This is a genomic window from Parabacteroides sp. Marseille-P3160, assembly GCF_900162725.1.
Taxonomy (GTDB): Bacteria; Bacteroidota; Bacteroidia; order Bacteroidales; family Tannerellaceae; genus Marseille-P3160.
The window spans coordinates 1,168,756-1,226,426 of sequence record NZ_LT799418.1 but is presented as its reverse complement, the minus strand read 5'-3'; the positions used below and the strand labels follow the sequence as shown (position 1 = coordinate 1,226,426).

Annotated in this window: 56 protein-coding genes, 1 tRNA gene and 2 pseudogenes (1 of these 59 running past the window's edge); 18 read left to right on the top strand and 41 right to left on the bottom strand. The window is 42.3% G+C overall.

Going from position 1 to position 57,671, the window contains the following annotated elements:
* The first annotated feature begins 171 nt into the window (after positions 1-171).
* The 6 genes and pseudogenes from BQ8014_RS04895 (at position 172) to BQ8014_RS04875 (ending at position 3,315) form a co-directional block, all read left to right on the top strand.
* The gene (locus BQ8014_RS04895; RefSeq protein ID WP_080903384.1) at positions 172-450 is read left to right on the top strand and encodes a hypothetical protein; all 279 of its coding nucleotides are present in this window, start codon (positions 172-174) and stop codon (positions 448-450) included.
* Positions 447-1,079, top strand: a complete 633-nt coding sequence (locus BQ8014_RS04890; RefSeq protein ID WP_080903383.1) for a hypothetical protein — start codon at positions 447-449, stop codon at positions 1,077-1,079. The genes BQ8014_RS04895 and BQ8014_RS04890 overlap by 4 nt, the downstream gene beginning before the upstream one ends.
* Positions 1,080-1,452: 373 nt before the next feature.
* Positions 1,453-1,731 (top strand): hypothetical protein, encoded by a 279-nt coding sequence (locus tag BQ8014_RS04885; RefSeq protein WP_080903382.1) that lies wholly within the window; start codon positions 1,453-1,455, stop codon positions 1,729-1,731.
* Positions 1,732-1,874: 143 nt separating this feature from the next.
* Positions 1,875-2,107: pseudogene (locus BQ8014_RS19635) on the top strand (site-specific integrase); the annotation flags it as partial.
* Positions 2,108-2,186: 79 nt separating this feature from the next.
* Complete coding sequence (locus tag BQ8014_RS04880; protein WP_080905824.1) at positions 2,187-3,032, top strand: AraC family transcriptional regulator; 846 nt, start codon at positions 2,187-2,189, stop codon at positions 3,030-3,032.
* A 7-nt stretch (positions 3,033-3,039) separates the two neighbouring features.
* Positions 3,040-3,315, top strand: a complete 276-nt coding sequence (locus BQ8014_RS04875; RefSeq protein ID WP_080903381.1) for a zinc ribbon domain-containing protein — start codon at positions 3,040-3,042, stop codon at positions 3,313-3,315.
* Positions 3,316-3,482: 167 nt separating this feature from the next.
* Here BQ8014_RS04875 and BQ8014_RS04870 read toward each other — a convergent pair whose 3' ends face one another.
* Positions 3,483-4,121, bottom strand: a complete 639-nt coding sequence (locus tag BQ8014_RS04870) for a YiiX/YebB-like N1pC/P60 family cysteine hydrolase (protein WP_080903380.1) — start codon at positions 4,119-4,121, stop codon at positions 3,483-3,485.
* A gap of 5 nt (positions 4,122-4,126) precedes the next feature.
* The gene (locus BQ8014_RS04865) at positions 4,127-6,157 is read right to left on the bottom strand and encodes a TonB-dependent receptor plug domain-containing protein (RefSeq protein WP_080905823.1); all 2,031 of its coding nucleotides are present in this window, start codon (positions 6,155-6,157) and stop codon (positions 4,127-4,129) included.
* 104 nt (positions 6,158-6,261) lie between these two features.
* Here BQ8014_RS04865 and BQ8014_RS04860 point away from each other — a divergent pair, with 104 nt between their 5' ends.
* The 3 genes from BQ8014_RS04860 to BQ8014_RS04850 all read left to right on the top strand — a co-directional run bounded on the left by BQ8014_RS04860 (position 6,262) and on the right by BQ8014_RS04850 (position 7,762).
* The gene (locus BQ8014_RS04860) at positions 6,262-6,813 is read left to right on the top strand and encodes an RNA polymerase sigma factor (protein ID WP_080903379.1); all 552 of its coding nucleotides are present in this window, start codon (positions 6,262-6,264) and stop codon (positions 6,811-6,813) included.
* A gap of 72 nt (positions 6,814-6,885) precedes the next feature.
* The gene (locus BQ8014_RS04855) at positions 6,886-7,251 is read left to right on the top strand and encodes a hypothetical protein (protein WP_139785075.1); all 366 of its coding nucleotides are present in this window, start codon (positions 6,886-6,888) and stop codon (positions 7,249-7,251) included.
* 37 nt (positions 7,252-7,288) lie between these two features.
* Positions 7,289-7,762 (top strand): hypothetical protein, encoded by a 474-nt coding sequence (locus BQ8014_RS04850; RefSeq protein WP_080903377.1) that lies wholly within the window; start codon positions 7,289-7,291, stop codon positions 7,760-7,762.
* A 177-nt stretch (positions 7,763-7,939) separates the two neighbouring features.
* On the opposite strand, the gene groL is transcribed toward BQ8014_RS04850, so the two are convergent.
* The 14 genes and pseudogenes from groL to BQ8014_RS04780 form a co-directional block, all read right to left on the bottom strand.
* Entirely contained in the window at positions 7,940-9,577 is a 1,638-nt protein-coding gene (gene groL / locus BQ8014_RS04845; RefSeq protein ID WP_080903376.1) for a chaperonin GroEL, read from the bottom strand.
* A 37-nt stretch (positions 9,578-9,614) separates the two neighbouring features.
* Positions 9,615-9,884 carry a co-chaperone GroES gene (locus tag BQ8014_RS04840; protein ID WP_080903375.1) on the bottom strand — a complete coding sequence of 90 codons (270 nt, stop codon included), beginning with the start codon at positions 9,882-9,884 and terminating at the stop codon, positions 9,615-9,617.
* A gap of 403 nt (positions 9,885-10,287) precedes the next feature.
* Positions 10,288-11,646 carry a histidine--tRNA ligase gene (gene hisS / locus BQ8014_RS04835; protein ID WP_080903374.1) on the bottom strand — a complete coding sequence of 453 codons (1,359 nt, stop codon included), beginning with the start codon at positions 11,644-11,646 and terminating at the stop codon, positions 10,288-10,290.
* Positions 11,647-11,696: 50 nt separating this feature from the next.
* Positions 11,697-12,380, bottom strand: coding sequence for a zinc metallopeptidase (locus BQ8014_RS04830; RefSeq protein WP_080903373.1), 684 nt, complete (start codon positions 12,378-12,380; stop codon positions 11,697-11,699).
* A gap of 119 nt (positions 12,381-12,499) precedes the next feature.
* Positions 12,500-13,774 carry an adenylosuccinate synthase gene (locus BQ8014_RS04825; RefSeq protein ID WP_080905822.1) on the bottom strand — a complete coding sequence of 425 codons (1,275 nt, stop codon included), beginning with the start codon at positions 13,772-13,774 and terminating at the stop codon, positions 12,500-12,502.
* Positions 13,775-13,795: 21 nt separating this feature from the next.
* Positions 13,796-14,269, bottom strand: a complete 474-nt coding sequence (locus BQ8014_RS04820; protein WP_080903372.1) for a Fur family transcriptional regulator — start codon at positions 14,267-14,269, stop codon at positions 13,796-13,798.
* Between the two features lie 53 nt (positions 14,270-14,322).
* Complete coding sequence (locus tag BQ8014_RS04815) at positions 14,323-15,003, bottom strand: DNA alkylation repair protein (protein ID WP_080903371.1); 681 nt, start codon at positions 15,001-15,003, stop codon at positions 14,323-14,325.
* Positions 15,004-15,005: 2 nt separating this feature from the next.
* Positions 15,006-17,063: a dipeptidyl-peptidase 3 family protein gene (locus BQ8014_RS04810; RefSeq protein WP_080903370.1), complete on the bottom strand. Its 2,058-nt coding sequence runs from the start codon at positions 17,061-17,063 to the stop codon at positions 15,006-15,008.
* Positions 17,064-17,225: 162 nt separating this feature from the next.
* A complete protein-coding gene (locus tag BQ8014_RS04805; RefSeq protein WP_080903369.1) occupies positions 17,226-18,239 on the bottom strand; it encodes a methyltransferase domain-containing protein in 1,014 nt (337 codons plus the stop codon).
* 128 nt (positions 18,240-18,367) lie between these two features.
* A pseudogene (locus BQ8014_RS19095) lies at positions 18,368-18,751 on the bottom strand (RagB/SusD family nutrient uptake outer membrane protein); the annotation flags it as partial.
* A gap of 268 nt (positions 18,752-19,019) precedes the next feature.
* On the bottom strand, positions 19,020-20,414 hold the full coding sequence (locus BQ8014_RS04795) for a Gfo/Idh/MocA family protein (protein WP_234997987.1): 1,395 nt from the start codon (positions 20,412-20,414) through the stop codon (positions 19,020-19,022).
* Position 20,415: 1 nt separating this feature from the next.
* Positions 20,416-22,314: a RagB/SusD family nutrient uptake outer membrane protein gene (locus BQ8014_RS04790; RefSeq protein WP_080903367.1), complete on the bottom strand. Its 1,899-nt coding sequence runs from the start codon at positions 22,312-22,314 to the stop codon at positions 20,416-20,418.
* A 14-nt stretch (positions 22,315-22,328) separates the two neighbouring features.
* On the bottom strand, positions 22,329-23,861 hold the full coding sequence (locus tag BQ8014_RS04785) for a SusC/RagA family TonB-linked outer membrane protein (protein ID WP_200814350.1): 1,533 nt from the start codon (positions 23,859-23,861) through the stop codon (positions 22,329-22,331).
* Between the two features lie 418 nt (positions 23,862-24,279).
* A complete protein-coding gene (locus BQ8014_RS04780) occupies positions 24,280-27,462 on the bottom strand; it encodes a SusC/RagA family TonB-linked outer membrane protein (RefSeq protein WP_080903366.1) in 3,183 nt (1,060 codons plus the stop codon).
* Between the two features lie 683 nt (positions 27,463-28,145).
* On the opposite strand from BQ8014_RS04780, the gene BQ8014_RS04775 reads away from it, so the two are divergent.
* The gene (locus BQ8014_RS04775) at positions 28,146-28,688 is read left to right on the top strand and encodes an HDIG domain-containing metalloprotein (protein WP_080903365.1); all 543 of its coding nucleotides are present in this window, start codon (positions 28,146-28,148) and stop codon (positions 28,686-28,688) included.
* Positions 28,689-28,742: 54 nt separating this feature from the next.
* The gene (locus BQ8014_RS04770; RefSeq protein ID WP_080903364.1) at positions 28,743-31,520 is read left to right on the top strand and encodes a putative LPS assembly protein LptD; all 2,778 of its coding nucleotides are present in this window, start codon (positions 28,743-28,745) and stop codon (positions 31,518-31,520) included.
* Between the two features lie 27 nt (positions 31,521-31,547).
* Here BQ8014_RS04770 and ung read toward each other — a convergent pair whose 3' ends face one another.
* Entirely contained in the window at positions 31,548-32,210 is a 663-nt protein-coding gene (ung, locus tag BQ8014_RS04765; protein WP_080903363.1) for a uracil-DNA glycosylase, read from the bottom strand.
* Positions 32,211-32,346: 136 nt separating this feature from the next.
* On the opposite strand from ung, the gene BQ8014_RS04760 reads away from it, so the two are divergent.
* Positions 32,347-32,419, top strand: a tRNA-Arg gene (locus BQ8014_RS04760).
* Positions 32,420-32,748: 329 nt separating this feature from the next.
* On the opposite strand, the gene BQ8014_RS04755 is transcribed toward BQ8014_RS04760, so the two are convergent.
* From BQ8014_RS04755 to BQ8014_RS04725, 6 genes are all read right to left on the bottom strand, one after another.
* Positions 32,749-33,138 (bottom strand): hypothetical protein, encoded by a 390-nt coding sequence (locus BQ8014_RS04755; protein WP_139785074.1) that lies wholly within the window; start codon positions 33,136-33,138, stop codon positions 32,749-32,751.
* A 23-nt stretch (positions 33,139-33,161) separates the two neighbouring features.
* The gene (locus tag BQ8014_RS04750; RefSeq protein WP_080903361.1) at positions 33,162-33,641 is read right to left on the bottom strand and encodes a hypothetical protein; all 480 of its coding nucleotides are present in this window, start codon (positions 33,639-33,641) and stop codon (positions 33,162-33,164) included.
* A gap of 153 nt (positions 33,642-33,794) precedes the next feature.
* Positions 33,795-34,016 (bottom strand): hypothetical protein, encoded by a 222-nt coding sequence (locus BQ8014_RS04745; protein ID WP_080903360.1) that lies wholly within the window; start codon positions 34,014-34,016, stop codon positions 33,795-33,797.
* Positions 34,017-34,214: 198 nt separating this feature from the next.
* On the bottom strand, positions 34,215-34,541 hold the full coding sequence (locus tag BQ8014_RS04735) for a hypothetical protein (protein ID WP_080903358.1): 327 nt from the start codon (positions 34,539-34,541) through the stop codon (positions 34,215-34,217).
* Positions 34,525-34,854, bottom strand: coding sequence for a hypothetical protein (locus tag BQ8014_RS04730; RefSeq protein WP_080903357.1), 330 nt, complete (start codon positions 34,852-34,854; stop codon positions 34,525-34,527). Before BQ8014_RS04730 ends, BQ8014_RS04735 begins: the two co-directional genes overlap by 17 nt.
* A 422-nt stretch (positions 34,855-35,276) precedes the next feature.
* A complete protein-coding gene (locus BQ8014_RS04725; RefSeq protein ID WP_080903356.1) occupies positions 35,277-35,483 on the bottom strand; it encodes a hypothetical protein in 207 nt (68 codons plus the stop codon).
* Positions 35,484-35,671: 188 nt separating this feature from the next.
* Between BQ8014_RS04725 and BQ8014_RS04720 the strand changes: the two genes are divergently transcribed.
* From BQ8014_RS04720 to BQ8014_RS04705, 4 genes are all read left to right on the top strand, one after another.
* Entirely contained in the window at positions 35,672-35,926 is a 255-nt protein-coding gene (locus tag BQ8014_RS04720) for a helix-turn-helix domain-containing protein (RefSeq protein WP_080903355.1), read from the top strand.
* 4 nt (positions 35,927-35,930) lie between these two features.
* Positions 35,931-36,503, top strand: a complete 573-nt coding sequence (locus BQ8014_RS04715) for an ORF6N domain-containing protein (RefSeq protein ID WP_080903354.1) — start codon at positions 35,931-35,933, stop codon at positions 36,501-36,503.
* Positions 36,504-36,518: 15 nt separating this feature from the next.
* The gene (locus BQ8014_RS04710; protein WP_080903353.1) at positions 36,519-36,950 is read left to right on the top strand and encodes an HD domain-containing protein; all 432 of its coding nucleotides are present in this window, start codon (positions 36,519-36,521) and stop codon (positions 36,948-36,950) included.
* A 135-nt stretch (positions 36,951-37,085) separates the two neighbouring features.
* A complete protein-coding gene (locus tag BQ8014_RS04705) occupies positions 37,086-37,838 on the top strand; it encodes a DUF2971 domain-containing protein (protein WP_080903352.1) in 753 nt (250 codons plus the stop codon).
* A gap of 22 nt (positions 37,839-37,860) precedes the next feature.
* Here BQ8014_RS04705 and BQ8014_RS04700 read toward each other — a convergent pair whose 3' ends face one another.
* The 18 genes from BQ8014_RS04700 to BQ8014_RS04610 form a co-directional block, all read right to left on the bottom strand.
* A complete protein-coding gene (locus BQ8014_RS04700) occupies positions 37,861-38,082 on the bottom strand; it encodes a hypothetical protein (protein ID WP_080903351.1) in 222 nt (73 codons plus the stop codon).
* A gap of 60 nt (positions 38,083-38,142) precedes the next feature.
* A complete protein-coding gene (locus BQ8014_RS04695) occupies positions 38,143-38,397 on the bottom strand; it encodes a hypothetical protein (RefSeq protein WP_080903350.1) in 255 nt (84 codons plus the stop codon).
* A gap of 354 nt (positions 38,398-38,751) precedes the next feature.
* Positions 38,752-39,168, bottom strand: a complete 417-nt coding sequence (locus tag BQ8014_RS04685; protein WP_080903348.1) for a hypothetical protein — start codon at positions 39,166-39,168, stop codon at positions 38,752-38,754.
* Between the two features lie 34 nt (positions 39,169-39,202).
* A complete protein-coding gene (locus BQ8014_RS04680) occupies positions 39,203-43,438 on the bottom strand; it encodes a tape measure protein (RefSeq protein WP_080903347.1) in 4,236 nt (1,411 codons plus the stop codon).
* Positions 43,439-43,445: 7 nt separating this feature from the next.
* The gene (locus tag BQ8014_RS04675; protein WP_080903346.1) at positions 43,446-43,922 is read right to left on the bottom strand and encodes a hypothetical protein; all 477 of its coding nucleotides are present in this window, start codon (positions 43,920-43,922) and stop codon (positions 43,446-43,448) included.
* 6 nt (positions 43,923-43,928) lie between these two features.
* Entirely contained in the window at positions 43,929-44,225 is a 297-nt protein-coding gene (locus tag BQ8014_RS04670) for a hypothetical protein (protein WP_080903345.1), read from the bottom strand.
* Positions 44,218-44,412 carry a hypothetical protein gene (locus tag BQ8014_RS04665; protein ID WP_080903344.1) on the bottom strand — a complete coding sequence of 65 codons (195 nt, stop codon included), beginning with the start codon at positions 44,410-44,412 and terminating at the stop codon, positions 44,218-44,220. The genes BQ8014_RS04670 and BQ8014_RS04665 overlap by 8 nt, the downstream gene beginning before the upstream one ends.
* Positions 44,413-44,541: 129 nt before the next feature.
* Complete coding sequence (locus tag BQ8014_RS04660; RefSeq protein WP_080903343.1) at positions 44,542-45,093, bottom strand: terminase small subunit; 552 nt, start codon at positions 45,091-45,093, stop codon at positions 44,542-44,544.
* 13 nt (positions 45,094-45,106) lie between these two features.
* Positions 45,107-45,715 (bottom strand): hypothetical protein, encoded by a 609-nt coding sequence (locus BQ8014_RS04655; RefSeq protein ID WP_080903342.1) that lies wholly within the window; start codon positions 45,713-45,715, stop codon positions 45,107-45,109.
* A 4-nt stretch (positions 45,716-45,719) separates the two neighbouring features.
* Positions 45,720-46,028, bottom strand: coding sequence for a hypothetical protein (locus BQ8014_RS04650; RefSeq protein ID WP_080903341.1), 309 nt, complete (start codon positions 46,026-46,028; stop codon positions 45,720-45,722).
* Between the two features lie 23 nt (positions 46,029-46,051).
* The gene (locus BQ8014_RS19325) at positions 46,052-46,225 is read right to left on the bottom strand and encodes a hypothetical protein (protein WP_160150031.1); all 174 of its coding nucleotides are present in this window, start codon (positions 46,223-46,225) and stop codon (positions 46,052-46,054) included.
* A gap of 29 nt (positions 46,226-46,254) precedes the next feature.
* Positions 46,255-46,989: a hypothetical protein gene (locus BQ8014_RS04645; protein WP_200814347.1), complete on the bottom strand. Its 735-nt coding sequence runs from the start codon at positions 46,987-46,989 to the stop codon at positions 46,255-46,257.
* A 159-nt stretch (positions 46,990-47,148) separates the two neighbouring features.
* Entirely contained in the window at positions 47,149-48,516 is a 1,368-nt protein-coding gene (gene dnaB / locus BQ8014_RS04640) for a replicative DNA helicase (protein WP_080903340.1), read from the bottom strand.
* The gene (locus BQ8014_RS04635; RefSeq protein WP_080903339.1) at positions 48,467-49,285 is read right to left on the bottom strand and encodes a DUF1376 domain-containing protein; all 819 of its coding nucleotides are present in this window, start codon (positions 49,283-49,285) and stop codon (positions 48,467-48,469) included. Before BQ8014_RS04635 ends, dnaB begins: the two co-directional genes overlap by 50 nt.
* 247 nt (positions 49,286-49,532) lie before the next feature.
* On the bottom strand, positions 49,533-49,835 hold the full coding sequence (locus tag BQ8014_RS04625) for a helix-turn-helix domain-containing protein (protein ID WP_080903337.1): 303 nt from the start codon (positions 49,833-49,835) through the stop codon (positions 49,533-49,535).
* A gap of 202 nt (positions 49,836-50,037) precedes the next feature.
* Positions 50,038-51,006 (bottom strand): hypothetical protein, encoded by a 969-nt coding sequence (locus BQ8014_RS04620; protein ID WP_139785073.1) that lies wholly within the window; start codon positions 51,004-51,006, stop codon positions 50,038-50,040.
* Between the two features lie 13 nt (positions 51,007-51,019).
* A complete protein-coding gene (locus BQ8014_RS04615) occupies positions 51,020-52,306 on the bottom strand; it encodes a site-specific integrase (protein ID WP_080903335.1) in 1,287 nt (428 codons plus the stop codon).
* Between the two features lie 276 nt (positions 52,307-52,582).
* Positions 52,583-55,048, bottom strand: a complete 2,466-nt coding sequence (locus tag BQ8014_RS04610) for an outer membrane beta-barrel family protein (RefSeq protein ID WP_080905820.1) — start codon at positions 55,046-55,048, stop codon at positions 52,583-52,585.
* A gap of 300 nt (positions 55,049-55,348) precedes the next feature.
* Here BQ8014_RS04610 and BQ8014_RS04605 point away from each other — a divergent pair, with 300 nt between their 5' ends.
* Positions 55,349-55,990: a SagB/ThcOx family dehydrogenase gene (locus BQ8014_RS04605; protein ID WP_234997986.1), complete on the top strand. Its 642-nt coding sequence runs from the start codon at positions 55,349-55,351 to the stop codon at positions 55,988-55,990.
* A gap of 32 nt (positions 55,991-56,022) precedes the next feature.
* Positions 56,023-57,671 carry the 5' portion of a beta-galactosidase, LacZ type gene (locus BQ8014_RS04600; protein WP_080903334.1) on the top strand. It continues 1,477 nt past the right edge of the window, so the window shows 1,649 of its 3,126 coding nt (coding positions 1-1,649); the start codon lies at positions 56,023-56,025; the stop codon falls past the right edge of the window.

Below are 57,671 nucleotides of genomic sequence, written 5' to 3'. Positions count from 1 at the left end.
CGGTAACTAACAATACAATAGGACAAATAACAAAATCAAAAGCGATTTCTGACTAAATCGATATTTATTTATTAAAAAATTATCGGTATGAATCCACTATAAATTAATCAGTTAAATTTAAGATTAGATGAAGGTCTATTCGGTTTTCAACTTACTTGTATTGAAATGTCAATGTCAACTCAACCTGCTATTTCTTTATTAGATAAAACAGATAAACATCTTTTGCTACAGGAAGACATTACAAAGTATAAAAGCAAAGAACAATTCCCTGGTGCTTATTCTTTATGGAGTTTATCCCCTACTGCTCAATTGTGTTTGTTGGTTTTAGAACATAATGGCAATATTTCTAAAGATATTGCCCGCAGAAGCCTAAAAAATAAAGCAATATATCATGATAAATCTGTATTAGATAGCATTATTTACGAATCTGAAAACTTTTTGAAGCAATGAAATACTTACAATACATTTACGCAGTGGCCTTTATATTTTTTCCCCTTTCTTGTGAGCAGGAATCAGACAAGCCTTTAACATGCAATGATGGTAGATTGCTGTCTGATTTTACGATCCAATTGTCAAACTATTTTGACCAATTGATAGGGCCTGAAAATAATAGTAGTTTAGCCGTTTCATATGGCTACTGGGACGATATCACAAGACAGAACTCAGGGGAGAAAAAAATAACTTATTATGAATCCTTGAATGCAGGTTATCTGCCAAGTTATTCGTCCATATTCGACAAAGAAGAGGTGAGAGTTTATACAACAGAGTATGTTTTATCGTTGGATTCTGTGTTGAAAACAATGGATTCTTCTTTACGAGATCATTTATTGTCCATAGCAGTCGATAAGCACAGGAAGAAATTCGGAGTGAAAGATACAACTCCTTTTAATGCGCGAAGATCGGGGATATTATTGATCTTATCCGTCTTACAACATGAAAACGCACATGCCGTGCTTGATAAAATATGCGGTTATTGCAGCAAATATAATTTGAATGATCCTGTCGCATTATCGGCTAATGAAGGTTTCAACAAATTTCTTATGGATGAAGTATCCGATTATTTATCTGAACAAAAGTAAATAGTATGAACAAATTCATCTATACGATTTTAATCCAATCAATTAGCGTCAGTATATATATTCAAGCCTATACTCTATTCGGAACCTCAATTGATGGGCTTATTTTACCTAAAACAATTTCACATAGAAGCCTAAAAGTCACAATTACTTTACTTAAATTTGTGAGACTGAAATGTGAACCGGTCTTTATGACATTCTCATGGGAAAACACACCTCAGCAAAATCCCCGGCAGGTTTTACGACCGTTGCGCTTCCCTTTTTTGAATAGTTAATGCAGCCTTTTGAAAGAAATAAGCATTTATTTATAAAGATAATACCATCCAACATCTAAATTTCAATACATATGAAAACAATCTTTTAAAAAATCATTCCTATGGTCTTACTCTTTGTTTTAATAGGAGTGGGGTGCGAAAAGGAAGACGAACTTTCGCCTAACATGGCAAAGGGCAAGATCATTTTAATTACTACATTATGTTACGGAGAAGCGGTATTGATCGAAGTTGAAAATCCTAAAGAGATAGGACAATCCGGAACTTTCTCTTTTGTCGGAGAATCTGACAAAAAAATAACTTACCAGAATGCTATACGAGTACCCTATTTTTCTAAAATCGGTTTGCAAAACACAATCTCTCAGAAAGAACAAATTTACTAATTCTTTTTTGTTTTTCTAACCGGTCAGACACCTTTCACGCAATCTGTCTCATAAAAGAAACAAGGATTGATTGTTCAATCAATGGCAATACTTTTCGACTCAGAAAACTATAACGGATCAACGGTTGGTTCCTCTATTCTTCTTCAGATGTAAAGAACTTGACAAAAGACAACCTTAAAACTTCATTTGATGGAGATTTATGGATAATCACCCGCAGGCAGAAAACAAATAGCGATTCAAGCATGGGACATACTAATATTAAAACAACACAGGTTTAGCTAAGATTACGAAAGAAAAGATTTCACAGGATACGGAAGTCCTTTCCCATAAGTTGGAAAGTTTAGAAAAACAAATTACAGAAAAAATAGCATTGTGAAATAACATGTAAATTGGCGAGATTGGACAATATTCAATCCGGACGGAATACGTATCTTTGCTATCAAGATATTGAATATATGCGAAGTAGTACGGAGAACATATATCAGCAGAAGGTCAATCAGGTAATTGATTATATCAGTTCAAATTTGTACAAACCTCTGAAACTGGATACGTTGGCTAATCAAATCAACGTTTCACAACGGCAATTGCTTCGCATTATGCGTTTGTCCCTAAATGAATCACTATACTCTTATCTGGCAAGACAACGAGTAGAACGTGCGGTATTGTATATGCAAACAGAGGAAATGAACCTGACGAAACTTGCCGAAATGGTAGGATATGATAATCCGCAGTCCCTCTCTAAAGCCTTTAAGAAACAATTCGGTATACCTCCGAAAGCATATATGGATGAACTTCAAGGTCGGTTAGTAGGCTATGTGAAAAGTAGCGGGAGTCGACAAAACCATCTTCAATCGGAAATCTACGAAGAAGAAGATTTAGAATTGGTTTATATACGGATTATCGGAAAATATGGAGAGGATGAGCCTTACGAGACAGCATGGAACAAACTTATCCGTTTCCTTAAAGATAAGCAAGCACTATCGAAAGAAACCCGCTTTATTGGTATAAGTTTCGACGACCCGAACATAACCAAGTCCGAATATTGCCGTTTTTATGCATGTGCTTCTATAAAAAAGAAAATTGTTCCGACAGGAGAGTTCGGTACAATTCAACTGCGAAGAGGTAAATATGCCATTTATACTTTGAAAGGAAGCTATTCTGGGCTTCAAGAATTATACAATCATATTAGTGTGAACTTTGATTACAACATACGTCATGGGATGACATTTGAGGAGTATATCAGTTGTTCAGAAGAGAATAGCAAAGAACCTATTACTAAAGTTTATATACCTATAAAATAATGTGTCTATGGAAACAAAGTATTGCCAAAGTTGCGGAATGCCGCTGCAAAAACAAGAAGAACTGGGAACTAATCATGATGGAAGCAGAAATGAAGAATATTGCTGCTACTGTTTTAAGGACGGGGCGTTTACGATGGATTGTACAATGGAACAAATGATAGAACACTGTGCACAATTTGTAGATGAATTTAATAAAGATGCAGAGATAGCATATACTAAAGAAGAAGCCATTACAAATATGAGAATCTACTTTCCCACACTCAAGCGTTGGGCTGTTCAATAAAAAGATTATGCGATATATTGAAACAAAATCAATGATCAATGAAAATGATACAATCCAATGTGTGAATTTTAATGGATCTTATTTTTAAAACAGTAATATTTGATTCAGATAAAGATTGTCCGTAGCCATATACTGCGAACAATCTTTACCAATAATCAGCCGTTTACTCATTCTTGAATGGAATGGATAATTTCGATCACCTCGCTACGCGACATGGCACCGGGATTGATACCCGGCTTGCCTTCGGGTATGGGGAGATTCAAACGCCGGAAATAAGCCACCCACTCGGGGAGGAATTCGTCACTGCCCGGCGCTTTGAATGTCATCCGATTCAGGGGAAAGACCGGCTTCCCGCCGTTCGCCCGCTTCAGGATGACATAAATCAGCTCGGAACAATAGTAGGCATCGTTATCGAGATCATAGCCGTCGTCATATTTCTTACCGACCAGTTTTAATCCCTCTTCGAGGGCCCGGGGAATGCAAGGGCGGTATTCCGGCCTGAGACGGCCGACCACCGATACGGGATACCCCCCTTTGGCTTCCGGAGGATAAAGATAAGCCTGCAGAGGGGTTATGGACACGGCCGGATGAGTGGCCTCGATCACAAACGTGTCCTTCCGGTTGTCGATATAAACAATGCCGACGTGGGTAAACCGGTATTCTCCGATACTCGAGGTTACCCCTTTGATCGCCTTTCCGACTTCACCGCTCTGTGATTCCTGGAAAATCAAATCGCCGGACTGTAGTTCAAAACCGGTTGTATGCAGCCGGAGGAACAACAAAAGAATCATGCAAAAAATATCCATAGTCCTTATCTGAAGGTGTAACGAATACCTCCCGTCAACCAGAACCCGGCCTGGGGAATGCTGCCCCGGTCGAAATAGTCGGTATCATAAAAATTATTCAAATCCAGGTAGATATCCAATGCTTGAAGCTCATAGTTGAGTTTGAGATCCAAGGTCGAGAAAAAGGGATAATCCGCTCTCCGTCCGGTATCTTTATGGTTCTCATACACCTTATATTGCCCCATCCGCTTTTGGAAACGGAAATACCAGCCGGCCGAAAGACCGCCGAAAATCCGGTGATGGAGCTGGGCAGTAAACTTATCACGCAGGTAATTCAGTGAATAAAGCGACTTTTCATTATCCGTATCACAGGTCTGATTCATCCGGGCATAGTCGATCCCGAGCGATGCTTTTCTACCCAAAACAGGGATTAGTTCCCCCAGAACGAGCTTGGTTCCCAGTTCCACTCCTTGCGTGTTTACTTCCGTATGATTCCATGAAGCATATTTGGATTTCCCGTCGACTTCGACTTCCACCCAGTCGATGATATTGCGTCCCCACATCAGGAAGCCCGTTGCGTAGGCACTTAAGATTCCCCGGTTATATTTTAGTCCCAATTCCGCCGATTCGGACTTTTCCGATTTCAGGCCCTCATTCCCCTCATGGGTTTCGGTTGTATAGAAAAGATCGGTAAAGGTGGGCAGACGAGAGGATTTGCTCCAGGAACCGTAAAGATTCCATTCGTCCATGGGGCGGTAACTTACACTCACCGAAGGATAGAGCCGGGTCTTGTCATCCAATGTATTATGCGACAACAATGCTCCGGCAGACAAGGTAAGCCGGTTGATGGTCAGCGTATGTTCCAGTGCCAGGCTGGCGATTGTCCGGCCATCGTATTTGGCATACCTGCGATGCGGTTCCACCATTGGGTAGCCCAACTTACTACTCATAATATCTTCGCGCCGGAGCTCGCCGCCCAGGCTGGTATTTCCGAAGTTCGAGCGGTAAGACAAGATTAAGTTGGCGCCGTAGGTATCGCTCCGGTGGTAATTCCGTCCGTAAGTACTGTCCCGGATCAAATCGAACTGGTCATGATGCCGGCTCCAGTAAAGGATCGGAACAATTTTAAGAGTAGATCCGAATTCTCCCTTTATCGTCCCCATATAGGTAGCGGTCTGTTCATACTGATTGGGGAAATCAGCCGTATAGAAAGTGTTGGCGCCGTATTTCTTATCGTTATAACCTAATTGGAAGTCCAATTTGGATTCGTTTTTCAGGTTCAGCCGGGTTTGCCACAAAACATTATAGAGATCATAGTCACTGTTGGCAATATATCCGTCCGACGAGCCGCGCCCTACAGACAACGAATGGTCGGCGATACCGGTCCGGACAGCGCCGCGCAGCTCCATATCGCGGAGCTCATGCATCCCGAACTCCACATTGGCATAGGCCTTTGCGTCGGCTTTTTTCTTTGTGATGATATTGATTCCTCCCGAAAAAGCGCCGGTACCGTAAACCAAAGCGGCCGGACCGTGAAGCACTTCAATGCGTTCGATGTCGGAAAGATTGATGGGAAGGTCGAGACTGTAATGTCCCGTGTGAGGGTTGGTGATATTAATGCCATTGAGAAGGACTGCGGTTTGGTCGGCTGAACCTCCCCGGATGGAAATATCGGCCTGGACGCCATGGCCGCCGCGTTGTACCAGATCTACATTGGCGGCGTAATTCAGCAGGTCGGCAATACTTCGGACAGGTGCCTGCGCAATTTGTTCCTTTGTGATGACGGTGACTAATTTAGCCGTCTGCGCAATTGGCATCTCAATGCGCGAAGCCGTGACCATCACTTCATCAAGTTCCTGTTCCAAGGGATGGGCCGGCGATGGATCCTCCGCGACCGTCTGGGCCTTCGTCGAAGTGGTATGCACTACGGACAGTACACAACCGGCTACAACACCGTGATTGACGATCCGGTGCATACTGTTGAATGCACTGTAGGCTTTTCGGGCAAATCGTCGAAAACGATAAGCCTTCTGTTCGTTAAAAATCTTTTTATTCATATTTTTTATTATTAAAAACGGGGTAAAGGTAAGATGTTTGGCAGAAATGGGCGGCAAATTCCGATTGTTTCTTTATATTTACGCGTTAAAAAAGAGCGGAGCGGATGAGTCAGTATAAAGAGGAAGAAGTAGTCGAACAATTGCGTGACCTGGAGAAGCGGAGAAACGCATTTGCCTTGGTGGTAAAGGAATACGGTGAAAAATTATATTGGCAAATCCGGAAAATGGTTCTTTCCCACGAAGACGCAGATGACCTGTTGCAGGAGACTTTCATCAAGGCCTGGTCCAACATAGACACCTTCCGGGGAGAAGCCAAATTATCCACCTGGCTCTATAAAATTGCATTGAATGAGTGCATTACTTTTTTGAATAAACAAAAAGCGAATCAGAATATATCGATCGACGATACAGATGTTTACCTGTTGGAAAAACTGAAAAGTGATGTTTACTTTGATGGAGATGAGACAGAGTTGAAATTGCAGGAAGCCATCTTGAGATTACCGGAAAAACAACGGCTGATTTTCAACATGAAATACTTCAACGACATGAAATATGAGGAAATATCCGAGGTACTCGGAACCTCCGTCGGTGCGTTGAAAGCTTCATATCATCATGCCGTCAAAAAGGTAGAGTCATTTTTAACAAAAGATATTTAAACCTTTACGGTTAAAATTTGTCGAAAGAAGAAATAAGAGAGGAGTGCATACATGAAATTGGATTTTAATCAAATGAATCGGATAAAAAGCAATCAGGCCTATAAGGTTCCCGAAGGATATTTTGAAAATCTTCCGGGACAGATTATGAGCCGGCTTCCGGAAGAAAGCACGGGGAAAACGACCTCTTTATTCCAGCGGGTACGTCCCTGGCTATACGCAGCAGCTATTTCCATCGGATTGATGTTTGCCTATACCATTTTTACAGATAAGGATTCAGAGGATGGTGCAGGGTCGGAACATTCCCGGTTGATGGTACGATCGAACTCATACACATCTTCCAGCCATTCTCCGAAAATAGAGAGTGAAGAATATCTGGAATATATCGAGAATGTTTATACCAATGATATTTTATCCGACGAATTGAATAATATGGAATGATAAAAACATCCAAGGTAACTATAAATAAAACATAAAGATGAAAAGAATATATTGGATCCTATCCATAACCTCCTTGCTCTTACTATTTCCTAGTCTGGTTAGCCAATATACCGTGAGTGCCCAAAGGCCGTTTGACTTGGAAACATTTGTTGCAAAGAGAAATGATTTTATGATAAGAGAAATCGGCTTAACGAAAACAGAAGCGGATGCATTTATCCCGCTCTACAACGAATTAAAACAAAAAATGTTTGAAGTGGGTCGGGACTGTCGTAAAGTAGGAAAGGATTTACATAAAAAAAAGAACCCGACCGATGCCGATTATATGCAAGTCGCAGAATGCAATATGGAAGTAAAGCAAAAAGAAGTCTCATTGGAGCAAGCATATTTTACTCGATTCAAGAGCATTCTTTCCCCTGAGAAACTTTACAAATACCAACAGGCCGAGCATAAATTCGCACGGGAATTTATGGGAGGAGCCCAAAGGAATAATGCAAAGAAAAGCAATAGGTAAAAAACTTTTTTAGTGTTTTTGTTTAGATTTAGTTTTGGCGTTTAATTTTAGAGTGGGAGGACGACGGGATGTCAGTTCTCCCTACTTGTTTTTTGATATTTTCAGATACAAAAAAAGGAGGAAACCCTTTACGAGTCCCTCCTTTTTGATTAAGATCTATAAAATTACGGGCTTGGATTACATCATGCCACCCATGCCGCCGCCCATACCCGGATTTACCGGAGCAGCAGGCGTTTCTTCTTTCTTTTCTGCAATAACACATTCGGTTGTCAGGAACATCCCTGCAATGGATGCAGCATTTTCCAAGGCAACGCGTGTTACTTTCGCCGGATCAAGAACGCCGGACTTCGCCAGGTTTTCATACTGATCCGTACGTGCATTGTATCCAAAGTCGCCTTTTCCTTCTTTCACCTTCTGTACGATGACAGCACCTTCTTTTCCGGTGTTGTCGACAATCTGGCGAAGCGGCTCTTCGATCGCACGTTTGATAATTTCGATACCGGTCGTTTCATCTTCATTGTCTCCCTTAAGACCTTCTAATGCATCTATGGCTCGGATGTAAGCGACCCCACCGCCGGGAACCGTTCCTTCTTCAATAGCTGCACGGGTTGCGTTCAACGCATCTTCCACACGGTCTTTCTTTTCTTTCATTTCGACTTCCGAAGCAGCGCCGACATAAAGCACAGCTACGCCGCCGGCCAACTTAGCCAAACGCTCCTGCAATTTTTCCTTGTCATAGTCAGAAGTCGTATTTTCAATCTGAACCTTGATCTGATTAATACGAGCCTTGATCTGGTCTTTCTCTCCATGACCGTTAACGACCGTAGTATTATCTTTATTTACCGTAACCTTGTCAGCTGTTCCCAGCATATCCATTGTAGCGCTTTCCAACTTCAAACCTTTTTCTTCGGAAATAACCGTTCCGCCTGTCAGGATAGCAATATCTTCCAACATTGCCTTCCGACGGTCGCCGAAGCCGGGAGCTTTTACGGCACAAACTTTCAACGAACCGCGCAGACGGTTGACAACCAAGGTAGCCAACGCTTCGCTGTCGATATCTTCAGCGATAATCAAGAGGGCGCGTCCGCTTTGTGCAGCCGGTTCCAAAATAGGAAGAAGTTCTTTTAATACGGAAATCTTCTTATCATAGATCAGAATATAAGGATTCTCATATTGAGCTTCCATTTTTTCGGTATCCGTTACAAAATAAGGAGAGATATAACCGCGGTCGAATTGCATACCTTCCACGACTTCAACGGTCGTTTCCATGCCTTTCGCCTCTTCAACAGTGATGACGCCTTCTTTTTTCACCTTTTGCATTGCTTCGGCAATCAGTTTACCGATTTCTTCGTCGCCGTTAGCTGAGATTTTCGCTACATGCTCGATCTTTTCCAGATTATCACCTACAGCTTCCGCTTGAGCGGCAATACTTTCAATAACTTTGGCAACCGCCTTATCGATACCTCTTTTCAGATCCATCGGATTGGCGCCGGCAGTTACATTCTTTAACCCTACACCGATAATAGATTGAGCCAAAACCGTAGCGGTTGTCGTTCCGTCACCTGCGTTGTCATTAGTCTTAGAAGCTACTTCACGCACCAATTGCGCACCCATATTTTCATAAGGGCTCGACAATTCGATTTCTTTGGCGACCGTCACACCATCCTTGGTGATTTGCGGTGCGCCGAACTTCTTTTCAATGATTACGTTGCGACCTTTCGGGCCTAAGGTTACTTTCACTGCATTTGCCAGTTCATCTACCCCTTTTTTCAATAGGTCGCGGGCTTCCATATTGAATTTAATTTCTTTTGCCATAATACTTATCTCTTTTTGTTGTTTTAGTTGATGTTGTTTAGATAATTGCTAAAATGTCAGATTGACGCATAATCAAGTATTTCTCCCCGTCCAATTCAATCTCTGTTCCGGCATACTTACCATATAAAACGGTATCGCCTTTCTTCACTACCATTTCTTCATCTTTCGTTCCATTACCTACGGCAATTACTTCACCTTTAAGCGGCTTTTCTTTGGCCGAGTCCGGAATAATAATTCCACTCACTGTCTTTTCTTCTGCAGCGGCCGGTTGAATCAGCACTCTGTCTGCTAACGGTTTAATGTTCATTTTTTAATATTTTAAATTAATTAAACTAATTAAATATAGATACATACTTGTCTGATCGATCCAAGGAATCAACCATTGGTATTATAGCCAAATTCGTGCCAAATGGAAACGGATCGGCGAAACTGACATTTTTTCTAATCAAAGAGAATGTTTATCTGTACCTGCTGACAGAATGACTGCCTGGAAAAAGAGTCGCCACGCCTTCTTTTCCACCCCTCTTTATAGATATGAAAATCACGGGGCTGTCAGTCCCCAAAAGTAGCGACTTATACGGAAAAAATCGAGTATACTCGATTTTATCAGTGAGTACACTCGATTTTCAGGGCGGTGCAATGCTTTATTTCTTTGAATTAACAGAGAAATATATCAATAGAACGAACCAACTATGATTAAAGAATAGACCTCAGGAGAAACGTCCGATCAATTCATCGACTGCAACAGAGGTTTGTTCGCCCGTAGCCATCTCTTTCAGGTTGATCCGCCCTTCTGCAATTTCCGTTTCTCCTACGATAGCGACATAGGGTATCTTTTGGGCATCGGCATAACTCATCTGTTTTTTCATCTTGGCCGCATCGGGATAAAATTCCACCCGCAAACCGGCCGCACGCAAGTGGGCAAGGATCGGAAGCAGGTACTCCGCCTCCTTTTCACCAAAGTTGACAAATAATAACTGGGTAGACTGTAAAGAGTCCGCAGGGTAAAGATTTAATTGATTTAAGACATCGTATATACGGTCGGCGCCGAAGGAGATTCCAACGCCCGAAACTCCCGCCAATCCGAAGACACCGGTCAGGTTATCATATCGACCACCGCCGGTAATACTACCGATCTGTACATCCAAGGCCTTTACTTCAAAGATAGCGCCGGTATAGTAGCTCAGTCCGCGCGCCAGTGTCACGTCAAACTCCAAAGGAGTTACAAGTCTCAGGCGTTCAATATGATCAAGGATATATTCAATTTCTTCCACACCTTTTAATCCGGTAAGAGAAGAAGCCAGGACAGATTTCAGTGTCTCCGCCTTCCCGCGGTTCGAGCCGTTCAACAGGATAATCGGTTGCAAACGGGCAATCGACTCTTCCGACAGTCCCTTTGAACGAAGTTCTTCGTTTACATTCTCCAGCCCGATTTTATCCAGTTTATCGATTGCTACGGTAATATCTACGATCCGGTCAGCCTCCCCGATAATCTCGGCGATACCCGATAGAATTTTCCGGTTGTTCATCTTAATACAGACTCGTATGCCGAAACGACGGAAAACCTCATCCATGATCTGGATCAGTTCCACCTCATTCAACAGGGAATCCGAGCCGACAATATCACCATCGCATTGGTAAAATTCGCGATAACGCCCCTTTTGCGGACGGTCGGCGCGCCAAACCGGCTGAATCTGATAACGTTTGAAAGGAAAAGAGATTTCGTTCCGGTGCATGACCACATAACGTGCAAACGGAACGGTCAGGTCGTAACGCAAGCCTTTCTCGCAGGCCTTTGCCGCAAACCGGACCGGATTTTTTTCCAACAATTCTTCATCCGAAATGCCGGCAAAACAATCACCGGAATTCAAGACCTTGAATAAGAGCTTATCACCTTCTTCCCCATACTTTCCCATCAGCGTCGACAGATTCTCCATTGACGGCGTTTCGATTTGCTGAAAGCCGTACAAATGATATACCTCACGAATAGTATTGAAAATATAGTTGCGTTTCGCCATCTCTTCTGGCGAAAAATCCCGTGTTCCTTTGGGAATAGAAGGTTTTTGCATGATTACATTATTCTATTTACGATTGAGGAAGCAAAGGTAGGGATTTTTTATCACTCCCGACGCCCTCCCAGAAAGATCATCACATAATACAACAAGGTAGCCAACGAACCTAATGCAGCAACCACGTAAGTATAGGCTGCCGAACGCAAGGCGTCTTCGGCTTTATCTTGTGTGGCTATATTCGTCAGCCCTGCGTTGCTCAACCAGACCAACGCACGCTTGCTGGCATTGATTTCCACCGGTAAGGTGATGAAACTGAATAAGGTGGTCATGGCAAAAAGAATGATTCCGAAAAGTAACAACTGGGGGAAAGTATTCAGCATCAACATGCCCCCGAGCAAAATCCAGCTCAAAATACTAGACGAAAAGCTGACGATCGGAACCAAGGCCGAACGCATTTTCAAAGGAGCATACCCTCGGGCGTGCTGCACAGCATGCCCGCATTCATGGGCCGCTACAGCTGCCGCCGCTATACTATTGCTAGAATAAACCGGCTCGCTCAGGTTGACGGTCTTATTCATAGGATTGTAATGATCCGTCAGATGTCCGGGCGTAGAAGTCACGGTCACATCATAGATCCCATTGTCATGCAGCATCTTTTCCGCTACTTCTTTGCCCGTCAAACCGGCCGGAAGCGGAATCTCCGAATACTTTTCGAATTTATGTTTCAGGTTTGCGGAAACCAACCAACTAATGACGGCTATACTAATAAATAAAATCCAATAGGTCATCATATCTCTATCTATTTATTATACTTATATAAACTCAATTGCAAAAACCTTGCCAAATATACAAAAAAGAAAAAGGGGAAATCGCATGTGCGGTTCCCCTCTTTAGAGCTTTTTTGTTTTTATTAGTCTTCTTCTGTATATCTTATAATTGTTTGTTCCCGGTCAGGTCCGACGGAAACGATTTTGATCGGAACATTCAGTTCGTCTTCCAGGAAAGTCAGGTACGCATTGAATTCCTCAGGAAATTCATCTTCGCTCTTCATTTTCGTCATATCCGTTTGCCAGCCGGAAAGGTCTACATAAACAGGCTCCACATTCTCGTCGATCTCAAAGGGGAATTCCGTAACCTCTTTCCCATCGATTTGGTAAGCGACACAAGCCTTAATCGTCTCAAAAGAATCCAGAACATCGCTTTTCATCATGATCAGCTTGCTCACGCCATTGATCATAACAGCATACTTCAATGCTACCAGGTCGATCCATCCACAACGGCGCTTCCGCCCGGTAACGGAGCCGAACTCATGCCCCAGTTCGCAAAGCCGGTCACCCGTATCATCAAACAACTCCGTCGGAAACGGACCGCTGCCCACACGGGTGCAATAAGCTTTGAAAATTCCGTAGACTTCGCCGATGTTCCGGGGAGAAACGCCCAATCCGGTGCAACAACCGGCGCAAATCGTATTGGAGGAAGTGACAAAAGGATAGGAGCCGAAGTCCACATCCAGCATCGTTCCTTGCGCTCCTTCAGCCAGAACCGACTTGTCTTCGTCCAAGAACGTATTAATGACATGCTCGCTATCGATCAACCGGAAACGTTTCAAGTATTCCAGCGCCTCAAACCAACGAGCTTCCAAGTCGGTAATATCATACGTGTAATTCAGCGAACGAAGGATTGTTTCGTGGCGTTCTTTCGCCGCCTTGTATTTCTCATCAAAATGATGCAATAAGTCACCTACCCGCAAGCCGTTACGGCTTACCTTATCGGTATAGGCCGGCCCGATGCCCTTGCCGGTTGTGCCGATTTTACCGCTTCCTTTCGAGGCTTCATAAGCGGCATCCAGCAGACGGTGGGTAGGTAAAATCAAATGGGCTTTCTTCGAAATAAACAGGCGTTCCGTAATGTCGTGCCCGCTGGCCGCCAGGCTTTCCGCTTCTTCCTTGAAGAGCAGCGGATCCAAAACGACGCCGTTTCCTATCACGTTGACCTTACCTCCCTGAAATATACCGGAGGGTATCGAACGGAGAATGTACTTCTCTCCATTGAATTCAAGCGTATGCCCGGCATTCGGTCCTCCCTGGAATCGGGCGATTACATCATACTTGGGAGTCAGTACATCGACCACTTTGCCTTTGCCCTCGTCTCCCCATTGTAGCCCTAATAATACGTCTACTTTCATCATTAATCAAGTTAATGTAAATTATTTATTATTCTTTTTCTGCCGCAATTTAAACTTGCACTTACTACAAATTCCATAAATATAAAGCGAATAATATTCCGCCGAAAACTTCGGAAACCGCCTCCCGTTCATTAAAGTTGCAAGTTCCTTATTCTTAATCTCACACACCGCTCCGCAATGGGTACAAACCAGATGATGATGCGTTTCCGAAATACACTTCAATTCGTATTGGACAATCTGCGAGGAAAACTGATGGCGTACTACCAAACTCGCATTGACCAATAACTCGATTGTATTATAGATCGTAGCACGGCTGACATGAAAATTTGCTCCGTCCAACATCTTTTGCAGCATTTCCACATCGAAATGTCCTTTTATCGTACAGATACATTCCAAAATAGTATAGCGCTCGGTTGTCTTCCGAAGGTTCTGATCGGTAAGATATTCTGTAAGGCGTTGCTGCATACTCGCAATATCATTTCGATTTATATTCATTATAGCCAGACTCTCGAATCAACAAATTTAATAAAATATCTTTTAATAGGGAGTTATGATTGATAATATTCAAATTCAAATAATAAATCCGAATAGAATTCCCTTTTCCCTGCATCCCCGGATGCCTGAAAGTCCGAAAGTACATTCAATACAGCAGCTTGTTGTTCCCCTGATTGGCGTCCATAGCGTTTCAATGCCAAAAGCGCCGCTCGTTGCCGGCGGGAGATCCCTCCCAGCAAAGCCGTCCGCGCCGATTGAAGGAAATGCGCCGCCTCCTCCGGGAGTTTTTCCGGAGGAAAGACGCCCCCCTTCGTAAATAGGCGGGCGTACAGGGTATAACCGACGACAGCGGCATACTCTTCCTCCGCATCGATCCACCGGCCGGCCAACTCTAAAGCAAATGGCAATTCCTGCAACAAATTGATGCAATATTGCTCCGCAATCTCCTGGTGCCGGACGGCAGCTGTCCAGGCTTCCGCCCGTTCGGGAGTAAATTGCTCCGGCGGATAAAGTATCGTCGCCAATATCTTTAATTCACGGGTATCCGTCTGCCATAAGGCTTCTGCCAATCCGGCATCTTTTACATAAAGGGATGCTAATTCTTTGAGATGGGCCAACAAAACGCCGAAATTGACTTTATAGTCGACTCCCTGAGCGCGCATGGAAGCGGACACAGCTCCATTCATCGACAGGCGCAGCCGTCGCCGTATTTCTTTCAATTCGCTTTCGTACATCCTTAATTGTTGTAAGTCGGTAGAAAAGAGTAATCCCGGCTATACCGTAACATCTGTTCCACATACCCTTCGGTATAATCCAGACGGATATCGGTTACTTCACCTTGCCCGTTCTTCACTTCTTTCATAACCGGATTCAAGAAACCGCGGTAAGGCGCCAGGTTCAACTTGGCATACCGCTCCAACACTTCGGCATGTAATTCCGGATCGACTTTCACTCCGTAATTTTCCACCAATGCTTTCCCTGCATTATAATCTCCTTCGCTTTTGATCCGTTGTACCTCGGCCAGCAGTTCGCCGAAAAGCGTACGCAGTTTATCGTAGTCATTCACGACGACAAAAGTTTCGCCGTCCCGCTTCTTCAACTCAACGACCTTTTCCGGAAACCCTTTCTCATAAACCCACCGAGCGATAAGCTGCCGGTTCCGCATGTGGGCTTCTTCTACCTGGCGGCCTTTCTCGATGCGGACCAACTGGGTCATCAACCCGTTCATCATGTATTTGTAATATTCCGCCTTATACGCTTCGGGATCCTTCAGCAGTCCCAATTCGAGAAGCTTGGCATCGGCCAGATAATAGAGGGCAAACAGGTCGGCGCGCGCTTCTTCCAGAGTGGAGCTGTAGGCCTTCAAGCCGTCCGGATCGACTCCGGGGAGTATGATTCCGGAGCCATGCCCCAAACATTCATGCAGGTCGGTATGCAGATTATCCGTTTCAAAGCCGTATTTTCGGATCGATTCCCGTTCAGCGTCACTCCAGACAAACTCCTCGTTAAAGCCGTTTCCCTGTGAAGCCTTGTCGTAGGCCTCCGTAATATTTTCAATCGTCACCGACTTGGATCCGTGTTCGTGCCGGATCCAGTTGGCGTTCGGTAAGTTGATGCCGATCGGCGTCGCCGGATAGCAATCACCTCCCAGCATGGTTACGGTAATTACCTTGGCGCTCACCCCTTTGACCGCTTTCTTCTTAAAACGCGGATCCGTCGGCGAATGATCCTCGAACCATTGGGCGTTTTCACTGATCGTATTCGTGCGTTTGGTCGCCTCCTTGTTGATAAAATTCACGGTCGATTCCCAACTGGCCTTCATTCCCAACGGATCGCCGTAGGTTTCGATAAAGCCGTTGACAAAATCGACATCCGAAACCGTATCTTCCACCCATAAGATCGAATAGGCATCAAAAGTCTTCAAGTCACCGGAACGATAATAAGCAATCAACGTTTCGATGATTTTCTTCTGGGCGTCGTTTTCAGCAAATGCAGCCGCCTTCTCCAACTCGCCCACGATCTTCTCAATGGCTTGTGAATAAAGCCCGCCAACCTTCCAGACCTCTTCTATCAGCTTTCCGTCCTTCTTCACCAAGCGGCTGTTCAGTCCGTAGGAGATCGGGCGCGGATCGCCCGGCTTCTTCAACTTTGCATAGAAGTCTTCCACCTCTTTCAGCGTCACTCCCGCGCCATAATAATTATTTGCCGAAGCCTGAATCAAATCGCCGTCGCCACTTTGCACGACTCGCCTGGGCATGACTGTAGGATCGAACAAAACAGGCGTCAGCTCAGCCAGGAAAGCATCAACCGTTTGTCCTTCGCGCAAAGGCAGCTTGGAAGGATCCAACTGTTTCACACAATCGGCAAAAAAGGTTTGCGGGAATCCCGGGGAAAACTTGTCAACGGCATAATGGTGATGGATGCCGCTGGAGAACCAGACCCGCTTCAGATAGGTTTCCAGTCCTTTGAAGTCAGCTGATTCGCGATCGCCTTTATATCCGGTATAAATAGCTTCCAAGGTACGCCGGATCGCCAGATTATAACGTCCGTTCTGGTCGAACAAGATATCCCGTCCCATCAGGGCGGCTTCCGACAAATGATAGATCAGTTGTTTCTGCTGCAAAGTCAGCGATTCAAATCCGGGCACTTGATAACGCAAGACCTCGATATCGGCAAAACGATCCGCCACCTGTTCAAATGCAGTGTCTGTTGCGGGGTCTTCTTTCCCCGCTTTCTGCCCAGTGCAGGCAGCCAGCGCAATAATTGTCGTCATGGATACTATTATTTTTCTCATAATAAACTGTTGTATGAAAACAGATTGTACATACTATCCCCCTCCTTCTATAGGCTGAGGTAAGACAAAGTTAGGAATTATCCGGGTATCCCCAAACGAAAAGGAATGATTTATCAGCCGGCGAAAGGCTTCCGTCCGCCCACAACCTATTATTCCTCCTATTTATGGGCGCGGGAACCAACCTTTCTTTTTGCATTGGATCGTTATAAAAGGTGCGATGCAAAAGCCGGCCTTCCCGGAAACCCGGATCAAGGCGTTGATACACCGGCAGGCGAAAGACAGAAATGCATTCGTTCGTTCCTCATTATAAAATCCTTTTCTCATTCTCACTTCATATCCGTAAGGAGCCAATAAATCGCGGTAAGCCTCAAGAGACAAGATCCGCTCCTCCCAATTTCCCGTTTCAGGATCACAAGTATTATACGGTCCGGGAGGAAAATAGCTCCGCCTCCCTTCCACCACGGCGGGGATGTAAGCATAAATCAGTCCGCGTGTCCGATGCGCCCACTGCTCCGCCTCCGTTTCCGGCAACGACGGATAGTTAGACCGGATAAAATGAAGTCGTTGGGTGAAAAAGTTCGGTTGCTCTCCTTTCCCGGTCTCTACTGAACGCATTCTTGTTTCCAGCCTTTTCCGTACGTAAGGATTATAAGGGGTCGAACCTGTTGTAAATATCATATAAAGGTTCTCCAAGGCGGTCAATTCGCGAAAAAACAGAGATAAATCATAGACATGCTCTATCACATCCGTAGAAATCAAAAGTTGCGGCTTTATCTGGCGGGCACGGCACCATGACAACAGTTCGGCCGAGGTTCCCTCCAGAATCTCATCAGGGCCAAAGCCTAGTTTCCCCCTCAAGGCCGTCACCGTCGCCACCGACAGAGGGTTATGATCCACATAGACCACCCGCCCGAAGCCAATCGCTTTGGCAAACAGACTTAGGAATCCGCAACCGCCGCCATAATCGATCAGCGTCACCTCGCCGGGTTCCTTTCTGATAGCCTGCAATCCCTCCCTGAAGCAAAGTGCATAGATCCTCAGAAAATAGCGAAAAGCCGGACGCAACCGCCGGATGTATTGCTTGTTATAATCACTGACCGGAAGCGACTCGTAATCGATCGCTTCCAACTTGCCGGCAAAGCCGTCCACCCCATTCATCCACTTTTCCCGCTTCATCCGCTATCCGTTCTATTGTTATCCACACTCCCCCAAAGATATACATTTTACCTTTTGCAAAAAAGAAGGTTACCTGCCCAAAAGCAAGTAACCTTCTTTTTTATAAAAATCGATTTACTTATCGTCTATTACTGAGGTCCTAAGACCGTACCTTCTTCCGGCACCTTCAAAGGAGTAACATTCTTCTCCGCACCCGGATAACCGATGTTCTGGTTGATTATTCCTTTCGTGTTCGTATTGATCGCACTTGCCGGTATCGGCCAAAGAATGTGATGCACGCTAATCTTGTATTCCGCCCATTTATGTATTACTCCCTTGTTATAAAAATTACTACGGGCATTGACACGGTCATACCAGAAATTATACCCTTCTTGCTTTACATTCGAATTGGTTCCGCCTGGACCGGATAAATTATCCAGTTTATATACACGTCCGCCGAATATTTCACAGGGTTTCCCCGTTCGTGCATAAATATAGGATATACGGACCAATTCAAGATGCCGATTCTCCTCANATATCCAATATAAAAAGGTACGTCCCATGTCATCGATATAAATTTGAACTGGAACTTTTTTTTGTTTTCCGTTCCGCTTTTCCAATAAAATGATATCTGTCTTATTGTCTAAGGACCAAACTGAGATCTCTGCTGAAATGACTGTATTATCTCTGTCATATTCACCGGCGCTAACAATTATGCTTTTTTTATTTCCTGCGTTTATGCTTAAAGATAACAAACATAAAAACGAGACAACTAACGAAGCTTTTTTCATCTTTATCATATTAAAAATTATAAGGCGGCCTGTACGGACGTGAAATCATAGTATTTGCTTCATCATCGTTCTTGAAACGTTCCAAAACAGGATCCCAGTATAGTTTCCGGTTCAATTTCATTGCAATATACTGAATGAGACAAACAGTACATGAACGATGTGCCACTTCCGCCGGGGCAATATTTAACTTACGAGTTCGCACACTTTCCAACCAATTGCCATGATGATCAGTACTTTGATAAAGCCGTACCGGATCATTTTCTGTTAATGGAGATAAAATTTTGGAATCGGAAGCTATAAGCGCTTTTGATTTACTGGTGCTCGGGTCGTTTGCCGAGGCACTATAATTGCCTCGGCTAACAAATATCCATCCGTTTGTACCGGTGAATAACACCCCGTTTGGCTTTTCTTTACTTTCAGTTACCCCAGTTACAATAACGCCATTCTCATACAACATGCTCGTTTCAAATGTACCATGGACATTCCAAAGCCCAGAAGTTGGGAATTCAGCATGTCCGGATACTTCAATTGGGCCTGTGTATTCCGTATTCATAGCCCAGTGTGCAATATCGAAATGATGTGCTCCCCATCCGGTAATCATACCTGCACCAAATTGGTCACAACGTAACCAGCCCGGACGTCCATACCCTTTTTGCGGATGAACGCGGTCAATTGTATAGGGAACATATGGTGTCTGTCCCAACCACATATCATAGTTAAATCCCTTTGGAATGGGCATTTCTTCAGCATTTCCTCCAGCGGGGTCGCCCGGCAAGCGGACCTCAATCATCTTTAATTGCCCGATGCGTCCGTTACGAACTAATTCACAAGCGAAGCGAAATTGTTCCATTGATCGTTGTTGACTACCGATTTGAAGGATACGCCCGGATGCATTTACAGCATCACTCATTTTTCTTCCTTCCTCAATTGTCAGAGAACTTGGCTTTTGCAGATAAACATCTTTACCTGCTCGAACCGCATCAATGGTATTTTTAGCATGCCAATGGTCAGGTGTACTGATTAATACAGCGTCAATATCTTTATTGGCCAGTAAATCCATATAGTTTTCATACGTAGTAATTCCTCTGTAAGGTTTTCCTGATTTTTTAGTATAGTAACCTTCTACTAATTCCTTAGCTTCGGCTACTCGATGAGCATCAAGGTCTGCTACCGCTATTATCCGCACATCGTCATATTTCCAAACACCCGGCATATCATGGTCCCGGGAAATACGTCCGGTTCCAATTGCTCCAATATTGATTCGATTGGAAGGTGCGTTTTTCCCAAAAACGGAAGGCGGAACGATAGCGGGGGCTACTATCAATCCACAACCTGTAGTGACAGCTTTTTTAATAAAATTTCTTCTTGATATTTCCATTTTTATATTTGATTTTAGGTAATACATTTTACTGAGGTCCTAAGACCGTACCTTCCTCCGGCACCTTCAAAGGAGTAACATTCTTCTCCGCACCCGGATAACCGATGTTCTGGTTGATTATTCCTTTCGTGTTCGTATTGATCGCACTTGCCGGTATCGGCCAAAGAATGTGATGCACGCTAATCTTGTATTCCGCCCATTTATGTATTACTCCCTTGTTATAAAAATTACTACGGGCATTGACACGGTCATACCAGAAATTATACCCTTCTTGCTTTACATTCGAATTGGTTCCGCCTGGACCGGATAAATTATCCAGTTTATATACACGTCCGCCGAATATTTCACAGGGTTTCCCCGTTCGTGCATAAATATAGGATATACGGACCAATTCAAGATGCCGATTCTCCTCATAATAAAGTTCACGGGCACGTTCATCCAAGATTTCGCCGATATTGATATCGGCAGCCGTAAGAGGAGATGCTCCCGCACGGTTACGGACGACATTCAATGCTTCTGCAGCCAATTGGGGTTGGTCTTTCCAATAATAACATTCGGCAATCAACAAATAAACTTCGGCCGACCGGTAAATGTACCAAGGGGTTTCGCCACCTGCCCATTGCGTCTGCAAAGGATCGGGAACAAACAATTTATAATGAGGCCACGAAAACCATAGACGGATTGTGTCCTCCACAGACATGGAGGGGCTTTTTACGAAATTCTTTCCGTACCACTGATTGCCGGAGCTCTTCAGGCTCGGGTTATTGTAGAGCAAATCCTCCATTTTACGCCAGCTATCCCGGTTGAAGATACCCCGTAAATCATTCGCTTCCTTATCTGCACGCCAAATCTCATTCGTAAAGTACCAGGTCGGGCGTAAACGGCCAATACCACGTCCGTAGGTCTTGTTCAAATCCATTTCAGGATCGGTTTCGCCCGATGCAATCGTAATACTTGTTCCGGTTTGTCCGTCGGGAGTCTTGATATTTCCGTTATTCCAAAAAGGGACTCCATTACGCATGGTCTGAATACGATCAGAACCATCTACTTCCGGATAAGACACGACATACATCAGCCCTTCCGTATTGCTCATGTCCAGTTTTGCTTCCACACTGTGCAGGTCATGCATCAGATTCGTTCTCGCCTTACTTTGGTTTGCAGTAAAACGTTTCGTCATCAAAGGATGGGCTGCAACCACTTCTTTTCCCACCTCAATCGCCCGGTCAAAATCACCCAGCACCATACAAAGTTTCATTAGAAGAATACCGCATGCTCCTTTTGAAGTCCTACCTCGATCCACTTTATCGGGTACCCATTGATAGGCAAATTCCATATCTTTCCTCATCCGTTCCAAGATTGACCAACGGTCATAGGAATAAAAATCATACTTGGGTTCGGAAATTTCCCAATCCATATAAGGAATATCCCCAAACTGGTGGGTCAATTTGAAATAACGGTAAGCCCGTTGGAAATAGGCAGCTCCCAAAACGGCATTCTTTTCCGCTTCATCTTTGAATGTCGCATCATTAATACGGGAGATCACGACATTCGCATATTTAATTCCCTTATAACCTTCATACCAATACCACCCTACTTTTGTGGTATTTGCATCATTCAGGCTAGCATCAGGCAAAAGGGAAATATCCATGTTCATTTGTGGCCCGGCTTTATCAGTTGTACCTTCGACCGCTACTTCCGATTGAATCATTTCCGTCAGGATAGGAGCACCATCCCCAAAATACTCATGGCGCATATTACGTTCACAGGTACTTAATGCCGAATACAATCCCGCGGTATTCGATAGGGCAACGCCAGGTTCATAAAAAGACAAAGGTTTCGGATCCAACCAACTTTCTCCACATGCACATAACAGAGGTAATAACATAGAGAATGTCAATAGTTTGATTGTATTTTGATTTGCTTTCATAATATCTTCTTTTATTAAAGAGTGAAGTTTACACTAAGGTTATATGTACGAGGAGTAGGATCCGCTCCTGACTCCGGATCTCCAAAATCCCATTCGGGGGCCCACATTGCAGCATTACGCACACTTAATGTTAATCGCATATTCTGAACAAAGAATTTTTTCAAGAATTTAGGAGGAACATTGTAAGAAGCTGTAATGTTATCGAGACGTATAAATGAGCGATTGACATAATTATTCCCAATATTTTTAGAACCGACACGGGCATAGTCATTAATAGGATTATTCGGTGTCCAGCGAGGTAAAGCATAACCTGAACAACGATCTGGAAAATTGGAATTATTCGCTGCCCGATTGAATGTATTATAATATCCCCAATATGAATATAGAAGGAAAGATAAATCAAAATCCTTAAATAGGCGGAAGTCATTACGAAAAGTCCAACGGAAACGTGGAGTTTTATATTTCTGGAACACCTTGTCATTATCGGTCATCACACCGTCTCTGTTCTGATCCTTATATTTGAAATCACCAGGTTGGCAACCATATTTTGCAGCTTCGTCTTCTTCTCCCAGTTGCCATACGCCAATCCGTTCGTAATCCCATATGCGGTCGGGATCCTGTCCGATAAACCATTGGTTCTTTATATCGTCTGCCTCTTTCTGGCCGATTACATTTCCATCGGAGTCCTTTACGTCCACCATATCCCCGTATAACTTCTTAATCTCACGACGGTTCAACGAAAAATTGGCGGAACCACTCCATTCAAAGTTTTCCCTTTTCATTATATTGGCATTAAGAGTCACTTCAAAACCTTTATTTTGAAGTTCTCCCAAATTGGCAGCTACACTGTTAAACCCTATAATTTCAGGTAAAGCACGGTCGACCAGTAAGTCATGTGTTGTTGCCGTATAAACCTCAACCGACCCAGACAAAATATCCTTGAACAAAGAAAAATCCAACCCGAGGTTATAGGCTGCCTTGCTTTCCCATTTTAGACCAGAATTTGCCATCCGATTTACATATAGATAAGAAGAAAGATAGATATTGCCATTCTGGTCAATATAGGGGTGCAAGCCGGAGGTCATATCGGATAATGCCGTATATTGATCAGCCAAATCTCTATTTCCATTTTTCCCCCAAGATAGACGTAACTTACCGTAATTCAACCAACTATCTGTCTTTCTCATAAAATCTTCCGAAGTAAATACCCAACCGAGAGCAACAGCCGGAAAGGTCGCCCGTGGATTCTTCAATCCGAATGCAGAATAGCCATCGCGACGTATGGAGGCTGTCAGCATATATTTGTCATGTAATGAATAGTAGATCCTTCCCATCAAAGCATCTCCGGTCTTATAAGTATCATTGCTTGAAACTAAAGGAACCGTACCTGCTTGTAAACGATGATATCCAAGTATATCCGACGGACTATAATTAGATGTTTTCGCTATAGTTTGCCAATATTGGCCTTTTTCAGCATTTTGCAATAATGTCACTTCAAATTTATGAATATCATTGTATTCTTTTTTCCAACGGATAATGTTATCCACTTGCCAATTAAAAGTTTTTTCATGTTGTCGTTCCGAATTTCCTCCCTTAGCTTTCCATTCCTGATTTTGTGAAGATTCATGNCATCATTCAGGCTAGCATCAGGCAAAAGGGAAATATCCATGTTCATTTGTGGCCCGGCTTTATCAGTTGTACCTTCGACCGCTACTTCCGATTGAATCATTTCCGTCAGGATAGGAGCACCATCCCCAAAATACTCATGGCGCATGTTACGTTCACATGCGGTTATAGCGGAATACAGGCCATCGGCATTCGATAAGGCGACTCCGGGTTCATAAAAGGAGAGAGGCTTCGGATCCAACCAATCACTTCCGCAACTGCAAAGGAAAGGAGCAATAGCGGTTAAAATAATAATTCTTTTATATATGTTTTTTAGTTTCATATTTTCTCGATTTTAGATTATAAAGTGAAATTAACGCTTAGATTATATGTACGCGGCGTAGGCCTGAACTCCGAAATATTATTGTTTGAATCTTTATACCAGGATTCCGGATCTCCCAACTTCCAATGGGGTGCCCAGAGAGCAACATTCCTAATACTGAAAGATAAACGCATATTCTGAACGGCAAATCTTTTCAGAAACTTAGACGGCACATTATAGGAAGCAGTAATGTTTTCCAGACGAATAAATGATTGGTCCACATAATTGTTTCCTATATTCTTCGAGCCAATACGGGCATAGTCGTTAATCGGATTTTCCGGTGTCCAGCGAGGCTGTTCATAATCCGTTGCACGATCAGGGAAGTTGGAATTATTGGCAGCCCGGTTAAACCGGTTGTACTGTCCCCAATAGGAATACAGCATAAAAGAAAAACTAAAGTCCTTATAGAAAGTAAAATCATTGCGTAAAGTCCAACGAAAACGGGGTGTGGTATATTTCAAAAAGACTTTGTCATCATTTGTCATCACACCGTCGCCGTTTTGATCCTTATATTTGAAATCACCCGGTTGGCAGCCATATTTTGCAGCTTCAGTCTCTTCGCCTAATTGCCATACACCGATCCGTTCATAATCCCATATACGGTCGGGATCCTGTCCGATAAACCATTTGTTCTTTATATCGTCCGCCTCTTTCTGGCCGATAACATTTCCATCGGCATCCTTTACATCCACCATATCCCCGTATAACTTCTTAATCTCCCGGCGATTTAAGGAGAAATTTCCGGAAGCGCTCCAACCGAAATTTTCCCGATTTATAATATTGCCGGTAAGACTTAATTCAAAGCCTTTATTCCGAAGTTCTCCCAAATTGGCAGCCACACTGTTAAATCCGATAATTTCAGGCAAAGCACGGTCAACCAGTAAATCATGTGTTGTCGCCGTATAAACCTCAACCGATCCGGACAAAATATCCTTGAACAAAGAAAAATCCAATCCGAGGTTATAGGCTGCCTTACTTTCCCATTTTAATCCGGCATTTGCCATCCTATTTACATATAACTGGGAAGATAGATAGATATTCCCATTCTGGTCGATATACGGATGCAAGCCAGAAGTCATATCGGATAATGCCGTATATTGATCAGACAAATCTCTATTCCCATTTTTTCCCCAAGACAGACGTAACTTACAGTAATTCAACCAATTCTCTGTCTTTTTCATAAACTCTTCCGAAGTAAATACCCAACCGAGAGCAACAGCCGGAAAGGTAGCTCTTGGATTCTTCAACCCAAAAGCCGAAAAACCATCCCGACGTACAGAAGCCGTCACCATATATTTATCCTCCAAAGAATAATAAACACGGCCCATTAGGGCGTCACCTGTTTTATAAGTATCATCGCTTTCGACAAGTGGAACTGTTCCGGCCTGCAAGCGGTGATAACCTAACACATCGCTCGGGCTATAATTGGATGCTTTCGCCACGGTTTTCCAAAACTGCCCTTTTTCTGCATTCTGCAACAAAGTCACTTCAAACTTATGGATATTATTGAATTCCTTTTTCCAACGGATAATGTTATCCACTTGCCAGTTAAATGTTTTTTCGAGGCGGCGCTCCGAATTACCTCCCTTAGCCGCCCACTCGACATTGTGGGATGATTCATGGTTATAATACTCCTGGTAGGTAAAGGAAGGTGTATAATTTACTTGATATTCGAACCCATAAGGCAATGTTACAATAGCATAAACATTGGCATTAAGGGTATTGTAAGTATTCAACCGATCCCGGTAGGTATTATCATAAAAAGGGTTCACAGGAGTAACATCACCAGTTGGGAGTCTTTGATAAGGGCTTTCCGGATCGTCCATATTGTTGGAGCCATAAGGGGAAATAACGCTCGACTGCCCCCAGTCCGCCTGCAAAAAACCCTCGTCACGTGAAGCGAAGTTGGCATTTAATCCGACTTTCAGGAAATTTGTAATCTTTGATTCCAGATTCAATCGGGAACGGATATTCTTAAACTGGTTACCGACAACAATCCCTTCCCGATCCGTATAACCTAACGACCAATAATAGGATAGATTATCGTTCCGGTTCGAAATGCTCGCCGTATAATCTTGTTGAAAACCTTTTTGGAAGACCAAGTCCTGCCAATCGGTAATCCGGTTAGCCAAATAATTATTAATTTCAGGAGTTTTCAGTTCCAGGCGGGAGAGCCAAGTGCCAAGCAATTGTTCTTCCGTAACAGAACTAACCGGCTTCCCTTGATCGTAATTATACCAATCCAATTGATTCACGCCATCCAATTTCCGGGGATCAACAAACATTTGCGGATATTTAGCCAAATAATCGCTGGTTCTTTTCCCGATCTCATAATCATAACGGTAGTCCAGAAATTCAGAAGCATTCATCACCCTGGGCATATTCGCATTTTCGACAAATCCCATATTGGCATTAAAGGAAATGCGTGGTTTACCGGATTGTCCCTTCTTGGTTGTGATAAGAACCACTCCATTTGCAGCCTTGGCTCCATAAACAGCCGCCGAACTCGCATCTTTTAAGATATCGATGGACAAGATATCATTCGGATTGATATCGGCAAAAGTACCGTCGAAAATAACTCCATCCACCACATTTAACGGGCTTCCTCCTGCTTTCAAGGTCCCTCTTCCTCTAATTTGTAAATCGGCATCACCCTTTGCACTCGTTGCCAGCCCGATATTCATACCTGCCGCATTGGCACGTAGCAAGTCCTGAACAGAGCGTGGGGCTTCCGATTCCATTTTTTCCGTACGGATGGAAGAAATAGAACCGGTTAAATCCTTTTTCCTGGCTGTGCCGTAACCGATCACGACCACTTCTTCCAGATTCTGAATATCCTCTTTCAGTACGGCATTCATTTCCGTCTTATTTCCCAAAGGAACATCCTGAGATAGGTATCCGATATAAGAGAAGGTCAAAACCACATTTCTTCCGGAAGTTTCCAAAGAATACTTTCCATCCAAATCGGTTAAAGTACCTCTCGTAGTCCCTTTCTCGACTACATTCACACCAATTAGAGGCTCGCCAGCCTCATCCTTCACGATTCCTGTAATAATTTGACTTGATTGGGCCTTCATATCTACTATGGATAGATTAGAAAATAAAAAGGCACAGACCAAGATACATGGTGAAAGAAACTTACATAAATACGTTTTTATCATAATACAGCTTTTTTGGTTATTAAAATAAATTCTCAATCAAAATAGTTTAATATACATACACTTACAATGTGTGCGAACACGCGCTATGGGTGGTCCGATAGCAGTTAACATACGGATTCATTTTTTTTATATTATTTACTAATTTATAGGGAAACATAGTTAGACTCGTGATGACATCAAGTCTCCTTTTTCACAAAAACACTCCATATCGAAGCTTTTATCCAAGAATAAACCGGAATAATGAACTCCTGATCTATTTTATCTTATGTATTTTCCATTATATTCTCATTTTCATAAGGTTAGAAAACGCATGTGTGCGTACACAAACAGCGGGTCAAAACTAGAATAAATAAAAATAGGATGCAATAGGATAAAAAAAAATCTGAAAAGATTTAACAAATTATCCTTTATTTCATAAAAACCCTATGCTCATTTTGATCATCCGGTTAACAGGATTTCGGAGCTCCCGCTTGTCTTTGCCTTGACTGGGCATTGACGGATATAAATTGGGATAGCAACTGTTCACCATTTCTCCGGCAATAATCGGGATCCTGCCGCCTGGAGGTGTAAAAGACAGCTGAACTGCCAATTAATTCCCTTCTTTTTCGCTTGTAGAGCTTCAATAAATAGCAATATTCCGTATTCTTACCTATTTTTGTACCCATAATGCAAAAAGGAATGAAATGAATCCATTGGATATTATCAATAAATACTATTCTCCGGAGCGAGAAGTCTACCACATTCTGGTAGACCACTCCCGGAGTGTCACGAATAAAGCGTTGGAAATTGCCCGCAACCATCCGGAGATGAAGCTGGACCTGCCATTCATCGAAGAGGCGGCCATGCTACATGACATCGGTATCTTTCTCTGCGATGCGCCGGAAATAGATTGCCATGGGGAGCATCCTTATATCTGCCACGGATACCTGGGAGCCGACTTGATGCGCAAGGAGGGATATCCCCGGCATGCGCTGGTCTGTGAACGCCATACAGGCATGGGGTTGTCGCTTGCCATCATCATCGAACGAAACCTGCCCATTCCTCACCGGGACATGCAACCCGTCAGCATGGAGGAGCAATTGATCTGCTTCGCGGACAAGTTTTTCAGCAAAACGAAGCTGGACAAGGAGAAGCCGGTCGATAAGATCCGGCAAAGTCTTGAGAAGTACGGAGAGGAAGGCGTTTTACGCTTTGACGGTTGGTGTAAACTCTTTTTAGGGAAGTAAACTCGGCGTACTCACCAAAATGTTATACTTTTGCCGGGTAACTCCGATATAATAATGTTTTTGATGCAAAGGGCCCTTCTTGTTTGTTTCGTCTTCCTGTCAGGCTTCCTGCAAGTACAGGCGCAAGAGATTGTACAGATGGCGGATTCGTCAGCGCTCCCGCCGCTCGAACAGCAGCCGGACTCCTTATTGCGCACTGCTCCGGACACGCTGGCTGCCGACACGACGAAGAAGAAACAGGGATTGGATGCGCCCGTATCTTACCAGTCGACCGACTCGATCGTGTGGAGCGTCGGCAACAAAGCCTACATCTATGGCGAGGGGGACGTAAAATACCAACAAATCCAACTGCAATCCGAAAACATCGAGATAAGCATGGATAGCAGCATCGTCTATGCCTATGCCGGTATCGATTCCGTGGGAAGCGAGTTCGGCTATCCGCTCTTCATGGAAGGAGACCAGCAAATGGAATCGCGGACGATGCGCTATAATTTCAAAACGAAAAAAGGATACATTACCGACGCCATCTCGCAGCAAGGGGAAGGCTATGTGACGGCCGGGCAAACCAAAAAGACGGCGGACAATGTCCTGAATATGCTGCACGGGAAATATACGACGTGCGACCATTACGACCATCCGCACTTTTACATCCAAATGAGCAAGGCGAAGATCCGTCCGAAGAAAGACATCGTCGCCGGCCCGGCCTATCTGGTCATTGAGGATGTACCGTTGCCCTTATGGGTGCCTTTCGCCTTTTTCCCTTTCACGGACACCTATTCTTCGGGAATCATCATGCCTACGTTCGGAGACGAAAACACGCGCGGATTTTTCCTGCGGGACGGCGGGTATTATTTCGCTCTCAGCGATTATGTAGACTTGGCTGTTACGGGTGAGATCTATACAAAAGGCTCCTGGGGACTGAGCGCCAAGTCGAGCTACCGGAAACGTTATAAATACTCCGGAGGCTTCAACGCCTCCTACCAGGTAACCAAGCTGGGCGACAAGGAAGCGCCGGATTACTCGGTACAGAAAGACTTCCGGATCAACTGGACTCACTCGCAGGACGCGAAGGCCAATCCTTACCGTACTTTCTCCGCAAGCGTTAATTTCTCGACCAGTGGGTACGACAAGAACAACCTGGCCTCCATGTATCCTACGGCAAGCTCCACACAGGCGTCGGCCACGAACAATATCAAAAGTTCCAGCATCAGCCTTTCCCAGCGTTTCCCTAATAATCCGCTGAACCTGTCGGCAACCATGAGCGTCAACCAACGAAGCCAAGACTCCGCTATTGCCATCACCCTACCGGACCTGACGGCAACCGTCAGCCGTATCTACCCGTTCAAACGGAAAAATGTAATCGGCAGCGAACGTTGGTATGAGAAAGTCTCCATGAGCTACACCGGCTATCTGAAGAACAGCATTGACACGAAGGAAAACCTGGTCATGAAATCGAGCCTGATTAAGGACTGGAAAAATGCAATGCAGCACACCATCCCTATCAGCGCTACTTTTTCCTTATTCGATTATATCAATATTTCCCCGACATTCAATTATGTGGAACGCTGGTATAGCAGTAAAATCGACAAGTCTTATGACCTCGAACAACAATCGGTCGTAGAGAAAGATACTACCTATGGGTTCTACCGGGTATTCAATTATAACGCATCCATCTCCGCTTCGACTACATTGTACGGCTTTTTCCAACCGCTTGGCTTTTTGGGAAACAAGATTAAAATGATTCGCCACCGGTTCGAACCCTCTATTTCGTTCAGCATTGCTCCGGATTTCGGCGCCCCAAAGTACGGTTATTACAAGGAGCTCCAATACCGGGACCAGTACGGGCAGACGGTAACGGAAAATTATTCGCCTTTCGGGGAAGGCTTGTTCGGTGTGCCCGGACGGGGAAAGCAAGGTTCAGTCAGCTTTAGCTTCAATAATAACATCGAGGCAAAAATACGCTCGGATAAGGATTCGACCGGCGAACGCAAGATCAGTATCATCGACCAGTTAGGCCTGGGCATCTCGTACAATATGGCTGCAGACAGCTTCAAGTGGAGTGACCTATCCGCCCAACTGCGCCTCAAGCTGCCGATGAATTATACGATCAACCTGAACATGGTGTTCGATACCTATACCTATGAATATGACGAAGTGCGCAAGACCGGCCGACGGGTGGACGTGCCCCGATGGCAAGCAGGAAAAGGTTTCGGACGCCTGCGCTCTACCGGTACCAGCTTTTCGTATACACTCAATAATGAAACGTTTAAGAAACTGTTCGGAGGAGGAGAAAGCGATTCGAAAAACAAAGAGACACCTAAGCCGGGAGAAGAGAATGAGATGGAGAATCCGGATGATCCCAACGCCCTTCCTACGGAAGAAGGGGCGACCGGAAAACGGTTACGCGGGGCAAAAACGGAAACTGAGGGAGACATGGATGCGGATGGTTATCTGAAAACAACTATCCCCTGGTCGTTAAGTTTCAACTATAGCTTGAATCTGGGATATAATACCGCGAAATTTAATCCGAAAACGAACGAATATCCATACCGCTGGGTACACGCCCTGAGCTTCAACGGTTCCATCCAGCCGACCAAAGGCTGGCGGCTGAACTTTAATGCGACCTATGATGTCGAAGCGAAGAAGATCTCATACCTGACTTGCAATATTACGCGTGACCTGCACTGCTTCCAAATGTCAGCCAGTTTTATTCCGGTCGGTCCTTACAAGTCTTATACGTTTACGATTTCCGTCAGTTCCTCCCTGCTGAAAGACCTGAAATACAATCAGAGCAGCAGCCAGCTGGATAACAAACTAATGAACTGGTATTAATCACTCCCTTTGCAAAACGGACAGCGATCACCATTGGATGGGTGTTTGCCCGGTTTCAAGCAGATAAGCGTTGGCGAGGCTGAAATGCTTGTTCCCGAAAAATCCCCGATGAGCGGAAAGAGGGGAAGGATGGGCCGACTTCAGGACAAGATTCCGGGAAGTATCGATGAAAGCTCCCTTCTTTTGGGCATAAGAGCCCCATAAAATATACACCAGGTGCTCCCGCTCTTCCGCCAAACGGTGAATCACGGCATCCGTAAAGGTCTCCCATCCCTTGTTCTGATGGGAGCCGGCCTGATGGGCGCGAACCGTAAGGGTTGCGTTGAGCAGAAGCACTCCCTGATCCGCCCAGCGCGTCAGATTCCCGTTCGTAGGAAAAGGCGTCCCCAGATCGCTACCGATTTCCTTAAAGATATTGACCAACGAAGGCGGGAAAGGCGTTCCGTCCTGTACGGAAAAACACAATCCATGCGCCTGTCCGGGCTCGTGGTAAGGATCCTGCCCCAACAATACAACTTTAACCTTTTCGAAGGGGCAATGCGAAAAAGCGTTGAAAATCAATGAGCCGGGAGGATAAACCGTATGCGTCCGGTATTCTTCGCGGACAAAATCCGTCAGGCGGATAAAATAATCTTTCTCAAATTCATCCTTCAGCCGGCGCTTCCAGCTTTCCTCTATTTTCACTTCCATACTTCTTCTTTTTAGTTGAAAACAAAGGTAAAACAGATTTGCAAACTGTTTAAATTTTCGTGAACTATTTTATCATAGAGTTTACAATAGATTTGCTTTCATCGCAAAATATCTATATCTTTGCAACGTTTTTACCGGCTCGGTAGCTTAGTGAATAGAGCGTCAGATTCCGGTTCTGAAGGTCGTGGGTTTGACTCCCACCCGGGTCACTTATAAAATCAAATCGCAACTGTAACACAGCTAGTTGCGATTTTTGTTTTTGCAAGTTGCACTACATTTGCAAAACAGCAATAAAAAAGGCTGCTTTGCCATTCTTGGAAAACAACCTTTTGGGGATGATCATAACTTTTGGTTATTTCGTTTATACTTATCTCTCTTTCTCCTACCTTTTCGGTTATGTCCACATTTAGCGACCTGTTCACGCTGGTAGGTATGAATCAACCGCGTTCGTCCGATGTGTCATTAACGGAGGCCAGGAAACGATCAAATATAGATGTTTCCCAGCTATTCTCAAATACATTAGGTCTTTTCATTCTTTTTATTTATTTTTCATGATATACTCCTTCAATTTCTTAAAGTATTCCCGAAAAGTAGCACATTGTTCATTTAGAATCTTTCTTTCTTCACCTTTCTCACCCCCCTGGGTATCATATACGAATTTCATGACAAGTGTAACAAATGATGACTCAACTAAAGAAAGTGCAGCTATAATGTCTACGTCATTAATTTCTTTTTCAATAGACTTCATTCCCTTAGGTTTATCGGCTTTAGGATTATCTGGAGATTTTTTAATAATCCCCAACTCCACAGCGAAGCGCTCCCGTGCCTTCTCTGACCGATCGAATTTAATTACATCTTCATATCGTTCTTGTTTTATTAACATATTCCGAACAATTTGCTTAATGTCGATAGTAGTACTTGTTTTCATTGCTTTAATTTTTAGTTATTGATTTATATCTTCCTTTTTTGCTCTTTATCAGCGGCTTCAACGACCGTCTTTTTGATATGTGAGAGTGCTGATATATTCATTTCTTCTATCGCATCAATAAGTCGTCGACCGTATCTGCACCCAAGTACATCAAGGGAGGATAACAGGCTTTTAGCATCCATATCTACACCATACTCTTCAATCTGATAGCTTGCGTAGTCGATCCAATAAGGAAGAAAGGATTGTACTATGCTGTCAGCCGAATTGATCATTCGGATTAATCGTTCTCTTCCTGTTTTGGTCACCGGTCCGGCGTTTTCAAATGTATCTTCTCTGCTATGAAGTCCTATAAATTTCTCTATCTTTTGATAGATAAACTGCATCTGATCCTCTTTTATCCCATAGATGGCCTCGTTATCCACTTGGATAATATAAAGACCATATTCTCCTGTTTCGTCTGACCTACTATAATCCTTACTTACTCTTACTAAATTCGTTTCCATAATGTTTATTATTTGAATTGTTTATAATTTGATTTTTGATTTACCCTTACCGTAATCTTACCGTATTGTTACCATGACATTTTTATTTTAAATGTTTATATTTTTTGAGCACTAATGGAGTACAGAAAACGTACTCCATTAGTGCGATCTGCTTTATCGCTTCAAATTCTTTGGTACAAATAGTACAACCTTGCATAGAGGTTTACTCTTTGTCTCCTGAATGCTATTCACTTTTTCGCATTTTAGTTCGTCTATCATTTTACTGATTCGTTTATCCCGTCTTTCCAGCATTACCGATTGACTTACAATTATATTCCACACATCACGACTAATAACGATGGTTTCTTTATCTGTGTTATTCTCTTTCGTTGCCATATTTATATTACTTTATTATCGATTTTCCAAATGAATGGATTCATGATTAGTTTATTTCCTACATATACTAGGTTAATCCCTGTAAGCACATAATAGAGTAGCGCGCCTTCCGGAGTGCTGGAACCGGTACAATCAGAACAGAACAGCATAAGACTGATCATCGCGTATGTGAGTAATAGTAACCGTTTCATTTGCCTTCTATTTATTAGTTTTTTGCATCTCATTATATTCATAAATCAGATTCTGCAGTTCGACAAAATCATTGTCATTTATCCTATCTTTTATTACCTCAGAGATAGAAATTATCTGAAAAATGTGTTGTCTTGCTAAATCCAGTAGGTTTTTAGGATTATCCCCTTTGTTTAAATCAATTTCGATATCTTCGATGTTTTCGCTGATTTCAGAAGAGATGGTTACAATAGCATCACATAAATTACTTGTGTTTATGTAAAAATCTTCTTCTGCTATTTTAGAATCTTTCAATTTCTCAAGACACTCCTTCACGCTTTCATTTAAGTTTTCCATAGTGATTCATTTTTTTTAGATTTTCGTATTTATATATCAGATCAAATAGATCATCCCAGTTTTCTTTTTTGACACGATCTTTAAGTATTTCAGTCAATGTTATAATTTGACAGATTCTTCCTTGTACATTAATAGATTGCTCCACTTGTTCTTTTTCGTTCTCTTTGGTAAGTATATCGGGCACACTGTCCAAAGCATCAGTGCTAAGGAAGAGAATGCACTCAATAAGATTACCCATTTTATAGTAATACTCCTCTTTTACGATCTGCTGATCATTTAATTTCTTTAGTAGTTCATTAATTTTACTTTCCATAACCGTATGTATTTATGATTGATACTGTTTTAATTGTCTTTTATCATACTCCCATGCTAAGTGCATGCATGTACCGAAAGAAGATGAGCAACCTATACGATACAGGTGCCAAGCGCATTTCATTACTGTAGAATGTCCTAAATAGGTTTTACGGCTTAGGACCGGTTTGTTCCTTTTTCTGTCTTTCATTTCTCTGAATAATGATTCCATTTCTCTGATTAATGATTCCATAATTTTATGATATTTAAATATCCATGCTGCACACGGTTTCCGTTTTCCTCCGGCCGGATAGGTAAACGGGCTAATGTGTGCACCGAAGACTACCGCTTTAGCATGGATGGATTAATAATCTTTTAGACAAACATCCATTTACCTCTAAGTGTCCTGATAAAGATTGGGCCCGGTATTCCTTTTAACCGGTCCTAACGGGCAATCTTTTCCGCCAATGATTCCGGACGTTCATCCGGATGTTTCCAGTAATACTCTTCAAGACGTTCGGCTGCATTCTCTTTTTCTATCTTCCAGGCGCGTCTTAGACTTTCGGAAAAACTGTATGAATAGATCGATGATCCTCTATATATGGACCACGCCCTTTTCATCACTGATCTTAATACTTCTGTCCTTTTCATTTTATTTATAGAGTTATAAAACCACTTCGTTTTATTTTATGCATCAAAGTAAGACTATATAGTTTAATTAAGCAATATAAACAAGGTTAAATGTAGTTAATTATAAAACTATATGTATTTATTATTTAGTTTTGATTGCACTATGTAGTATTAATACATATATTTGCACAATTAAACCATATAGTATCATGGATTTTAGAAGAAGAATAAAAGAGGTTTGTCAAGAAAAAGGAATAACACAGAAGGATTTAGCCGAAAGATTGGGTATAACGGATATAAGTTTGAATAAAACACTTCGAGGTGAATATCCGCAGCTACAATCGTTAGAGAAAATTGCTAGTGCTTTAAATGTTCCTATTACGGACCTATTCGAACAGCCAAAGCAGAACGTAATTGCTTGTCCTAAATGCGGTACCATATTAGAGATAAAAGAAAAGGAATAAGATTATGAATCAATTGCAATTAATCCAAAGCAAGATATACGGGATAAGAGGTCAGAAAGTGATGCTTGATTTTGACTTGGCGGAGATGTATCAAGTGGAAACCCGTGTATTAAATCAGGCTGTAAAGCGTAATACAGAACGCTTCCCAGAAGATTTTATGTTCCAATTAACCGGGGAAGAATGGGAAGGTATCTCATCACAATTTGTGATGACATCCCGAGCCAAACGGCCTAAATCTGCTATACCACTTGCATTTAGTGAGCATGGCGTGATTATGTTATCAAGTGTACTTCGAAGTGACATAGCAATACAAACCAGTATTTTAATAACACGTGCCTTTGTTGCTATTCGTCAGTTAGTTTTAAATCCTCCTGTTGATAGAGTAACAGAGCTCCAAAAGGAAGTAAAAGAACTCAAAGCGTACATTGAGGAAGTCTTTACCGATTATAATGATATTAACGAAGATACACGGATGCAATTGGAACTTATAAATGAGACGTTGGCGGAGTTACAGACTAAAAATAAGGTGTTAAACAAACCCAAAAAACCGGTCGGCTATATCAAGCCGGAAGAGTGATGATACAAACTAACCATGACAATTACCCCCCAACATCTTGAAACGGCTATTCAGATAGCAACAAAAGCCCACATGGGGCAAGTCGATAAAGCCGGGAAGCCCTATATTCTCCATCCGTTAAGGATAATGGCCAATGTTCACTCTACAGAAGAAAAAATTGCTGCTGTTTTGCATGATGTCATAGAGGATACCGATTTGGATTTTCCAGATTTATTATCAAAAGGAATACCTTCCGAAATAGTGGATGTTTTACGTCTCTTGACTCATGAAGAAGGTATCGATTATGAAGATTACATTAAGCGGCTTTCGGTAAACACAATCGCCCGCGCTGTAAAGATTGCAGATCTAAAAGATAATAGCAATTTATCCCGTTTGCCTAAGATTGGGAAAAAAGATATTGAACGGGTAGAGAAATACAAAAAGGCCCTTTCTTTTCTCGGGGCTTAAAAGTTTTCGTACTCGTCTCTTGTTATAATAGCATGTTCTTCCCATCCATCGTATTATGTTTTTAGAGTATATTTGTGATTATGAAAGAATAATATATGTGCTAAACGATAAGAGTATAAACCACAAATTAAGTATATGAAACAAACCCAGAAAGATATCCTCTATAAATACAGAAGGTGGACAGACGTATATGAAAAAAGGACCATTACAAATCAAGAAGTATGGTTTTCTCGTCCTTCAAGTTTTGAGGATCCAATAGATTGTAAAAATCCAATACGCTATGATTATCTCTCTGAACCTGATATAATCAGATTATATGATTTAAGGATAAGAGAAGACTTTCCAAGTTTAACTTGCGACGAATATCTTCAAAAGCTTGCATATTGGGTGAAAGAACCACCTTTTAGAGAGCCGAAGTTGTTAAAAGGAATCCAAGATGGTGATTTTATTAAATTCGATAAATTAGCAGGTGTTCTGTGTGTTACGGAAAATCCAAATATAATTAAAATGTGGGAGAAGTATTGTGATGATCATCAGGGGTTTGTTATTGGATTTAAAGCCTCAATATTATTAAATATTCCATCGATAAGAGGATATGTTGAATATGACAAAATTCTTCCGATCATATACCCAAGGCCAATACATAGTTATGGGATGCAATCTTATCTACAAATATTCCATAAACTCACAAAATGGTCATATGAGAAAGAGTTTAGAATGTTAAAGTTTAAATTAAAACCATTAAGCGATTCGGATCGAGCAATTGTATTACCCAAAGAGGCAATTACTGAGATAATACTAGGTAAAGATATGCCACAAGAGCATCGAATAGAAATTCAGGATTTTGCTTCTAAAAATTTGCCTCAAACAAAAATAATTCAAAGATAAAATTTCAAATTGATAGCATATATTATTTAAATTCTTTCTTTTTGGAAAAAAGGAGATTTCCTGTTTGTGATTTGATTATGGAATTATGCTTCTTAATACCTTCCAGTAGGTCATCCGGTATACCATCAGGAAAAGCGGCGCAAGTATAACCATCTTTGAAATGTTTACAGAAAGCGCATTGAGATAAATACTGATTAAATATCTCATGTCTATCATCAAGTATGTACACATCTCCCTTTTTCATAATCACGAATTTAATAATAATTATTATTTTGATTCTCGTATAGCTTCATCTTTGAAATAGTCAGGGTTCTGGTATCTCGATACCCATCAATTTTATAGCGTTGTCATAGAGTTCATTGAAAGTATCCAAATCAATACCGGATACGATTTTAGCATCTAGCCCTTTAGCAGGCACGCTATTCCCTGATTCATCGTATTTGTTAATCGATGTAGGTCTGAATATTGCAATAAGTCGTTCGCCATTTCCTATATTTTCAAAAACATACAGGCGTATTTCATTACCCATATATCTGTATAAACCTATCTTTTGTTCCATATCTTTAAAATTTATTTAGTTCTATTGTTAATTCGCAATTTGCGGGGTTGCCGTTATGGTCAAATCCCCTTATGATTAATTCGTTAGGGCCGCAAGTAGGAACAATAGACACGCACGAAGATACGTTTACCGGGGTTGCATTGACTGCGTAATAAATAACTCCGTAATTTGTAGAAAGATCATGATGTATTATCCAGACTCCGGTAGATTGCTTCGTCACGCTGAAGTTGTCTTCTACGTATCGGCCATTGAGTCGTAAAATTCTGCCGTCATTTGCGATATATGCCCTAACATAGTTCATCGGAATAGCGGAGGACTCAATGCCGCCTTCATAGGAAAGAATCAACGCATCATTCATAACAATTCCGTCTTAATGTATTTGTCAATATTATCTATTCCCTCAGCTAAAATAACGCCGATCTTATTCGCCAAGATGAAATTACATCCTTCAAACAGGGTAAATGGAGTACCCTTTAGCCTTTCAAGGATCTCCTCCTTTTTTTCATCACTGTCATACTCTTTGGTCTCAGATGTCATTGCGTCACATATCCCGCCTTTAAACCTCAAATTAAGCGTCCCGTAACAGTTTTCCCGTCCCGTAACATCCTCCGCATAAAAGTAAATTGCCGGTCTGTCCTTTAGAATGGCGGCTCTTATTCCGTTTAAATCCTGAAAATAAAATCCCCGGTTTTCTCCAGTAATGGATATACTACTATAATCCTCGGCTGGAATATTGTCTAAATCGATGGCTAAATCATTCGTTTGTGTCATAATTATTTTGTTTTTATATTTTTGCCGTCTATTGTCATTTTAAATCAATTCCATGCGTTTCGATATATTTCAAGCTTTCGGAAATCTTATTGATACCTTGAGTATTATCAGCTACCTGCTGATTCGTAGCTACTATCTGGTCGTTGCTTTTCTTTATCTCATCCGTTAGCCCCTTGATAATTTCAACATCCTTCCATCCCCTTGTTTGAATATCATAGATAAGCTTCATAGTTTCCTGGATAGATCGGGCACTATCACGGATTGAGTCAAGGGATACACGTGCGGCGCTTGTCTGGCCGGCCAGTAAGTTGATGCTTTCCTGATCTGCTTTAGCATATGCACCCTTCAGGGAATTATCCGAAGCTTCTGAATTATCAGATAAATCAAGTCCCATAGCCGTAGCGGCATCGTTGAACATCTTGTTTGCATTCTCTGCTATCTCTTTGTAGTAATCCTGCAATCGGCTTACTTCATCGGCAGTCAATTTCCCCCCGGAGGCGGAGTCTTCGGCAAACTTTTCATACCATTTCTTTAACTCGTCCGTTAGGTAGTTGCTCTTGACCATATTGAGAATAGCATTGCTCATATGATCTTCGAAGGATTCTGATATATCCTCAAAGGTTAAATCTGCCTGTTTAACCAAGTCATCCAGACTATCTTTCATTGCATCGAATGTGGTACCGGTAGCAGCTTCCTGCATAGCTTCTTTAGCCTCCGTTGCGGCATCTCCTAATTCAGTCCACGAACTGACGATAGAGTCAATCGAATCCTTATCCCTAATCCCGAAACCATCTGCTAAAAGAGCATTATACCCACCAGTGTTCCACCATTCCGCAAAGTCAGCCAGATCAGAAAGCCCATACTTACGCATTACCTCTGCATAAGTGAGATTATTATTCTTTCCTTTCTTTGCAAAGAGGTCATTTCCGGAAAGATTGGAAAATTGCTTTTGTAAATATGTCTGCTGTTGCGCAATGTCGTTTTGGGTAAGAGTATTCAGATAGTTAGCTTCCGCTGCCGTCGCCTCCTTTATAAGATCGATACGTTTATCGATTAGTTTATTGATAGCTTCCTGTGTACTTTCTACCCTTTCGTTGATAGCCTGAATACGTTTTGTATCTTCCGCTTCTTTATTCACCTTGCCAAATATGGAAGCAATAGTATTACCAAGGCCAGCAATAACCTTTAACCCACCCGTGATAACAGTAAAAGGTTGCGTAACATTAATACTCGACAAACCATCAAAGACTTGTCCAACGCCAGATAAAGCCCCGCTAACGGCTTTGGGAACTTTAACGCCAAAGTTTGTCAGCATATCAATGATATCGTTACCGGCGTTGACCGCCTGTGTACCGATCTTACCAATATTGCTTGCAGCATTGGAGACCTTTTTTAAGCCTTCAAGCCGTTTTCCTTGTAGGTTGGCAAGGTTTTCTTCTGTCTGTTTATAGTCCTCTGAATCTTCCTTCCCTTCCTTGGTTAGCTTATTAAGGTATTCCTGTGCTGCCGCCGCTTCGGTTGCGGCTTGCCTATATTCATTCCAACCAGATGAAAGTTCCTGAAAGGGTTTTCTTTCAGAAATCTTATCAGTCATATCCTCTATAGCATCCGATACCGTTTTTATATTTTCCGGCGTCATGGAGCCGCTGGCTTCGGAAAGATAAGCCTTTAGTTTATCCCGGAGTTTTTCAAGAGCATCGGTAGACACCTTATCAAGGTCACCAAATACGCGTGTCCAGTCGATGCTTTTTTGAAACTCTTCGAGATCGATGGAAGAAGTAGATTCGTCAAATTGTTTTTTTGCCTGCTTAAGAGCCGCATCAATTTGTGAAGCATTCTTTTCTATGCGTTGTGAGTTTAAGTAGGCTACATCTTCGTTGTATTTCTTTTCCAACTCATACCGGCGGGCACTGTAATCCTGATACTCTTTAAGCGTCTGCTTTAATAGCTGCGCTTCTGCGTAAGTACGCTGTTGCGCCGCAATGGTAGCCGAATCGGATAACTGGCCTTGTAATCCGGGTGAAAGTTGCGTCACGGATGTAGTCGTATTTGCATACACCATCCCTTTTTCTTTCCATTTCGGATTAGCCGCTTCCCAGGCCTTACGCTCAATATCCTGTTGTTGTTTTATCAGCTCATTGCCCTGTTTAGCAATTTCGTTCATGCGCTGATCGTATGCAAGTTGGATTTGTGCAAGCTCCTTTTTTGAACCATCTTCCATGACGGCAATCTTTCCGGCACGAATCTCCAATTCGGAATCAATTTCCTGCTGTTGTATTTTCTTGCGCGCTTCCTCTATTTCGACCAGGCGATCGGCCGTTTCGGACTTTATTTTATTGGCATCTATGCCGGCCTTATCCAAAGATGAAACACTGTATTTTTTCAATTCTATGTCCGCTTTCCGGATAGCGTCTTGTAACTTTTTCCATGCAGACGTGCCCACTTGATCAGTGCCGAGTGCTCCAAGGTTTTTTTCCGCATCCTCTTTTATCTTTTTCCAATACGCCTCATTCTTCGTAGCAGCTTTTTCAAGAGAAGGAGACAGGCTTTCATATTGAGATTTTAATTCTTCTATCCTTTTTTTATTTGCATTAATAGTAACATCATCCGGCAGTATTCCTTTACCAAACTGTTTCCTATTATTCTGCTCAATAAGAAAGTTTTGGTTTCTGAGGGCCGTTATTTCGTCTTGAATCAGCTTCTTTTTGACTTCAAGAGGTGTGTTTGCTTCCCATAAGGCATTTGATTGTTCTTGTATCTCGGCATTGACCAATTTCAGATTTCCTTTCAGTGCGTCTATTCTTTTCCCAACCGATTCATAATATGCTGCACCCGCACCGGTGGTATTATTCATCTTTGCCGTTAGGAGATCTATTTCTGCCTGAATATTCTGAGCGTTTTCTTTTGAAGAAGCCAGGGACCGTTGCCCATCGATCTCTGCAATCTCTTTCTTGATCTTTAGAATATCAGCAAGTTTAAGATTTTCGAGATCATATTTCTCAAAAATCTTGGGATACTCTTTTTTTAGCTGATCTAATGCCATCACCCGCTTGAAATCCGCTTCAGATTGAGATGTGGATGTATTGATTAACTCCTCTATTTTTGCCTTATGCTCTTGCTCTTTTTGAGCAGCTTCTTCTTTCGTTTTATTGTAATCCCGTAAGGCTCTTTCTGTAGCCGTTGTATTATCAGATAAAGCCCACATAGCCGCACCTAGCCCTACTACCAATGTCGCCAAAAGAACATACGGGTTGGACAACATTGTCTTGTTAAGCAATGCTTGTGCTTTTTGAACCCGTCCAGTCCATACCCATTGATAAGCAAGAGATTTATTGAATACTCCATTTGAAGCGACAACCATCGCGTTAATAGCAGCTTGTTCTTTAAGAACAATATTTGTGACAACTACTGCTGCCTTATACGCTCCATAGGTTGTGATCAATGCAGCAACCGCCCTCCCCACTTTACCGTAATTTTCAACAAGGGAAATAGCCCCCTTATATCCGATAGATATCGCACCTTCGGCCGATTTACCCATATTGTTAAAAGCGTCTTGCAAACCGCCCTCTAACTGGGCCTGCAATCCCCGAATGCCTTCTGCCTGTTTAGCTGTCATACCGTAAAACTTACCCCCTTCGGCAGTAACAGAAGCAAAAGCATCAGCAACCATTTTAGAAGAGATGGTGCCATTCTCCATTTCTTTACGCAATTCCACCAACGATTTACCCGTCCTTAGAGATATTTCCTGCAACGGATTAAAACCGGCATTAATCATTTGAAGTAAGTCTTGTCCCATCAGCTTACCTGCTGCTGACATCTGTGCAAATGCTAATGCCAACGATTGGAAACGCTCGGTACTACCCATTGAGATATCACCTAGCTGCTTCAATGTTGGCATAACCTTTTCTGCTTCAACATTGAACCCTAAAAGCAATTGTGCCGCTTTTGATACGCCATTTAGGGAAAGAGGGCTTTGAATAGCGTATTGCTTTATCTCGGAAAGCATCGTATTCGCTTTTGCTTCATTTCCAAGCAAAACTCCAAACGAAGTCTCTAATAGCTGCATCTCGCCGCGAACGTTTACGATTTCCTTTCCGAAATCTTTTAACGCTTGTACGCCAAAATAACTACCTACCAACATGCCAATTTTTTTGGCTCTGCCGGCAAATTGATCTAACTCCCCTTCTGCCTGGTCAATTCCACTTTGCAGTCCGCTAATATCAATTCCGGTTGCTAAAACCAGCGCTCCTTCTCTGTTTATTATTGGCATAATTTTTTTATTTTTTGTTCAATCTCTTGAATAACAACCTGCTGTATTCCTTGATGAAATCTTCCGCTCTGTTCGCGGCATAAGAGACAACATCTTTATTCTCCATAGCTTCTACAAATACAGCGTACTTCATACCGGCCATACCAATCAGCACATAGCCTTTGCTGTATTCTTTAATCAACTCAGATGCAAGCTGCTGAGCGGTACGCATGCCGGTTACTTTATCTGTACCTTCTTTCTCCGAAAGCTGGAAATTACGGTCAATAACTTTGCCGTCTCTGACGATCACATAGCCAATAGAAGAACGAAGATTGCCGGTATGGTCTTTATATTGTCCACTTAAACGAGCGACCTTTACAAACTCTTCGCCTGTACGCTGAAGCATGTTAACGATCCTCACCTCGGCTAAAAGAGCGGAATCCTCGAATATCTTTCTGATTTTCTTTTTGTTCCATATCGGATAGAAAAGTCCTTTTTTGGTCATAACTTATTATTTATTAAATAGATTGCATTTGCAATCTACGGCAATCAGATCACCTATAATCTTCTTCCCCGGATTACTTTTCTTCCACTGATTTAACCAATCCAGGCCTTTATCTGTCTTTAAAAATTCTTCCAGGTTCTCAGCATACCCTAAAAAGCGTACAATGTCGTTGAGATCGAAGAATACTTCTCCTGTCTTTTTATCCTGCCGGCCCTGAATAGGCTTGCCGTCCAGAACACCATCAAAGTACCGGTATAATTCGTCTTCTCCGGTGAAAACTACTGACATGCTATCTTCATTCATGGCTTTCTGATTTTAATTCGTTATTACGCCTCCGTAAGTATTCATTCTTAGCCTTAAGTACACCTATTGCGTTGCCTAACAGGATCATATCCGGGTGTTCACATCCGTGATCTCTGTCCGTGTTTGTCACATACTCAATCAACCGGTCAATATCTTCCTGAATCAATTTTCTTTCGTTCTTTTCCATTTTTTAGTGCTTTTTTAGTCCCTGTTTGTTATATCACATTGTTATTCAATACATTTATTAGAGGTATAAGGATTTTAACCCCTTATTTTCAGCCACTTTTCAACCTTTGATCTCTCTTCCGCTGTACACTTAATCTCGCTTATAATGCTGCTTATTGTCAGGTTCTTCGCCTGACTGGGTATAGTGTTCAAGCTGCTCATCAGACCAATCATCGAAAGGCGACCTATGGGTGATTTCGCTCATCTCCGGCGCGTCAAAGCCTAACATCTTGCAAATTCTTTCTATTGACCAGTTCTTGCCATGAAGCTTTAGCTCTATACCGTATTTACCCATTTTAATCGATTCTATAGCTTTTGCCTGTTCGTTAGTCAGCTCATCAAACGGATTGAATTTAAGATGTTTACCGTCAAATACCAAGTAGTCTCGGATGTCTGCGAACGCAATCGCTTTCAGTTCCTCAAGCAACCTCTCCTTCTTGATATCGGACCGGAGTTTGAGCTCCGCCTGAAGCTCATCAATACGTTCTGAAACCTTGGGATTCGATAATAATTCGGACGCCTTAACGTTCACAACATTAGCTGAAGAAGAGCTGGAATATGCGCGACGGTAAGCCTCAGAGGCGTTACCTGTCTCAAAGTAACAATTACAAAAATCTTCTTGTTTCTTAGTCAACTTTGCCATGTTCCTGCTCCTCCTATTTTTCGTAAGAATACAGAGTTACAGGAAATAACCGGTCTGCTTCATCGACATCAAAATAATCAAGAGCATCCATCGGGCTTACCTGCCCGTCCATTGCATTAACAAATGCCTGAAGTGCTTTAGCAGCTGCCAAATGCGCTTTGTATCGCTTCCTGCCTTTTTCTGTTGTGATATACGTCCGATGGTATTCCCGGAGTTCTTCCTTCGATACCTCCGTTAGTACGATCTTGCCTTTGTCGTTAATCGAAATCAGTTCTATTTGGCTGATGGCATAATGATAGACAGTGTTATGAGCTGCATCCGCAATTTCTTCCAACTGAGAAAAGATGACATTCGCTTTATCAATGGCCGGCTGAAGGAAATACTTTGATTTCACTTCGTTACGGACGTGCGCCATAAGCTTGTCTTTGATCCGTCTTAGATCGTTTGACAAGATGTCTTGCAAGTCCTCGTCTGTCATATTCCCGACATAAAGCCGGGCAAAGGCGCGCTCAATCGATTGCCCGTATTGGTCGATGAGGTAATTCAAAAGGTGCAAGTCCTTTTCAAAGGATATTGTATCCTCATCAATCAGCAACGGCTTTGATTTTTCTTGTGTTGCCATACGCTTATTCTCCGGCTACCGAGTTAACAACTATACTGTACGATGCAAACAGCGCATTGTCAAGCAATTCAACCATGTTCTCAGGTGTTACTTGTGTACTGTTGATGGTTATGGAACCAAGGGGCGCAAAAGAGCCGTTCCACGATTTTTCAGCTGGATCTAATACTCCGTAAAGCACAATACCATCATTGGTAATAAAGGCTTTTGCTACATTCTTTGGTACGATAAACGCTGCAACGTGATTCCCGTAATTCATTTTAACGGCCACGCTACGATCTGTGGAGGCAATCTCCAGTGATTTTAAATTTTCCATTTTTATTTGAATTTTAATGTTAATTACTCTTCCTCTAAACTAAGTTTACCGAAAACTTCACCGTATTCATTAAAACGTTTAGTCCAGTCCTCTACAGAAATAGCATCTTCAGCGGCTTTCCTGGCTGCTTCTGCTTCTTCCTGCTGTTTTTTTGCTAACTTCCAATCCGTAAATTCCTGAATTTCTTCCTGTGTCATAATTATCTGATTTATAAATTAATAATACCTCATATTAAAATATATTTGATTTCCGTCTTCTTCGATTTTAGGTCTTTTTTATGACATATATTGAACACTTTTATGATTATTTGACATCTTTTGCTATCGTATTTCCCTTTCGGTGGTTTTGCCTTCGTTATATTTTCCGATTTTAAAATTTGCCAAATTGCATGCTGTACGGTGTTGAATGCATCATATAATTTTTTTCGCTCACTAGGTATCGGCCAACTCTTGAACGATAGATCTTCGTAGAAGCGCCATACGTAAGCGCAACGTTCCAAGTCGTTAAGTGCTAATCGTTTAAACATCCATCTGACTAACTCCATTTCCTCCGCTATTTCAGCTGGATAATCTCGTTCATTATCAGGCTCATCAACAAGATCAACTCCGGGATAAACCGGTTTATCATCGTCGTCATCATTGTCATCATTGCCTATCCTCTGAAAGTTCATGTTATCATTTGTCGGAATAGGTCGGTATTTGTGCTGATAGGGGGATGTAGGGGACTGAATATTCAGCTTTATCATTTGCAAGATGAAAAAGTCAAGTTCACGATATTGACCCTTCCGGCTGTTATATAATCGAAGGATATAGTCCGGATCCTTTTCGAGAAGCATGGCAAGAACCTCATTAAGTACATCAATGGCTTCATCCTCCATGCCGGCATGAGTACAGTGATAGGTCGAATAGTCCAACCACCTATTGTATCGCTTAGCAATATAATCCTTGATCTGATTTTCCATCTTGAATATTTTTTAATTATATTTTAAATCAGATCTTTATTTTTTCTCTATGGATAATAGCTTTATGAGATTTTTGCCGCCGGATAACCCCAATTATCCGGCGGTTTTTATTGCATTTTTTCCTTGTGGTAATCTTGTGGGGGATATAAGTACGATGAATTAAAAAGGTAATTTTTCATTATTCTCAAAACCTGATATTTTCGTTAAGTTGGAATTGTAGCGAAATGCCACATCACCGGTGGCGCCGTCCCTTTGCTTGGCTATTCGGAGTATTCCAACTCCTTTCTCGGAGTTCTTGTCGTAATATTCCGGACGATGAATAAAACATACAATATCAGCGTCTTGCTCTATCGCCCCTGACTCCCTTAAGTCGGATAGCATTGGCACTTTGTCTGTGCGGTTTTCTACCTGACGGCTTAATTGCGAAAGGAGAATAACCGGAACTCCCAATTCTTTTGCCATGATCTTTGCGGCCCGGCTTGTTTGACTGACTTCTTGCTCCCTGTTGTACGTTTTGTTTTGGGTGCGCATATCGATTAGCTGTAAATAATCGATTAAAATCATTCCGCATTTACCCTTTATTTGGGCGTTACGGGCACGGGATTTTATTTGTTGAATGCTTATCCCGGGAGTGTCGTCGATCGTAATGGGAAGCCCGCATAGGCGGTCGTACGCATTGGAAAGATACACCTCCTCATCTGCGGTCAGTTTTCCGGAAGCGAAACGGTATGAATCAATATTGCATTCGGACATCAGTAGCCGGTTTATCAATCCTTGGGCATCCATTTCAAGGCTAAAGACCATCATGGGAATATTCGATTTTGCTGCCGCCTTTGTCAAGTGTAGCATCATTGCAGTCTTTCCCATCGCCGGGCGAGCAGCAAGAATAACCAACTGTCCGAGTTTCCATCCGCCATTGATTATGACGTCAAGATCATAGATTCCGGTACCGATACCTGACTTTATACCGTCCTTTGCCATCATTTTTCGTTTGCCATAAAGATCCAGGGCGGTTTTTCCAGCTTCGCCTATTGACTTCGAAAGCGAAGCATAACAGGTTCCGTCGGCGATACTTTCCACTTCACGCAAAGCCTCGTCGATTGTATCGCTGATATCAAACTGTGGATCTGCGGCCTTTGCCTCAATCGTTTTGGCTGATACAATCAGACGACGGGAAAGCCAGCATTGATGTACGATCATGGCATACTCACGAATATTGGCGCTCGATGCTATCTCTCCAGCTAATACGGATAAGACTGCCGGTCCACCGGCCTCATTCAATTTACCCGTTCGTATAAGTTCCTGAGCAACCGTAACCATATCCGGGATATTCCCGGAGTTGGAGACGTTGAGGATGGCCTGATATATGGCACTATAGCTTTGATGATAGAATGCATCGGGGACTAAGATATCAGAAACTTCATTGATAGCCGTACTTTCAACCAACAAAGCGCCGATAACAGCCTCCTCGGCCTCTTTATTGTTCGGCAGGAGCCCGAAAGATATTATATTCTTGTTTTGTTTCATTGCTTATTGGATTTTTGGTTTTTGGTAATTCGTCGTTCCAAGCTTCTTGATTTAAATAAGTCTCGAAATTTTTTCTATACTGTTTATCCGGAGTTGCTTCCACGTAAAGTAGGATATGTTTTAGAGCTGCTTCTTTGCAATGATTTTTCAGATTACCCCATTTTTTCTCGCTTGTTTTCTTATTTCCCTTTCGACCGTACATTTCCCAGACTTTTTCGAAGGAGAATTCTTCTTTCTCTTCTTCCCCCATACCCCCTATATTTCTATTATTTATATTTTCATCTTCTATATTGTTGACCTTTTGGTCAACCATTTGGTTGACTGTGCAAACAAACCATTCTCTTACTTTTATCTTTATATCATCATCGCTAAAGTCAAGAAAATCAGATATTTTAAACAGACCTTTTATCTTTTTCTTGTCTTTATCCTTTAACGATTTACTTGAAGAAATCAACCCGGCTAAAGTAGCAGCTGCTATCTTCTTTGGCTTGAAGGTTGCCCTTTCGGTTACAACTTGGTTCAACCGTTGGTTAACCAAATGGTTGCCATCGCATATAAACTTCTGAGAAACAACGCTCCAAACGGTATCAAACTCAACTTCTTTAAAAATTCCAGTGATGCGCATTAGTCGCTCCTTTTCGTTCGTAATTTTCCCGTGCTGATGCTGATACATCAACAGACGGAGATATGCGCCGACTTCGGCACAACTCATATCTTGAGTTCCCGAAAGAAAATCGCCGGTGTAAAACAAAAAGGCAGGATCTTTCATTGTTACCTCCTTTTGTGATATTCCCGAATCAGTCCATCAAGAACGATCTTGAAAAGATATTCTGGGAGTTGGAGAATACTTTCGTCCGCTCGTTTCTTGGGATCCGATGTACGTAAAATACGTCTAAACAATTCTTCTTCCGGTAACGATTTTATGCTTTCGTTATCAGGAACAAAGAAATTGATAGTAAGTTGGACTGGAGGCTGAAAAGCCCTTTTCTTTTTGGGGAATCGTTGCTTTTTCATGATTAGCGTCCTCCCTCCAGAATTTTTTTTATATCCGACATACTGTAAACTCTTTTTCCGCCGACAGAGATCGGAACTAAATAGCCATTTTTTGCCCAACGCCAAAGCGTACTTTTGTCTACTCCCAAAATTTTGCCGCATTCTGTGATTGACACGTATTTTTTATCATTTTCTTTAGAAGTATTTATTTCCAATTTTTCTTGTACTGTGTTTACGCAGTAATTTACAGCAGTCAAAAGATCTTCAAGTTTGATCGTCACATTAATTTCGGGTAGACTTTTCGCCAATTCTACAATATTCTTCATTTTTAATATTTTTGCATTTTCGCTTTCCCTGACAGATGCGCACTCTTCCAGAGATTTAGCTTGACACAAAGCTACGTCACGTATATTTACGTTTTTACGGATTTTTTACGTAAATGAAATAAATTAATGTAACAAGAAAGGCGTTGATATTATTGTTTATCAACGCCTTTACTCTATTGTTTAATTGTTTTTTTTTTTGCTTTTACGTATCTTGTTGCAAATACATGCTTTTTAAATCCTCATACTCTGGAAAATGAGAAAAGCTACTGAAGTTTTTAAATTCACAACCAATGCTTTTTGCCGCAGTCTTTCCCCAATTTTTATTCACTTCATTAAAAATTCTCGCCAAAACGTAAATATTAAACTTTAATCTTTCCTTATATCCGCGCTTGTATACTTTAGAAAAGTCGGGCCCAATCAGCATCGCCAAAAAATCGTCCTCGCTCATACCTTCAAATAAATTTTTTTCCTCTCTTTTCCAAAAATTGTAATTTTCGAATGCTTTTGTATAAGGTATTACATTGTTGTTTCTATCGTTGTTATTTTGTCCTGTTAAATTGAGTTTCAATAATAAAATCAAGCTTTCTTTTACCGTGTCAAATAATGCTGGCTCAAAAGGACACGTACTTTGCTCTACATATTCGATAACATGTTTTACTGTATGCTGCATGAGGTCCGGTTTTAACCTATTTGAAATATCCAGAATAGTGTTTGCTGTATTTTCGGCTTCTTCTTTGGGACTTCTGTATTTTTCTCTCACCGACACATGGAATCGCTCAATCTCTTCTGCAATCGCCTGGAACACTCGAACTATATTAGCTTTACGAATATTTGGTGCATAATATTTCTTATCTAAGGCATTTGAGTCTAAAAGTCTATAGAACTCATCATTTAAATGAGTTATTTTTTTATCAAAATCTGAGAGAGGCATTAATCCAACCCTATTTTCTGGAGTATTGTCGTTATCTTTATCATAATCTATCAACTGTTGTTCTGTTGGATAGTGGTCTTCAGTAAACAACCATTTAAGAGGCTTTTCGAAATGGCTATTCAAAAACTCATCCAATAAAGCTCCGTAAAGCTTCTTATCTGATTTCACTATTTTTAAAAAAGGGATATCTCGACAAGTAGCATCCAGTTCTGATTCAAAAATATAGCCTAAATCCATCATTGCTTTCCTCCAATTAATCAATTAATGAAACGATTTTTTCCTTTGTCTCTATATCTATTGCACGATAGCGGCTAAACGATCTACTGCCGTTTACATGTCCACTCATGGAACCTATTAGATTAGCATCCTGAACTTTATTGTAAAGGTTTCCTATAAACGTCCTTCGTGCCATATGACTGGATGCTATTTCATTGATTGCCCGTTGCTCTTCTTTTCTTGTCAGAGGATTTAACCAGGCGACCTTTCTTGTTATTCCGGCAGCCGTGAAAGCTTCTTTTATTGCATCATTATACCTTTGTTCAGAGATGAATGGAAAAAGCTTTACTCCGCCCTTATACTTTTCAATCAATTCTTTTGCTGTTTTAGATAGCGGAACTTCAATCGTTATAGGTTCTTCTTCGATCGTTTTATGGGCGATATAGGATAGTACACCGTTATGTATATTATCAACTGTAAAACGCATCAAATCACCTACACGGCACCCGATTAAGCACTGGAATATAAATATATCTCTTTGTATAGCAAGTGCCGGACGAGATGATAAATCACACTTATATATAAGGTCTCTTTCTTCCTTGCTTATGTAAATCGGAGTACCGTAAACTTCAGGATCGATATGGAATTCCACAAAAGGAGATGGATACTTTTTGATTTTATCGGAATTGAAAAAGCCTCTCAACATAGATAGAAGACAAGATACCCTATTCCGGGATCGTTTTTTTGGAAGCATTTTATTGCTTACATCTTCGTATAAAGATGGATGTTTTTCCGGTAGTTTATGCTCATCATACAAGAATTGCTCAAACTCTTTTAGAACATCAAGGGTGAAGTCATTTAGCGTTAACTCAATACCTTTATATCGCCCGAACCGATAAAGCATACCTCCCAATACTTTCATCTGCCTCCGCCTATTATCGGATACCTTATGTTCGGTCAACCAGGTATTATAATGATCTAATAATGTTTCAGGTGACTTCTCGTATTTCTCCGGATGGTGATATTTATCGATAAGATCGCTGAGCCATGAGGTCTGAATATTAACTTTATCGACTTTACTGTACTCAGTCAGTATATGGTCCTTTAACCGTGCGATGGCGGAATCAATAGATGCTCTCTTCTCCTGATCCATTACTACACGAGCTTTCACTTTTTCAGCTTTAGAATCAAAGTCAGTGTTACCTACCAATATTTCGGATTTGCCGAATAATTGAATGCTCCTCCCGTCTGTTAATCTAAACCGAATATTACAGAGTGCGTTTCCTTTTTTTGTAGTTCTGATGAATGCCTTTATCGTTGCCATAGCAAAATAGATTGTCGTTGTGCAAATATACTAAAATTGCAAAACATCTATGCAATATCGCACAATAATATAACATCAAATGAAATCGTATATTTGTTCCTATCTATTGTAAAACAGTTGTTTTAGGATATATAACATTTTACATTATTGTATATAAAGTAATCCCACCCGGGTCACTTATCGGAACAGCAAAAGCCTATGCAGCAATGTATAGGCTTTTGCTTTTTCAGTATTTCATGATACATCAAATTCGAAGAAAAAGACCAATGACTCCTTTCAGGAACCCGGGGTTGTGGTGGTCTCTGCGCCTTGTCCTCCTCCCCCTTTTACATCGTCGTTGGAAATACTCCGCCGCACTTTCTTGATCTGTTCTTTCAGAGAACCAAAACGATAGGAAACGCTGAAGCGAATCTCGCGCATCGAACGGAAATTTGTCGATTTGGAATAGAAATTATCGCTTAAAGTGGTCGATTCATTCTTCATATTCTTCCAAAAAGGGCTCTGGAAAGAAAGGGACAGGGTCAGTTTCTTTTTCAACAGATCCTTATTAGCGGATATACTGGTGAAATAAAAAGCAGAGTTTTCACCTTGTAACAAGACGCGGGGTGTGAAATATCCCCCGTTCAAGTTGATCCGGAAATCTTTCGGCAAGTTGAATTGAGTCCCGGCATAAAGCTGGCTGCTAAAGCCATCATTCGACAGGTTCAACGCCTTACTTTTGATTTTGGTATAGTCTATTCCGGCATTCAGGTAAAGGCGGAAAAGAGGTATCGGATTCCAGTTTCCGTAGAGAAACAGCCCTATCCGCCGGTTTTTCCCAATATTCCCATAAGTGGATTGTAGGACGCCCGGACGGGAATCGTCCATAAAAGTATAACGCTCGATGGAATTGTTTACGAAGGAATAGTTTGTACTGGCATTGATGCTGAACTTCGGATTAAATAAGCTGTAATTCAAATTAATGTTATGGCTCTTCTCCGTATCCAGATTGGAATTACCGTAGGAGATATTGGTCGGGTTGGTCGTGTTCACATACGGATTCAAATACCAGATTCCCGGCCGTTGGATACGCAGGTTATACCCCAAACGCAACTGCTGCGCCATATTGAGCATATAAGAGAGGGTAGCGTTCGGAACGACGTCGAAGTAACTCTTGTCAAAATTCATATCCGGAGCCAGTTTATATTTCACATCCAGGCTGGTTCCTTCAGCCCTCATTCCAGCTTTTACCCCGAACTTACTGAATTTGAAAGCATAACCCAGATAACCGGAATAGATATGCTGTTCATGTTTAAATAAATCGCTCGTACTCGGATAATGTATCCAAGTTCCCAATGAATCAATCTGTCGCGTCGTTTCGCTATTGTTCAGCCGGTAAATATATTTGACGCCGGCTTCCAGAGTCTGGTTCTTCCACGTCGGAGTCGTATAATCCACCTGCCCGGTATGTTCGTCCGTATAGGCTTCGTTGAGATCCCGTTGGCGCGAATCGGTCATCTCTAACAAACCGACTATATCCCTTCGGTTTTCATTATCGTTCGGTGAATTGCTGTAACGGTAAGAGAAAGTCAGCAGTTCGTCTTTCTTCTTAGTCGAATGCTGGTAATCGAGGCTAACATCCGTCGATCCGAAAGTCTGTTCGCTCAATGTGTTACGTTGATAATGAGAAATGAGTGAATCCAAGACGGAAGTCCTTACGTCATATTCTCCATAGGCCTTTATTTTCCCATAGAAGCGGTTTATCCCCAGACTAATCAAGTTAAGGGTATCGATTTCATAGCTGCCCTCCAGATATCCGTATTGAAAAGGGCCCTTATACTTACTCCGCCCTTCCTGGTTGATTTTCTGCCCACCGGCCAGATAGTTCTCCTGATAAAGGATGGAAGGATTCCATGGCCCGTTCTGGCGATTATAGTTAAAGTTGCCCGTCAACCCGAGTTTCCCGATTTTCGCAGAGATATAGGTCCCTGCCCCCATGCTTCCCAGAGTTCCGGCGTCGGCCCGGACTGTTCCGGTAAAGCCCTGCATACCATTTTTCGAGGTAATGATGTTGATGATACCACCTATTCCTTCCGCATCGTATTTCGCTCCCGGATCGGTGATTACTTCAATATTTTTCACGGAACTGGCCGGCATACTCTTCAGGACTTCGGATGGATTATTACTTAGCAGATTGGATGGTTTTCCATTCATATAAATCTTATAATTGGAAGAACCCTTCAATTGGATCTTATCTTCTCCATCCACCGTTACCATCGGTACTTTCCGAAGCATGTCGAGGGTATTGCTTACCTTTGACTCAGGGTCGTCTTCCAAGCTATAAGTGATTTTATCGATTTCTACCTTGACTAAAGGCTTTTGGGCGGTAATGGTAACCTCTCCCAGATTCTGTTGGGTTTCTTTCATGTAGACTTTCCCCAAGTCGACTTTCTTCTGGGCATCGGACACAGTAAAGCCTTTCTGGGCCGAACTGCCGACAAACTGGATGCTGAGAAGATAGCCTCCGGCGGCAGGCAAAGCTGTTTCAAATTTTCCATCCATCTCGCAAGCGATCGTTTTTATCGCCTTCTGAGGTGCTTGGGTCGACATAATCGTAAGAGTCGCATAAGGAACAGGTTCATTTGTCAAAGAATCCATTACTATGCCTTTTACGGAAAAAGAAGGAACAGACTTAGTCTGGGCATCGACAAAAAAGATTCCGAATAAAACGGAAATCGATAATGCAAGTAGGATTTTTTTCATTTGTTTTACATATAATTGTTTTTCATAAAGATGAATAGGAAAACCATGGTCCGTCCTGCAAATATATTTTTCTTTTGGCAACACTACGAATTAGCCGTAGATAAATCACAATAAAATAGACTTATTTAACATAGGGCCTTCTGTTTCGAAATAAATAAGTGATATTTTAACGAATGGGAAACAGATAGGACAGCCTTAAAAGAAGATACCAAAGAATCGTTAAAAAAAGAGCGAAGGAACAATGAAACTACTCCCATTTTGTTATTTTTGTAGAAATATCCATTTAAAAAGATGAAAATTATGAAACTAAAATCCGTTTTCTTTTCCCTTGTTGCATTGATGTATGCAACTATGGTGTATGCACAAGAGCCGGCGGAAATCAAATTAGTCTCCCCGGACAAAACCCGTGGAACCGCTGTGATGAAAGCGCTGTCAGACCGCCATTCAGAACGGGCGTTTGAAGATAAAAAGTTAAGCGACCAGGATCTTTCCGACCTACTGTGGGCAGCAAACGGGATAAACCGGCCGGACGGCAAACGTACGGCTCCTTCGGCAAGCAACAAGCAAGAGATCGATCTCTATGTCATTTTGGCGGAAGGAGCTTACTTATACAATGCCAAAACACACTCTTTGCAAGGAATCGCCCAAGGAGACCTCCGCCCTTTGGTTGCGGGCGGACAGGCTTTTGTCAAGTCAGCTTCCGTATGCATCGTGTTGGTGGCCGATTATACCCGTTCGGGAGGGACCTCTGCCGGAAACAAGCAGACGGCAGCAGTCGATGCCGGTCTCATTTGCCAGAATATCAACATTTTCTGTGCAGCCACCGGTCTGGCTACCGTACCACGCTCTTCCATGCAAAAAGCGGAGTTGAGCAAAGCCCTCAAGTTGAAAGATACACAGGAAGCAATTATCAACAATCCCGTTGGCTATCCTAAAAAATAAACTATTTATTTATAAATCGATAATCTATTTTTATGATCCATTTAAAACAAGCTTTATTGACCTTAACCTGCACCTTATTCTGCATAGGTCATGCAACGGCGCAAAATGCAGACTGGGAAAACCCGGAAGTCTTTGCTGTCAACAAGGAAGCAACCCGTGCAACGGCAATCCCCTACCCTTCGGAGCAGTTGGCGATTGATGACCAATACGATGCTTCTTCCTACTATCAGTTGTTAAACGGCAACTGGAAGTTCAACTGGGTTCCCAGACCGGAGCTCCGCCCTACCGATTTCTATCGCGTAGACTATAACGACAGCCAATGGAAGGAGATTAAAGTTCCCGGCAATTGGGAATTTAACGGCTATGGGGCGCCGATCTATACCAATGTGACTTATCCATTTCCCAAAAATCCCCCTTTTGTCAATAAGGAGGATAATCCGGTCGGCTCCTACCGGCATGAGTTCGGAATTCCGGCCGATTGGGACGGTCGTCAGGTTTTCCTTCATTTCGAAGGAGGAACAACAGCGATGTACGTCTGGGTAAACGGCGAAAAGGTCGGTTATACGGAGAATGCCAAAAGTCCGGCCGAGTTTGACATTACGCCTTACGTCAAAGCCGGGAAAAACGTACTTGCTTGCGAAGTCTACAAATATAGTGATGGTTCCTACCTGGAAGACCAAGACATGTGGCGCCTGGGAGGAATCAACCGAAGTGTCTACCTTTATAGCACTGCAAAGACAAGAATCCTGGATTTTTTCGCTCATCCTGACTTGGATAATTCATATAAGAATGGCGCCTTCGGATTGGAGGTCCTTGTTAAAAACTACTCCGATGCGATAATCAATCGTACCGTAGAAGCTAAACTCCTGGATAAAGCAGGGAAACAAGTCTTCGGGAAAACAGTAAAAGGAGGTTGTACAGGAGGCAATACGTTTGAAGCAACTTTTACCGGCCAAATTCCCTCTCCTTTAAAATGGACGGCGGAAACCCCCAACCTCTACACTTTGGTTATCAACCTGAAAGATGAGCATGGCAAGCTGATCGAATCGACCTCTACAAAAATCGGTTTCCGGAAGATCGAAATCAAGGATGGGCAGGTATTTATCAACGGGCAGAAAGTATTCTTCAAGGGAGTCAACCTTCATGAATTCAATGCTAAAACCGGACAAGTAATTGACCGGGAAACGATGATGAGGGATATCCGCCTTATGAAGGAACTGAATATCAATGCGGTTCGTACAAGCCATTATCCGCAACCGTCGTTATGGTATAAACTTTGCGACGAATACGGCCTCTATTTAGTGGATGAAACGAATCTTGAATCTCACGGTTTGGGTTATGGTCCGGAAAATGTCTCGAATTTCCCGGAATGGCACGCCACCCACATGGACCGCATCCACCGCTTGATTGAAAGAGATAAGAACCATCCTTCCGTCATCTTCTGGTCATTGGGAAATGAAGCGAGCAATGGGAAGGCATTCTATGATATGTACGATTGGGCGAAAAGCCGTGACAAGAGCCGTCCGGTTCAATACGAACAGGCTTACCGCTATGATGATCCATTCAATAGCCACCGCAATACGGACGTATGGGCGCCGATGTATCCCTCCTGGCAATCCATGCAGGAGTTAGCAAAAAAAGATCTCGGACATCCGTTCATCATGTGTGAATATGCGCACGC

Bases quoted from the DNA above. Each gene is read 5' to 3' on its own strand.
- BQ8014_RS04650 (WP_080903341.1), bottom strand. From the start codon at position 46,028: ATGGAAAATTTAAAATCACTGGAGATTGCCTCCACAGATCGTAGCGTG.
- BQ8014_RS04830 (WP_080903373.1), bottom strand. From the start codon at position 12,380: ATGATGACCTATTGGATTTTATTTATTAGTATAGCCGTCATTAGTTGG.
- BQ8014_RS04855 (WP_139785075.1), top strand. From the start codon at position 6,886: ATGAATCGGATAAAAAGCAATCAGGCCTATAAGGTTCCCGAAGGATAT.
- BQ8014_RS04840 (WP_080903375.1), bottom strand. From the start codon at position 9,884: ATGAACATTAAACCGTTAGCAGACAGAGTGCTGATTCAACCGGCCGCT.
- BQ8014_RS04610 (WP_080905820.1), bottom strand. From the start codon at position 55,048: ATGAAAAAAATCCTACTTGCATTATCGATTTCCGTTTTATTCGGAATC.
- BQ8014_RS04795 (WP_234997987.1), bottom strand. From the start codon at position 20,414: ATGTATTACCTAAAATCAAATATAAAAATGGAAATATCAAGAAGAAAT.
- BQ8014_RS04780 (WP_080903366.1), bottom strand. From the start codon at position 27,462: ATGATAAAAACGTATTTATGTAAGTTTCTTTCACCATGTATCTTGGTC.
- BQ8014_RS04890 (WP_080903383.1), top strand. From the start codon at position 447: ATGAAATACTTACAATACATTTACGCAGTGGCCTTTATATTTTTTCCC.
- BQ8014_RS04700 (WP_080903351.1), bottom strand. From the start codon at position 38,082: ATGAAAAAGGGAGATGTGTACATACTTGATGATAGACATGAGATATTT.
- BQ8014_RS04735 (WP_080903358.1), bottom strand. From the start codon at position 34,541: ATGGAAAACTTAAATGAAAGCGTGAAGGAGTGTCTTGAGAAATTGAAA.
- BQ8014_RS04880 (WP_080905824.1), top strand. From the start codon at position 2,187: ATGCGAAGTAGTACGGAGAACATATATCAGCAGAAGGTCAATCAGGTA.
- BQ8014_RS04805 (WP_080903369.1), bottom strand. From the start codon at position 18,239: ATGAAGCGGGAAAAGTGGATGAATGGGGTGGACGGCTTTGCCGGCAAG.
- BQ8014_RS04730 (WP_080903357.1), bottom strand. From the start codon at position 34,854: ATGGAAAGTAAAATTAATGAACTACTAAAGAAATTAAATGATCAGCAG.
- BQ8014_RS04895 (WP_080903384.1), top strand. From the start codon at position 172: ATGTCAACTCAACCTGCTATTTCTTTATTAGATAAAACAGATAAACAT.
- BQ8014_RS04680 (WP_080903347.1), bottom strand. From the start codon at position 43,438: ATGCCAATAATAAACAGAGAAGGAGCGCTGGTTTTAGCAACCGGAATT.
- BQ8014_RS04850 (WP_080903377.1), top strand. From the start codon at position 7,289: ATGAAAAGAATATATTGGATCCTATCCATAACCTCCTTGCTCTTACTA.
- BQ8014_RS04860 (WP_080903379.1), top strand. From the start codon at position 6,262: ATGAGTCAGTATAAAGAGGAAGAAGTAGTCGAACAATTGCGTGACCTG.
- dnaB (WP_080903340.1), bottom strand. From the start codon at position 48,516: ATGAAACAAAACAAGAATATAATATCTTTCGGGCTCCTGCCGAACAAT.
- BQ8014_RS04725 (WP_080903356.1), bottom strand. From the start codon at position 35,483: ATGAAAAGGACAGAAGTATTAAGATCAGTGATGAAAAGGGCGTGGTCC.
- hisS (WP_080903374.1), bottom strand. From the start codon at position 11,646: ATGCAAAAACCTTCTATTCCCAAAGGAACACGGGATTTTTCGCCAGAA.
- BQ8014_RS04660 (WP_080903343.1), bottom strand. From the start codon at position 45,093: ATGGCAAAGTTGACTAAGAAACAAGAAGATTTTTGTAATTGTTACTTT.
- BQ8014_RS04620 (WP_139785073.1), bottom strand. From the start codon at position 51,006: ATGATGGATTTAGGCTATATTTTTGAATCAGAACTGGATGCTACTTGT.
- BQ8014_RS04750 (WP_080903361.1), bottom strand. From the start codon at position 33,641: ATGGAAACGAATTTAGTAAGAGTAAGTAAGGATTATAGTAGGTCAGAC.
- BQ8014_RS04810 (WP_080903370.1), bottom strand. From the start codon at position 17,063: ATGAGAAAAATAATAGTATCCATGACGACAATTATTGCGCTGGCTGCC.
- BQ8014_RS04655 (WP_080903342.1), bottom strand. From the start codon at position 45,715: ATGGCAACACAAGAAAAATCAAAGCCGTTGCTGATTGATGAGGATACA.
- BQ8014_RS04790 (WP_080903367.1), bottom strand. From the start codon at position 22,314: ATGAAAGCAAATCAAAATACAATCAAACTATTGACATTCTCTATGTTA.
- BQ8014_RS04625 (WP_080903337.1), bottom strand. From the start codon at position 49,835: ATGAAGAATATTGTAGAATTGGCGAAAAGTCTACCCGAAATTAATGTG.
- BQ8014_RS04695 (WP_080903350.1), bottom strand. From the start codon at position 38,397: ATGGAACAAAAGATAGGTTTATACAGATATATGGGTAATGAAATACGC.
- BQ8014_RS04865 (WP_080905823.1), bottom strand. From the start codon at position 6,157: ATGAATAAAAAGATTTTTAACGAACAGAAGGCTTATCGTTTTCGACGA.
- BQ8014_RS04875 (WP_080903381.1), top strand. From the start codon at position 3,040: ATGGAAACAAAGTATTGCCAAAGTTGCGGAATGCCGCTGCAAAAACAA.
- BQ8014_RS04885 (WP_080903382.1), top strand. From the start codon at position 1,453: ATGGTCTTACTCTTTGTTTTAATAGGAGTGGGGTGCGAAAAGGAAGAC.
- BQ8014_RS04685 (WP_080903348.1), bottom strand. From the start codon at position 39,168: ATGACACAAACGAATGATTTAGCCATCGATTTAGACAATATTCCAGCC.
- BQ8014_RS04825 (WP_080905822.1), bottom strand. From the start codon at position 13,774: ATGAAAGTAGACGTATTATTAGGGCTACAATGGGGAGACGAGGGCAAA.
- BQ8014_RS04605 (WP_234997986.1), top strand. From the start codon at position 55,349: ATGAAACTAAAATCCGTTTTCTTTTCCCTTGTTGCATTGATGTATGCA.
- BQ8014_RS04615 (WP_080903335.1), bottom strand. From the start codon at position 52,306: ATGGCAACGATAAAGGCATTCATCAGAACTACAAAAAAAGGAAACGCA.
- BQ8014_RS04675 (WP_080903346.1), bottom strand. From the start codon at position 43,922: ATGACCAAAAAAGGACTTTTCTATCCGATATGGAACAAAAAGAAAATC.
- BQ8014_RS19325 (WP_160150031.1), bottom strand. From the start codon at position 46,225: ATGACACAGGAAGAAATTCAGGAATTTACGGATTGGAAGTTAGCAAAA.
- BQ8014_RS04645 (WP_200814347.1), bottom strand. From the start codon at position 46,989: ATGGAAAATCAGATCAAGGATTATATTGCTAAGCGATACAATAGGTGG.
- BQ8014_RS04720 (WP_080903355.1), top strand. From the start codon at position 35,672: ATGGATTTTAGAAGAAGAATAAAAGAGGTTTGTCAAGAAAAAGGAATA.
- BQ8014_RS04755 (WP_139785074.1), bottom strand. From the start codon at position 33,138: ATGAAAACAAGTACTACTATCGACATTAAGCAAATTGTTCGGAATATG.
- BQ8014_RS04820 (WP_080903372.1), bottom strand. From the start codon at position 14,269: ATGAATATAAATCGAAATGATATTGCGAGTATGCAGCAACGCCTTACA.
- BQ8014_RS04710 (WP_080903353.1), top strand. From the start codon at position 36,519: ATGACAATTACCCCCCAACATCTTGAAACGGCTATTCAGATAGCAACA.
- BQ8014_RS04815 (WP_080903371.1), bottom strand. From the start codon at position 15,003: ATGTACGAAAGCGAATTGAAAGAAATACGGCGACGGCTGCGCCTGTCG.
- BQ8014_RS04665 (WP_080903344.1), bottom strand. From the start codon at position 44,412: ATGGAAAAGAACGAAAGAAAATTGATTCAGGAAGATATTGACCGGTTG.
- BQ8014_RS04745 (WP_080903360.1), bottom strand. From the start codon at position 34,016: ATGGCAACGAAAGAGAATAACACAGATAAAGAAACCATCGTTATTAGT.
- BQ8014_RS04715 (WP_080903354.1), top strand. From the start codon at position 35,931: ATGAATCAATTGCAATTAATCCAAAGCAAGATATACGGGATAAGAGGT.
- BQ8014_RS04770 (WP_080903364.1), top strand. From the start codon at position 28,743: ATGTTTTTGATGCAAAGGGCCCTTCTTGTTTGTTTCGTCTTCCTGTCA.
- BQ8014_RS04705 (WP_080903352.1), top strand. From the start codon at position 37,086: ATGAAACAAACCCAGAAAGATATCCTCTATAAATACAGAAGGTGGACA.
- BQ8014_RS04870 (WP_080903380.1), bottom strand. From the start codon at position 4,121: ATGGATATTTTTTGCATGATTCTTTTGTTGTTCCTCCGGCTGCATACA.
- BQ8014_RS04670 (WP_080903345.1), bottom strand. From the start codon at position 44,225: ATGAATGAAGATAGCATGTCAGTAGTTTTCACCGGAGAAGACGAATTA.
- groL (WP_080903376.1), bottom strand. From the start codon at position 9,577: ATGGCAAAAGAAATTAAATTCAATATGGAAGCCCGCGACCTATTGAAA.
- ung (WP_080903363.1), bottom strand. From the start codon at position 32,210: ATGGAAGTGAAAATAGAGGAAAGCTGGAAGCGCCGGCTGAAGGATGAA.
- BQ8014_RS04635 (WP_080903339.1), bottom strand. From the start codon at position 49,285: ATGAAAGATCCTGCCTTTTTGTTTTACACCGGCGATTTTCTTTCGGGA.
- BQ8014_RS04775 (WP_080903365.1), top strand. From the start codon at position 28,146: ATGAATCCATTGGATATTATCAATAAATACTATTCTCCGGAGCGAGAA.